The following is a 57,671-nucleotide window of genomic DNA, read 5'->3' on the forward strand; positions in this document are numbered from 1 at the left end:
CGCCTTCGAAAATGCCATGGACCTGCCCGGCCAGTACGCCATCGCCGAAAAACGACGCAACCCGCTCGTGACCGGTGCGCAGCGCCAGGCCCTGGACATCCGCCCCGGCCCCAGGACCATCAGCGGCCGCCGCCAGCAAGGCAAGCCCTTCCATTTCGACACCGGCACCTTCCACGGCAAACCCGTGTACCTGGGCGAACTGCGCACCGACGAGGCCGGGCGCCTGATCGCCCTCGGCGGGCACGGCCACAGCGCACCGCGGGTGGACAAGACCCCACCGACAACCTTCGCCAACAACGACGACTGGCACGACGACGTGTCGGACGGCCCGGTGTACGCACGGGTGACGTTCAACAACGGCCAGCGCCTGGATGCCGAGCCCGGCTACCTGGTGGTGACGCCCCCCAACTACGCGCCAGGGCTGTTCGGCGTGGTCACCATGGAAGAGGTGGTGCGCGACCTGTTCGTGCGCCAGGGTCAGCTGCCGGCCGAGCCGAGCTGTTCGTTCACCCGCGATATCTGGCCGATCTTCGAGCGCATGACCCACATGCAGTGGACCAACCAGGGCCTGTTCATGCTCAGCGGCCACGGTTCGCCACTCGATACCCAGAACCCCGACGTGGTGGCCCGGCTGGCCGACCCCGGTGAGGCCAGTGCGGACTTTCGGCGCAAGGTCTTCGCGCTGTTTCGCGACCCCGCCAGCACCGCCGAGTTCGCCCCGGCGCTGTTGCCCCTGTACGGCGACTATTACGGCGACTATGACCTCGACCCCCAGCCGCCATCCGCGGTCGGGCTCGCGGTCACCCCGCTGATGTACCAGGCCTTGAGCCAGTGGGTGCAAGGCGAATTCGTCGCCGACTGGCAGGGCGCGCCGGTGCCGGCAGACTTCGACACGCTCGAACCGCGCGCCCAGGCCCAGGCGCTGGACCGCGCCGGCCTGCATGAATGCCTGGGCGGCCCGTTCCACCCGGGCATCGAACTGACCTGGTTCATGCGTGTGCCCAGCGTGTGGCGCAGCCCTTATCGCCTGGCGGTACTGCCCCAGGGGCAGGCGGTGCGCCAGGATTTCGGTGACGAACTCACGCCACAGGTGTGCCTGGCACCCCAGGGCCCGCTGGACGGCGTGGGCCCGGGTTCGCTGACCCGCGCGCTGGGCGTGCCGTGGCAGACCGACGAGGCCTCGTGCCTGTCGGATGCCGAGTACGAGCCCAGTACCTACCTGTCGTTCCCCAGCTACTGGGGGGCCCGCGTGCCCAACCAGGTACTGAGCAGCGAGGCGTGGGAGCGTGTGGGCGCAAGACGCACTACGCCGGCGCAGCAGCTCAAGCACTTTTCCTACCGCGAAGACTGGCTGCGCGACCTGAAGGGCAGCTACTTCACGCGCATCAACCTGATGGTGAGCCACTGGTGGGAGTTGGGCATTCTGCTGGCCCACGACGCCACCCCCGAGGCGATTGCACTGGGGTTGCCGGCGCGGGCCTGGATCGAAAGCGGGCGGCCCGAGCGGGTCACCGGCTCCAATGCCAAGCTCGACCTGCTGGCGGTGATCGAGGCCCTGGATTCGCCGCCACCGTTGCTGGGCGAGACCGAACTGGAGCTGCCCAGGCAGAAGGTACCGCCACGTCGTCGGCTGCGCAGGGACGAGATTTGAACCCCGTGCACGACGTGCTGGTGGTGGGCGCCGGGCCGGCCGGCACGGCGCTGGCCATCCGCCTGGCGCAGGCCGGGTTGCAGGTGGGGCTGGTGGAGCGTGAACCCGAGGCGGCGCTGCGCCCCGGCGAGTGCCTGTCCCCCGAGGCGTTGCCTGCACTTGCCGCACTGGGGCACGCCGACCTGCTCGACGACAGCACCGTGGCGCGACGCTGCTGCGGCGTGCAGTCGATCTGGCTGACCAGCGAGCCGGTATTTCGCGACTACTTCTGCGAGCGCGCCGCCCATGGCGCGTTCCTGGAACGACGGGTGTTCGACGCCCGGCTGCGGGAAAGGGCGGCGGCGCTTGGGATCACCCGTGAAGACGACGTGCGGGTGACCCATGCCGATTTTGCCGACGACAGCATTACCCTGGGCGGTCGGCGAGGTGAACACCCCTGGCGCGGGCAGGCACGTTTCGTGGTGGATGCCACCGGCAAGGCCAGTTGCATCGCCCGGCTCGGCGGGGCACGACGCCAGCGCCTGAGTCGTCAGGTGGCCGTCGCGGCGCGCCTGCCCCGAGGTGGCTCGGAACTGGCCGACACCGAGTGGCTGCTGATCGAGGCGGATGCCCAGGGCTGGTGGTCCGGGGCCACCACCGCCAGCGGCCAGCGCCACCTGGTGCGCTTCTTTCCCGGCGGTGACGGTCAGCGCACCGCGCCGCAGTTGGCCGAGCAACTGCAGCGCACGCGCCTGATGCAGCGCTATGCAGGTGCCGACGAACTGGCCGCAGCGCAGGTTCAGGTGCTGGATGCCGGCTGCAGTGCACTGCAGCGCTGTGCATCGGCGCACTGGCTGGCGGTGGGCGAGGCGGCCATCGCCTTCGACCCGGTGTCGTCCCAGGGGCTGACCCACGCCCTGGGTGCCACCGACCTGGCTGCCCGCGCCATCCTGGCCAGGTTGCAGCAGGGCCGTTTGGACCTGCTGCACCAGTACGACCGGCACACCCGTATCACCCTGGGGCATTCGCTCAAGGGCCTGGCGCGGCACTACGCGCAGTGCCAGCCGTTGATGGCCGCGGGCTGAGGGCAGGGCGCCGGCGTTCCGGATTGCGGAATAAATTCCTCATCTGCAATACTGGCGCCGAATCCCTTCACTGGAACACCCTCTCCATGACGTATCGCCTGCAGGCTGACGCCGTGACGCTTCGCTACGACCAGCGCACGATCTCCACGGACCTTTCGGTGGCTATCACCGAAGGGTCCTTTACCGTCATCGTCGGCCCCAATGCCTGTGGCAAATCCACCTTGCTGCGGGCCTTGTCGCGCCTGCTGGTGCCTTCGAGCGGCACGGTGCTGCTCGATCAGGTCGATATTCACACGCTCGCGGCCAAGGACGTGGCCCGGCGGCTCGGCCTGCTGCCCCAGAGCGCGGTTGCGCCCGACGGCATCACCGTGGCCGACCTGGTGGCCCGCGGGCGCTACCCGCACCAGTCGTTCCTGCGCCAATGGTCGCAGGCCGACGAACAGGCCGTGACCGCGGCCATGCAGGCGGCGCAGGTCAGCGAGCTGTCCGAGCGCCTGCTGCAGGAGTTGTCCGGCGGCCAGCGCCAGCGGGTATGGATCGCCATGGTGCTGGCGCAGCAGACGCCGGTACTGCTGCTCGACGAGCCCACCACCTACCTCGATATCGCGCACCAGATCGAACTGCTGGAACTGCTGGCCGAGCTCAATCGCCAGGGCCGCACCATCGTTGCGGTGCTGCATGACCTCAACCAGGCGTGCCGCTATGCCTCGCACCTGATCGCCATGAAGGCCGGCGCCATCGTCGCCCAGGGCGACCCGGCGCGCATCTTCACCGAGGCCCTGGTGCAGGAGGTGTTCGGCGTGGCCTCGATGATCATCGCCGACCCGGTCAGCGGCACGCCGCTGCTGGTGCCCTTGTCGCGCGAGCGGGCGGTGGTGTCAGGCGCCTTGCCACGGCAGGCCGCCGGTTGACTGGTTGACCCGGCTGGCCGCCCGGAACAGCGCATCGCGGTCTTCGGGCGTCTTGAGCTGACCCAGGTCGGTCACCGTGGTCACCACACACACGATCTCGCCCTGGGCGTCGAACACCGGCGCGGCCTGCCCGGTGACATTCGACAGCAGGTGGCTGGTCTTCTCGGCCCAGCGGCTGCTGCGCACCTCGTCCAGCACAGCCTTGGCCGGCGCCGTGCCGCGAAAGTGCGCCGGTTGCAGCTTGCGCGCCGCATCGATGGTGGCCTTGGGCAGGAAGGCCTGGAACACCAGCCCGCAGGCGGTGTTGTCGATGGGCAGCACGTCGCCCAGGGCCAGCGGGTTGATCGAGAAGAACGCGCTGCGGTACCAGCGCACCAGCGTCGGGCCACGGTCGGTCCAGATCGCCACGCCGCCGCTGGCCGCATGCTGGTGGGCCAGCGCCTTCATGTGCTGCGCGGCGATCTCCACTGCATCCACCCGCTTGAGCGCACCGATACCGATGCTCAGCGCCGCCGGGCCCAGGTCGTACAGGCTACTGGCCGGGTCCTGCCTGGCCAGGCCCTCCTTGACCAGACTCTGCAGATAGCGGTGCGCGGTGGACGCGCCGGTCTGGGTGCGCCGCGCCACTTCCCCCAGGGCCAGTTCGTGCTCGGCACTGGCCAGTACGTTGAGAAAGCGGGCGGCGATGGCGACGGACTGAATGGTGCCCGAACGTTTTTCGCCCGGCGCGTGCGGGGCGTCATCCGCAGCTGGAATGGTTTTTTTCAACGGGCCTCTCCTCATCGCCGGCTGGCGGCTGGTCCTCATCAGGCATCAAGTGAGCGCCGCTTGTGCGCGGCGTCGGTGCGCATGATACCGACTTTTCCGAGCGCTGGCCGGGCCCCTGGATTTACCACATTGCAGAATGAATTCTCTATTGAGGAATGAAGTGGTCACATGATACCTTTCGCACAAACGATTATGATTATCATTTGGAGCGTATCTTGAAGGCCTATTCACCCCTTGAACTCACCTGCGGTTTCAGCGTGCTGACCCTGGCGACCGTGCTCGGCATGGCGCCCGCGATGGCCGATGATGCCGTTGCTGCCCCGGGCAAAGGCGCAGTCACCTTCGAACCGATCATGATCACCGGGGAAAAGCTCGAGCGTGACCTGAAGAACACTGCCTCCTCGGTGTCGGTCAAGACTGCCCGCGACATCGAGCGCCAGAACACCGGCAACGCCAGCGTGCATGAAGTGCTCAATGACGTGCCCAACGTGATCTACACCGACTCGGTAGGCGCGCCGATCATCCGCGGCCAGGACACCCAGGGCCCGAACAACGGGCAGAACCAGTTCTGGGGCGGCACCGTGCCACGGGCCACCATCAACCTGGACGGCCACTACCTGAACTACAACGAGATGTTCTTCGGCGCCACCTCGGTGTGGGACGTGGACAGCATCGAGGTGTTCCGCGGCCCGCAGACCACCTCGCAAGGCGCCAACGCCATCGCCGGCGCGATCATCGTCAACACCAAGGACCCGACCTTCACCCCCGAGGCCGCCTACCAGGCCGAGATCGGCAACTACAACGCCAAGCGCACCTCCATCGCGCTGTCCGGGCCGCTGATGGGTACCGACCTGGCCGGGCGCCTGGCGGTGGACTACTCGGCGCGCGATACCTTCATCGACTACACCAACCCCAACTTCCAGAAGGGCAAGACCGACCACGACTTCAGCGCGCTCACCACCCGCGCCAAGCTGCTATGGCTGCCCACCGACATCCAGGGGCTGGAGGCCAAGTTCACCTTCTCGCACAACGAGAGCAACCGCCCCACCCAGGAAGCCGCCTCGGCGCCGTACCACAAGCTCGATCACACCACCACGACCATGCCCAGCTGGGAGCAGAGCACCAACACCAGCGTGCTGGACGTGAGCTACGACTTCGACAACGGCCTCAAGCTGATCAACCAGGCGCAGTATTCGTTGTCCAGCGTGCAGCGCTACACCGGCATCCCGGGGCAGGGCGACGCCGACATCAAGCAGAAGAACCTGTCCAACGAAACCCGCCTGGTGTTCGGTGACCAGCACAGCGTGCTCAGCGGCGCCACCGGCCTCTACGTGGCGCGCACCAGGACCGACGAAACCCTCAACCTGGCCGGGCTGTCGGCGTTCGACGACACCAAGGAAAACCTCGGCCTCTTCGGCGAGCTGAACTACCGCCTGAGCGACCTGTGGACCCTGAGCACGGGCCTGCGTTTCCAGCAGGACCGTATCGAGCGCGACGGCAACTCGGTGCTGGCGCCCACTGCGCTGGACTACCAGAAGACCTTCACCGCCGTGCTGCCCAAGGTATCGCTGGCCTACGCCGCGACCCCGGACTGGACCGTGGGCGCGATGGTCAGCCGCGGCTACAACCCGGGCGGTGTCTCGCTCAACCTGTCGACGCGCCAATGGCAGTACTTCAAGGAAGAGTCGGTGTGGAACTACGAGCTGTTCACCCGCGCCAGCCTGCTCGATGACCGCCTGCGCCTGAGCGGCAACCTGTTCTACATGGACATGAAGGATTCGCAGTACAACATTCCGGTGGTGATCTCCACCGGGATCAGCCAGTCCTACACCATCAATGCCGAGAAGGCCCACGCCTACGGTATGGAACTGAGCGCCGACTACCAGCTGCTCGACAGCCTGACCCTCAAGGCCAGCGCCGGCACCCTGCGCACGCGCATCGACCGCATCACCAGCAACGACAGCTACCAGGCCAACGAGTTTGCCAAGTCGCCCGGCTACACCCTGAGCTTCGGGCCCAGCTGGGACGTGACCGACAAGCTCAACCTGTCGGCCCAGGTGCGGCATATCGACGGCTACTACTCCGACACGGCCAACAACTCGTCGTATTCGGTCGACTCCTACACCCTGACCGATGCCCGCGCCAGCTACCAGTTCACCCCGGCGGTGGAACTGTACGGCTACGTCAAGAACGTGTTCGACGACCGCTCGGCCACCTACCTGCAGCAGAACCGCGGTATCGGCGGCACCGAGGCGAGCATGACCACGCCACGCATGTTCGGCGTGGGCGTCAAGGGCTCGTTCTGAATCAACCCACTGTCAACGGCGGCCCTGGGGCCGCCGTACTCGATCACTTGCACCCGGAGCTTTGATGACCTCGCCCAAGCGACTCCATATCGGCCTTTCACTGGCCCCCACCTGGCTCAGCGGCGACGCCTGGCGGCGCGCCGACAGCAACGTCGAGGGCCTGTTCACCAGCGCCTTCGCCATCGATCTGGCGCAGCGCGCCGAAGCCGCGCACCTGGACTTCGTGTTCCGCCCCGACGTCAGTTGCCTGCCGGTGGAAATGCTCGAAAGCGGCCCTGGTTTCACCAGCCTCGACCCCACCATCCTGCTGGCCGCCGTGGCCCAGCAGACCTCGCACATCGGCCTGGTGTCGACGGTGTCGACCACCTTCTATCCACCGTATGTGGTGGCGCGCCAGCTGCAATCGCTGAACTGGATCAGCAACGGGCGCGTGGGCTGGAACATCGTCACCGCCTTGCAGGGGCACGAGAACTTCGGCCTTGAGCAGATGCCCGACGCCGACGAGCGCTATGCGCGGGCGGCCGAGTTCACCGAGCTGGTGCACCAGCTGTGGGGCAGCTTCCCGTTCGAGGCGCTGACCATCGACCGTGCCAATGGCTGCTATGCCGACACCACCCAAGTGCGCCCGGTCAACCATGAGGGCACCTACCTCAAGGTCAAGGGCCCGCTGAACCTGCCAGCCTTCCCCGGCACGCGCATTCCGCTGATCCAGGCCGGTGCCTCGGAGTCGGGGCGGGATTTCGCCGCCTCGGTGGCCGACCTGGTGTTCGCACCCACGCCCGACAAGGAAGCGGCGCTTGAACTGCGCCGTGACCTGGGCCGGCGCGCCGAACGCCATGGCCGCTCGGCGCAGGCGATCCGCCTGCTGCCGGGCCTGAGCCTGTACCTGGCCGACACCCGCGAGCAGGCCCGGGCGGTGTTCATGCAAACCCACGGGCGCATGAACCGCGCGCGCAAGCTGGCCTCGATCAAGGAAATGACCGGGCTGGACCTGGCCGACTGGCCCCTCGACCGCCCGGTGACCCGCGCCGACCTGCCGGTGGTTGCGCCGGACGCCTCCAGCCGTACCCACAGCAGCCTGCTGCGCCGGCTGATCGAGCGCGAGTCGCTGAGCATCGACCAACTGCTGCTGCGCCCCGAGGTGATCTCGGCGGCGCACTGGCAGGTGGTCGGCACCGTCGACGATGCCTTCGAGCAGATCGCGGACTGGGCTGCCAGTGGCGCCATCGACGGCTTCATAGCCGCGCCCGGTGGCTCGGTCGAGTCGCTGAACCTGTTTCTCGACCAGTTGATGCCACGCCTGGTGCAGGCCGGCCTGTTCCGCGAGGGCTACAGCGGCTCGACCTTCGCCCACCACCTTGACGAGCAGGGCTAGACGATGAAAAAGATTGTGGTGGCCGTGCTGGCCATCGTCGCTGTGGCCAGCGCCTCCCTGTGGCTGGCCCGGCAGCCCGCCGAGCTTGCGGACGAGGCGCCGACGGCGTCGGCGCAGGCCTCGCCCAAGCGCATCGTGTCCACCTCGCCGAGCGTGACCGGCATCCTGCTGGCCATGGACGCGCCGTTGGTGGCCAGTGCCGCGACCACGCCCAGCCGCATCTCCGATGCCAAGGGCTTCTTCACCCAGTGGGCCGAGGTGGCCGACCAGCGCGGCGTGCAGGTGCTGTACAAGAACCTGGTGTTCGACCTCGAAGCGGTGGTCGGGCAGGCACCCGACCTGCTGGTGGTGTCGGCCACCGGGGCCGACAGTGTGCTGCCCCACCAGGCCGAGCTGCAGGCCCAGGGTATCGACACGGTGGTGGTCAACTACGCCAACCACAGCTGGCAGGAGCTGGCGCGCCAACTGGGGCAGGCCAGCGGCCTGCAGGCGCAGGCCGAGGTGGCCATCGAGCGCTTCGACGCCTACGCCGCGCAGGTTGCAGCGCGCATCACGCCACCTGCCGGCGCGGTCAGCGTGGTGGGTTACAACCTGGGTGGCAGCTATTCGGTAGCGCGCCTGGACAGCCCCCATGCGCAGCTGCTGGCAGCTCTCGGCTTCGCAGTGGCCGGCTTGCCGCAAGGGTTGCAAGGGCAGGTCAAGCGCAGCTCCGACGTGGACTTCATCTCCCGTGAAAACCTCTCGGCGGCCATCACCGGCGACACGGTGTTCCTGCTGGGCGGCAGCGACGCCGACGTGCAGGCGTTTCTCGCCGACCCGGTGCTGGCCAACCTGCCGGCGGTGGTGCACAAGCGGGTGTATGCACTGGGCCCCAGTTCGTTTCGCATCGACTACTACTCCGGGCGCGAGATGATCGACGCCGTGGCGCGGGCGTACCGCTGAGCCATGGTGCGATCAAGACGTTTTCAGGGCCTGCTGCTGGGGCTGCTGTTGCTGGTCGTGGCGGTGCTGGCGAGCCTGGTGGTGGGGTCGCGCAGCATCGGCGTGGCCCAGGTGTTCGAGGCGCTGTCGGCCTACGACCGGCTCGATGACCAGCACCTGATCGTGCGCGAACTGCGGGTGCCGCGCACGCTGGTGGCGATACTGGCCGGGCTGGCGCTGGGCCTGGCCGGTGCGATCATGCAGGCGGTCACCCGCAATCCGCTGGCCGAACCGGGCCTGCTGGGCATCAACGCCGGGGCCGGGGTAGGGGTGATCGTCGGTGTGGCCGTGCTGGGCCTGAGCAGCATGAGCGGCTACGTGTGGTGCGCCTTCGTCGGCGCCGGGCTGGCCGGGGTGGCCGTGTTCATGCTGGGCCGTGCCCAGGAGACCGGCACCAACCCGGTGCGCCTGGTGCTGGCCGGCGCCGGTCTGTCGGTGATGCTGGCCTCGGTCACCGGCATCATCATCCTCAATGCGCCGGCGCAGGTGTTCGACCAGTTTCGCCACTGGGCATCGGGGTCGCTGGAAAAGAGCGGCTTCGAGGCGGTGGGCGTGCTGGCGATGGCCGTGGTGCCGGGCGCTGTCACGGTGCTGGCGCTGGCCGGCAGCCTCAATGCCATGGCCCTGGGCAAGGACCTGGGCCTGGCGCTGGGGGTGAACGTGCGCCTCACCTGGCTGCTGGCCTGCCTGGCGGTGATGCTGCTGGCCGGCGCTACCACCGCCGCCGCCGGGCCGATCGGCTTTGTGGGGCTGGTGGCGCCGCACCTGGCGCGCCTGCTGGTGGGCCCGGACTACCGCTGGATCCTGCCGTACTCGGCACTGTTTGCCGGCGTGCTGCTGTTGGGGGCCGATGTGCTGGGCCGGGTCGTGGCGGCGCCGGCGGAAGTGGCGGCGGGTATCGTCGCGCTGCTGATCGGCGGGCCGTTCTTTATCGCGCTGGTGCGCACATTCCGGTTGAGCAAGCTATGAACACTACCGCTACACGGGTCGTCCGCCTGGCCGCCCTGTCGTTTCGCTGGCAGCCACGGGGGGTGCTGGTGTGTGCCGTGCTGCTGCTGTTGGCCGTGGGGCTGGGGGTGCTGCTGCTGGGCATCGGCACCTTGCCGTTGACGCCGGGCCAGGTGCTGGCCAGCCTGCTGGGGGCAGGGCCGAGCCCGACCACCGAGCGCATCGTGCTGCGCGTGCGCCTGCCCCGGGTGCTCACCGCGTTGTGCGTGGGCGCTGCATTGGGCATGGCCGGCTCGATCTTCCAGTCCATCTCGCGCAACGCGCTGGGCTCGCCCGACATCATCGGCTTCACCACCGGGGCGGCGAGCGGGGCGATCGTGCAGATCATCCTGTTCGATGCCGGCCCGCTGGGGGCGTCGCTGGCGGCGGTGATCGCCGGCGTGGGCACCGCTGCGCTGGTGTTCGTGCTGTCGATGAAGGGCCGCACCACCGGCGGCTATCGCCTGGTGCTGGTGGGCATCGGGGTGGGCGCGATGCTCTCGGGGCTCAACACCGTGCTGCTGGTGATGGGCAACCTCGACCAGGCCATGTCGGCGCAGATCTGGCTGGCCGGCTCGCTCAACACCCGCACCTGGTCGCATGTGCTGCCGGCGGCGCTGGGCCTGCTGCTGGTGGTGCCGGTGGCGGTGTACCACGCACGGCGCCTGAACATCCTCGAACTGGGTGACGACAGCGCCGCTCAGCTGGGTGTGGCGGTGGAGCGTACCCGCTTGCTGATGGTGATGGCGGCGGTGGGCCTGACCGCGATCGCCACCGCGGCGGCCGGCCCGATCAGTTTCATCGCCCTGGCCGCGCCGCAGCTGGCACGGCGCCTGACCACCACGGCGCAGGTGCCGCTGGTGAGCGCAGCGCTGATGGGGGCGGTACTGCTGTTGGCCGCCGACCTGCTCAGCCAGCGTTTTGTGGCCAACCTCAACCTGCCCATCGGCCTGACCACCGGCCTGCTGGGCGGGGTGTACCTGCTGTGGCTGCTGGCGCGCAATCGGCGCGCCTGAAAGGAGGACGACACGTCGCGATTCATCACCTTTACGTAAACGTAACCTTGTGCCACTCTGCCGATCAGGTTGTCGGCGCCTGCGGGTGACGGCCCTGCAAATCTCAAGCACACTCCCTTGAGTTACATTGCCTTAAGTGCACAACGTTCGACGGGCGCTGGAGTAAGCGATGGCACGCACCATTCTAATAAAAAACGCCGCTGACCCTTTGCAGGAGTCACGCCAGGCACGCATGAAACTGGTCCATGACGGGGAGTTGCCGCTGGGCATGTTGCGCGACGAGATCGATGCCTCGTGGCGGCGCAGCCTCGGCCATGGCCTGAGTTGCCTCGAAGGCGAGCGGCACGAGCTGGCCGCCCCGCAGCGCGGTGAGCTCAAGCGCCTGCTGGAAAGCAACCGGCTGCTGATCGACGCCGCCACGCCGGAGCTGGAGTACCTGGTGTCGCGCCAGGGCAAGGGCGGCATCATCATCCTCGGCGACGCCCAGGCCAACGTGCTGGCCATCGAGGGCAACACCGAGCCACTGCGCCAGACCGGGTTGCGCGACCTGCACCCGGGCAGTTGCTGGAGCGAGTCGGTGCGCGGCACCAATGCCATCGGCACCGCCGTGGTGGAAGGGCGCCCCACGCTGATCAACTGCGGCGAACACTACCTGGACCGCCTGAGCCCGTTCTCCTGCACCTCGGTACCGCTGCGCGACCCGCGCGGCGAGATCATCGGGGTGCTCGACCTGACCCGCGAAGGCGTCATGGCCCAGCCCCAGGACAACCTCTCGACGCTGTTGCTGGCGGCCGGCAACATCGAAAGCCGTATGTTCGGCCTGTGCTACCCCGAGCAACTGGTGGTGGCCTTCCACAACCGCCCGCAGTACCTGGGCAGCGCCTGGCACGGCCTGCTTGCCCTGAGCCTGGACGGCGAGGTGCTGGCCGCCAACGACCAGGCCTGCGCCTTGCTGCAGGTATCGCGCGCCGCCCTGGTGGGGCGCAGCTGCAGCGACCTGATCGGCGAACGCTCCAGCGCCTTCATCAGCCGGGTATGGCAGGGCGGCATCAGCAGCGTGCAGACCGCCAAGGGCGAGTTCTACTTCCGCTCCCAGCACCTGCCGCGCCAGCCCGTGATTGCCGCGACACCTGCACCCGCTGCCCCGGTGGCCGCGCAGAAGAGCGTCGACCTCGAGGCCCTGGCCGGGCGCGACAGCAGCCTTGCGCGCACCTTGCGCATGGCCCTGCAGGGCCTGAAGAACGAACTGCCGGTGCTGCTGCTGGGCGAAACCGGCACCGGCAAGGAAGTGGTGGCGCGCGCCCTGCACCAGGCCAGCCCGCGTGCCGGCAAGCCGTTCGTGGCGGTCAACTGTGCGGCCATACCCGAGGGGCTGATCGAGTCCGAACTGTTCGGCTACCGCGAAGGGGCCTTCACCGGCTCGCGCCGTGGCGGCATGGTCGGGCGCCTGATGCAGGCCCACGGCGGCACCCTGTTTCTCGACGAGGTGGGTGACATGCCGCTGGCCCTGCAGGCACGCCTGCTGCGGGTATTGCAGGAGCGCCGGGTGGCGCCGCTGGGCGCCGGCGAAGAGCAGGACATCGACGTGGCGGTGATCTGCGCCACCCACCGCGACCTCAAGCGCCACGTGCTCGAGCAGCAGTTTCGCGAAGACCTCTACTACCGCATCAACGGCGTGAGCCTGCGCCTGCCGGCACTGCGCGAGCGCGACGACCTGGGCACCCTGATCGACAGCCTGCTGCACAAGTTCGGCACCCACGGCGTGCGCCTGAGCAAGGAGCTGGCCGCGTTGCTGAACAACTACGACTGGCCCGGCAACATCCGCCAGCTGGAGATGGTGCTGCGCTCGGCGGTGGCCATGCGCGAGCCGGGCGAGCCACTGCTGGGCCTGGAACACCTGACCGACTGCCTGCTTGAAGACCTCAGGGGCAGCACCCAGCAGCCGGGCAGCATCCGCGAAAACGAGGAGGAGCTGATCCGTGGCGCCCTGGCGCGTCATCACGGCAACATCACCGCGGCAGCCGATGCCCTGGGCATCAGCCGCGCCACGCTGTACCGCAAGATCAAGCAGCTGCGCAGTTGAACCGCCTGGGTCGAGTGCTGCTGCGCCTGGTCAATACCGACCCGGTGGGTGGACCTCGGCATTGCAGGCGGCGGGCCAGGTAGTGGTCTCAGCTGTCTCAGAGTTAGACAGTCATCGCGAAATTGCACGTCCGGGCACCGCTTGAATCAATCTTGTTTATCAGGAATGTCTGATAACTAACTGTTAAACAAAGATTTGTTTTTGTTGGCATGCACTCTGCTTGGTGTGAATCAGATGTGCCCTACAGCCCCTCGCCGGGCGCGGACGATTTATAAAAACAATACCGTGGAGGCCCGACCTTGAAGACAACACGACTCCGGCATTCCCTGACTGCCGGCACGCTGGCCATGCTGGCCTGTGCTGTTCTGCCCCCCGCCGTGGCCGAAGATGGCAAGGCGATTCTCAATGCCAAGTGCATGGCCTGCCATACCCCTGAGGGCAACGATGCCCTGAGCCGCATCAGCTACCAGCACAAGGGGCAACCATGAATCAACCGAGCTATACCCAGGGGCGTCAGGACAAGGACCTGCTCGCCATGACCATCGGCGCGGCGTTCGACGCCACCGCGGCCAGGTTCGCCGCGCGTGAAGCGCTGGTGGTGCGCCACCAGGGCCTGCGCTACAGCTGGCAGCAACTGGCCGAGGAGGTCGAGCGCCACGCCCGGGCCCTGCTGGCCCTGGGGCTGCAGCGCGGCGATCGCCTGGGCATCTGGGCGCCCAACTGCGCGCAGTGGTGCATCACCCAGTTCGCCAGCGCCAAGGTCGGCGTGATCCTGGTCAACATCAACCCGGCCTATCGCAGCAGCGAGCTGGAATACGCGCTCAAGCAGTCCGGCTGCAACTGGGTGATCTGCGCCGACGCGTTCAAGACCAGCGACTACCACGCGATGCTCCTCGGCCTGGTGCCGGAGCTGGCCAGCGTCGCCCCCGGCAGCCTGAACTGCCAGCGCCTGCCGGCCCTGCGCGGCGTGGTGAGCCTGGCCGAGCAACCACCCCCAGGCTTTCTGCCCTGGGCGGGCCTGCAAGGCATGGCCGAGGCGGTGACCGTGCAGGCCCTGGCCGAGCGCCAGGCCGGCCTGCACTGGCACGACCCCATCAATATCCAGTACACCTCCGGCACCACGGGTTTTCCCAAGGGGGCAACCCTCAGCCACCACAACATCCTCAACAACGGCTACATGGTCGGCGAGAGCCTGGGCCTGACCGAGCACGACCGGCTGGTGATCCCGGTGCCGCTGTACCACTGCTTCGGCATGGTCATGGGCAACCTGGGCTGCCTGACCCATGGCTCGACCATGATCTACCCCGGGGATGCCTTCGACCCGCTGAGCACCCTGCGCGCCGTTGCCGAGGAGCGCGCCACCGCGCTCTACGGTGTGCCGACCATGTTCATCGCCGAACTGGACCACCCGCAGCGGCATGAATTCGACCTGTCGAGCCTGCGCACGGGGATCATGGCCGGCGCCACCTGCCCGATCGAGGTGATGCGCCGGGTGATCGACGAGATGCACATGAGCGAGGTGCAGATCGCCTATGGCATGACCGAGACCAGCCCGGTGTCGCTGCAGACCGCTGCCGAGGACGAGCTGGAGTTGCGCGTCACCTCCGTGGGGCGTACCCAGCCGTGCCTGGAGAGCAAGCTGGTGGACAGCGACGGGCTCACGGTACCCCGCGGGCAGATCGGCGAGCTGTGCACCCGTGGCTACAGTGTCATGCTCGGCTACTGGGAAAACCCCGAGGCCACCACCGCGAGCATCGACCACGAGGGCTGGATGCACACCGGCGACCTGGCGGTGATGGACGAGCAGGGCTATGTGCGCATCGTCGGGCGCAGCAAGGACATGATCATTCGCGGGGGCGAGAACATCTACCCGCGGGAGCTGGAGGAGTTCTTCTTCACCCACCCGGCCATCGCCGACGTGCAGGTGATTGGCATTCCGTGCAGCCGTTATGGCGAGGAGATCGTGGCCTGGGTCAAGTTCCACCCCGGACACAGTGCCAGCGAAGACGAGCTGCGCGAATGGGCCAGGGCGCAGATCGCCCACTTCAAGGTGCCGCGGCACTTTCGCCTGGTGGACGAGTTCCCCATGACGGTCACCGGCAAGGTGCAGAAGTTTCGCATGCGCGAGATCAGCATCGAGGAACTGACCCTGGCCAGGCAAGGCCAGCTGGCGGCCAGGGGGTAGGCCTGCGCCGCCGGGTGCGGGCGGTCATGCAGGGCGCATGACCGCCCGGGCGGCACTCAGTGCGTGCCGCGCGGCACGGTCTTGAGCAGGTCTTCGGGGCTGATATGGCCCACGATGTGCTTCACGCTGCCCGGTTGCGGCAGGTCGAGGATGTGCCCCTTCATCTTGCCGATCACGTGCATCTCGCACGGCTTGCAGTCGAACTTCAGGGTCAGTACCTCGTCACCGTGAATCAGCTGCATGGGCGCAACCTTGGTGCGCACGCCGGTGACGCCCTTGGCCTGCTTGGGGCACAGGTTGAACGAGAAGCGCAGGCAGTGCTTGGTGATCATCACCGGCACTTCGCCGGGCTCTTCGTGGGCCTCGTAGGCCGCATCGATCAGCTTGACCCCGTGGCGGTGGTAGAAGTCGCGGGCCTTCTGGTTGTACACGTTGGCCAGGAACGACAGGTGCGACTCGGGGTATACCGGCGCCGGCACCGTCTCGGCCTTGCGGCTGCCGCGCGGGTGCGCGGCAACGCGGGCGGCGGTGAGGCTCTCGATCACGTCGCGGCGCAGCGCCTTGAGCTGGGAGTTGGGAATGAAGTACGCCTGCGGCGCATCCAGGCGAATGCCGGTGGCGTGGTACTGGGTGGTGCCCAGCTGGCCGAGCAGGTCGTGCAGTTGCTCCAGCGCCTGCTCCGGCTTGTTGGCCGGGCCGAACGGGCCGGGCAGGGTGGCACTGGCGCTGATGCCTTCCTCGCTGGTGGCGGTCAGCTCAAGGCCGTGTTCACGCAACTGCGCGACCCAGCCCAGGCCGATACGGCGTTCGGCCGACGTCTTCTGCAGCGCCTGCTGCCAGTTGTGGTCCAGGTTGCGGCTCAGCGGATGGTTGGGGCGCAGCTGGTGCAGGCCCTTGGGCATCTCGTTGGGCTCTACGCGGTAGCGGTAGCGCTTTTCGCCGTCTTCGTCGAACTCGCCCCTGGCCTCGGCGATGTTGGCACGAAAGCCGACCACCTCACGCTTGACCAGCACGTTGAGGCCGTCGCCGTTGGACAGCGGTGCATGGGTGACCACCTGCAGGTCGCGCTTGCCGACCTTTTCCACCACACCCACCGGCAGGCCGGTGAAGGTGGGCGAATCGAACGCGCCGATGTCGATCTTGCGCTCGCTCACGAAGTAGTCGGTGCTGCCGCGGTGGAAGGTCTTGTCCGGGTCGGGCACGAAGAAGTGCGCGGTATGGCCGCTGGAGGCGCGGGCCAGGTCGGTGCGGTCTTCGAGCACTTCGTCCAGGCGCTGGCGGTAGTAGGCGGTGATGTTCTTCACGTAGCCCATGTCCTTGTAGCGGCCCTCGATCTTGAACGAACGCACGCCAGCCTCTACCAGGGCGCGGATGTTGGCGCTCTGGTTGTTGTCCTTCATCGACAGCAGGTGCTTCTCGTAGGCGATCACGCCGCCTTTTTCGTCCTTGAGGGTGTAGGGCAGGCGACAGGCCTGGGAACAGTCGCCACGGTTGGCGCTGCGTCCGGTCTGTGCGTGCGAGATATTGCACTGCCCGGAGAACGCCACGCACAGCGCGCCATGAATGAAGAACTCGATGGCCGCGTCGGTTTCGTCGGCGATGGCGCGGATTTCCTGCAGGTTCAGCTCGCGGGCCAGCACCAGCTGCGAGAAGCCGGCCTGGTCGAGGAATTTGGCCCGTGCCAGGGTGCGGATGTCGGTCTGGGTGCTGGCGTGCAGCTCGATGGGCGGAATGTCCAGCTCCATCACCCCCAGGTCCTGCACGATCAGCGCATCGACGCCGGCGTCGTACAGCTGGTGGATCAGCTTGCGCGCCGGCTCCAGCTCGTTGTCGTGCAGGATGGTGTTGATGGTGGTGAACACCCGCGCGTGGTAGCGGTGGGCAAACTCCACCAGCCCGGCGATATCGCTCACCTCGTTGCAGGCATTGTGGCGGGCACCGAAGCTCGGGCCACCCAGGTACACCGCATCGGCGCCATGCAGGATCGCCTCGCGGGCAATCGCCACGTCGCGGGCGGGGCTGAGCAATTCCAGGTGATGCTTGGGTAGGGACATGTCTTTTTAGTCTGCTGGTCACGGTAGCCGCGCATTGTAGCCGCGCAACGCGCTGTCGGCACCTTTGCCGACAGGCGTCATGCAGATTGACCAGCCCCCTTCGCCGGTGAGGCCGGCAAAGGGGCGCCAGGGCAGGGGTCAGAAGCGCCCGTCCAGGCCGATGCGGAACATCTCGTTGCGCTCGTCGGTGGCCAGCGCGGTCTTGTACGAGAAGCCCAGGCGCCAGCTCTGGCTGAGGCTGAAGTCCAGGCCCAGGTCCAGGTCGACGAAGTTGCTGTCCATCGGGTCGGGTGACAGGCGATACAGCACGCCGTCGTTGGTCTGGTCGGTGTAGCGCATGCGGTAGTCGTCGCTGTGGCTGAAGTTGTGGCCCCACGCCAGCCCGACCCGCGGCGTGAGCACGCCGGCGCCGGTCTGGATGTCGTAGCCGCTGCGCACGCCCAGGAACGAGGTGAAGGTCCGCTGGCGCTGTTGTTCGTACGACAGCCCGTAGATACCGCCGCCCCGTTCGCTGAAGTCGTCCAGCTTGGTGAAGCTGGCGTTCAGCCGTGTGTACGGCGCCAGCGACAGGGCGCCTTCGCGGTACTCGTAGCTGGCGGTCAGCGAGGCGAACAGCTGGTCGGCGTCGCGCGAGCCATGGGCATAGCCGTTGGACGGGTCGGCAGTGACGTAGCGGCGCGAGTCGAAGCGGATGCGGTTGTAGCCCAGCAGTGCATCGATGTAGATCTCCGACAGCGGGTTGACGCTCAGGTACGCCGCCAGGCCCAGGGCGTCAGCCTCGCTGCGGGTGTCCTGCTCGCCGATGTCGGCGCGGTCGTTGCCGTAGCCAAAACCGATGCCCACCACGGCCCTTGGCGACAGGCGATAGTCGACGCCGGCGCTCAGTCCGTAGGTGACGAAGCTGTTGTCCTTGGCGCCGCGTGCGCGGTTGGAACCGGTGTTGATGAAGCCATCGGTCCAGTAGGCCACGGCCTCTTCGACGCACTCGCCGGAGGTGGCGCGGGCGGTGTCGCGCTGTTTGCGACGGGTGTCGTCCGCGTCCTCGTCGTCATTGCCCTTGCCGTTGCCTTCGAGCTCGTCGCGCAGCGCCTTGCCCAGGCTGCCCAGGCCGAGGTTGTCGCGGCCATGTTGAACGTTGGCGTTGAACGCGTTGCGGTCACAGGTAGGGCGGTGCAGTTGCTCCAGGCGCCGGTTGAAGTTGTCCATCTGGGTGCTGGCAAAACGATCCGCTGCGCGCGATTGCGCGTTGAGCAGGCCGATCACTTCGGCGTCCTTGCTGGGGTCGGGACGTGCCTGCACGCTGAAGGTCACGGTGCCGGTCGCGCTGGCACCGCTGGTGCTCTCCAGGCTGAAGGTGACCACTGCTGTGCCGGCAAAGGCAGCGGCAGGCACGAAGCGCAGGTTGAAACCGGACAGGGCGGCACGCGCTGCTCGCGCAGGGGCCACCGATGTCAGGCTGGCATGCCCGGCTGACGCTGGGCTCAACGACACCACGCGGGCGCGCAGGAACGGCCCTCCGGTGGCCCCACGGGTAAGGTCGACGCTGGCGACAGCACCGGGGCTGAGCGCCTCGCTGGATGACACCACGGTGACCACCTGGGCGGCGATCGCCAGGGTAATGCTGCGGCTGCCGGTGGCGCCGTTGGCGTCGGTGGCGGTAACGGTCAGCGTGGCGTTGGCGGCCTCGGTCGGCGTGCCGCTGATCACCCCGGTCGCCGGGTCGAGCTGCAGGCCATTGGGCAGGCTGCCGGCGCCGATGGCGTAGCTGTACGGCGCCATCCCGCCGCTGGCACCCAGGCCGAAGCTGTAGGCGCTGCCCACGGTGCCTGGCGGCAGCGAGCCTGACGCTGGGCTTAGCACCAGGGTTGGCGGGGTAACGGTAACGTTCACCGTGGCAGGTGCCGAGGTGCCGCCCGGGCCGGTGGCGGTGTAGGTGAAGCTGTCAATGCCCGAGTAACCGGCAGTCGGGGTGTAGGTGATGCTGGTGCCACTGACCTGCGCAGTACCGTGCTGTGGGTTGCTGGCCACGGCCACGCTTGTGACCGGGGCACTGCCCAGGCTCAGGGTCAGCGGGTTGTTGCGGCTGTTGGCGGCCACACTGGCCGACACGTTGCCGACCACGGGCGCCTGTGCCACGACTGTCAGGCTCAGCGTACGGCTGCCGGTGGCACCGTTGGCATCGGTGGCGGTAACGGTCAGCGTGGCGTTGGCGGCCTCGGTCGGCGTGCCGCTGATCACCCCGGTCGAGGTGTTGAGTGTCAACCCATTGGGCAGACTGCCGCCGATGGCATAGCTGTACGGCGCCATCCCGCCGCTGGCACCCAGGCCGAAGCTGTAGGCGGTGCCCACGGTGCCTGGCGGCAGCGAGCCTGACGCTGGGCTTAGCACCAGGGTTGGCGGGGTAACGGTAACGTTCACCGTGGCAGGTGCCGAGGTGCCGCCCGGGCCGGTGGCGGTGTAGGTGAAGCTGTCAATGCCCGAGTAACCGGCAGTCGGGGTGTAGGTGATGCTGGTGCCACTGACCTGCGCAGTACCGTGCTGTGGGTTGCTGGCCACGGCCACGCTGGTGACCGGGGCACTGCCCAGGTTCAGGGTCAGCGGGTTGTTGCTGGTGTTGGCGGCCACACTGGCCGACACGTTGCCGACCACGGGCGCCTGCGCCACGACTGTCAGGCTCAGCGCCTGGCTTGCCTGGAAATTCTGGCTGTCAGTCACCCTGACGGTAAAGCTGCTGGTGCCGGGTGCGGTTGGCGTACCGGCCAGGCTGCCGGTCGGGGCCAGGGTCATGCCGGACGGCAGGGCGCCCGAAACGATGGTGTAGCTGTACGGCGCGGTTCCGCCACTGGCACTGATACTGGCCGTGTAGGGCACGTTCTGGGTGGCGTTGGCCAGTGTGGTCGTGCCGATAACCACGGTGGGCGGCGTGATGGCGAGGTTGACGGTGGCAGGCGCCGAAGTCCCCCCCGGGCCGGTGGCGGTATAGGTAAAGCTGTCGACGCCGGCATAGCCTGGGGTCGGGGTATAGGTGAAACCCGTGGCCCCGGTGATGTTGACGGTGCCATGTGCAGGGGGTGTCACCACGGCCAGGCTGGTGGTCGGCCCCCCGCTGAGGCTTGCGCTGATCGTGCTGGCGCCGCTGTTGGCTGCGAGGGTTTGGTTGATATTGGCGGCTACCGGCGCTTGCTGGCCAACCACGAAGGAATAGGGACGCACTCCGGTGAATCTGTTGGTATCACTGGCCCGCACCCCGAAAGTGAACGTACCGGCGGTGGTTGGTGTGCCACTCAGGGTGCCTGTGCTGGTAAGGCTCATTCCTGCAGGCAGCGCGCCGAAGGCGATACCGTAGTCGAAGGGTGCAACCCCACCGCTGGCGCTGATCGACGTGCTGTACCCCGTGCCCACCGTAGCTGCGGGCAAGGTAATCGGCGTGATGTCTATGAAGGGCGTGGCAATGGTGAGGGTATAGGTCTGACTGACGCTGGTGAGGTTGCTGGAGCTGTCGACCGCCGTGACGCTGAAGGTGTAAGTACCGGCTTTGGAGGGGCTTCCGGTCAGGGTACCGGTACTGGAAAGGGCGATTCCGGTCGGTAGGCTGCCACCGTTGATGCTGAAGGTGTAGGGCGCGACACCCCCACTGACGGTGAGCTGTTGGCTGTAGCTGCTGCTGTAAATGGGGGCCGGCAATGTCGCCGGGGTGATGGCCATGCTGCCGGCAACGATGGTCAGTGTATAGCTGCGCGTGCCGGTGTAGCTGAACGCGTCGGTGGCCTTGGCCGTGAAGCTGAAGTTGCCGCTGCTGGTCGGCGTGCCGCTGAGCGTGCCGTTGGATGCCAGGGTCAGGCCGCTGGGCAAGGCTCCAGATGCAAGCGAAAAGGCGTAGGGCGCGTTACCCCCGCTGGCAGCCAGCGAGGTGGTGCTGTAGGCGATACCGGCAGTACCCGCAGGCAGTGATGCAGGGGCGATGCTGATGGTCGGGGAACCGACGGTAACGGTCACGGTCGCCGGGGCAGAGGTGCCTGCACTGTTGGTGGCGGTATAGGTGAAGCTGTCCGTGCCTGCATAACCGACCGTGGGTGTGTAGGTGACGCTGGTGCCGCTGGCCGTTACTGTGCCGTGGCTTGCTGAGGTACTGATGGCCACGCTGCTGGCGACGCCCCCCGAGAGGCTGAGTGTGACAGGGTTCGCGCTGCTGTTGTGGCCGACAGAGGCGCTGACCGGGCCGGCAACCGGCGGTGCAATGTAGGTGAAGGCATTGGTCAACGACGCCGAGCCGGCGGCAGTGGTGACACTCACGTTGACCACGCCGGCGTTGCCGGCCGGGATTGTGGCGGTGATCTGGGTGGGGCTGTTGATGGTCCAGCCGGTTGCCGATACTCCGCCAAAGGTGACGCTGCTGGCGCCGGTCAGGCCGGTGCCCGTGAGGGTCACGCTGGTGCCACCGCCGATGGGGCCTGAGTTGGGGGTGACGGTGTTCAGGGTCGGCACGGCGAGGTAGGTATAGGCATTGACCGAAGTGGCACTGCCCCCCGGCGTGGTGGCCACGACATTGACGGGCCCGGCGGCATGCGCGGGCGCAATGGCGGTGATCGATGTCGAACTGTTGACGGTGAAGCTGCTTGCCGGTGTGCCGCCAAAGGTGAGGCTGGTGGTGCCGGTCAGGCCTGTGCCTGAGATAAACACTTGATTGCCGCCGGTGGTGGCGCCGGAATTGGGCGTAGCGATGGTCAGGGTCGGTACGGCGAGGTAGGTGAAACCATTGGTCAGCGTGCTCGTACCGCTTGCCGTTGTGACCGTCACGTTGACCGGGCCTGCCGTGTAGGCGGGGACGGTGGCGGTTATCGAGGTCGGGGAAACGACGATGATGTTGGTAGCGGGCACACCAGCGAATGTCACGTCGGTGACGCCGACAAAATTGGTGCCGGTCAGGGTCACAGAGGTGCCGCCGATGGCGGGGCCGCTGCCGGGCGATACGGCGGTCAGGGTCAGGGGCGGTGTTGCGCCTGTGACCTTGAGGGTGTAACGGGCCTTGCCCACGACGTCGTTGCTGTCAAGGGCCGAAATCCAGAAATCGTAGTTGCCGATGGCTGTGGGGGTGCCATGCAGGGTGGTGGTCGCACTTCCAGGCGACGTTTCCAGAACCAGACCGGGCGGCAGGCAGTTGGTCGGCATGCTGGTGTCATCCTGGTCACATTCGTACCACTCGAAGATCGGCATGGCGCCGCCGGTGGCGGTGATAGTGAAAGTGTCTATCGGTGTGTTGACCGCCACATCCGGCAGGGCGGTGCCACTGGCGGGGGAAAGGGTCGGGGCGGCACTGGCCTGGCCGCACAGCAGCAGCGAGACGAGCATCAGGCCCAGCAATGCAATGCTGCGGGCCATGCGGTGACGAAGGTCAATCAGGGATCTGTTCATGGGGCTTCCTGCCAGGTAGCGGTATTACTCGCTTGCGGCGCGGGTCAAGAGTCATCGGAACAACCCGTATGCCGTGACTGGCAGTGCGGGTTTTGCAGCGTGGAGGTAACGGCGGCGTGGTCAGGGTTCCATGGGGGCACCCTCGGCACAGGTCTGCGTCAGTGGCCGTTGCATCTGCAGGTACAAGCCCTGCTCGCTAACTACCTCGAAGCCCAGGCGCGCATACAGCCGGCGCGCCGGGTTGAACGGCTCCACACTCAGGGCACAGCGCGTGTGCTGGCCGTCGGCCAGCGCGAGCACCGCAGCCAGCAGGGTGCTGCCCAGCCCCTTGCCCTGCCAGGCAGGCAGCAAGGCGATATCGACCACCCGCACTTCGCTGGCGTCCACCTGCAGGCACAACCTGCCGATCGGTTGCCCCTGGTGCTCCAGCAACAGGAATTCGGCCGAGCGATAGTGCAGGGCGTAGTGGCGTTGCTGCAGCTCGGCTTGGGCGTGCAGAAACGCGACCCGCTGCGCGTCGGTCCACCCTGGTGCGGCACGCACCTCTTCCCAGCGGCGCGTCACGAACAGCGCCCGCAGAAACCCGTCATCCGCCTCGGCCTGCAGGCGCAGGCCGGGAACGAACGACGATGGCAGCAGGCGGGCCAGGCGCTCGAGGCTAGTCATTGCGGATCGGGTACTCCCCTTCGACGCAGATGCAGTACGCCAGCGCCAGGTAGGGTTGCATCAGGTTGCGCTCGATGTTGCCGTTGCCAGTGCCGGCGTCAGTCATGCTGCCTTCGGCCAGCGTCTGCGTGGTGCCCACAGTGTTGTACAGGTTGATGTTGCGTGGCTGGGCCAGGTAGGTGGTGGTGCTCGGGATGTCGACCCTCTGGTCCGGCTCGGTACCATCGCGCGCGGTGAACCCATGGTTGTGTGGCGGGTAGTTCAAGGAATTGAGCGCTACCTTGTCGGCGCCAGCGGTACTGGCGAAGGCTGCGTTTGGCAACCCGGTACCCTGGCCGGCTCCCATCACCACACGACCATTGAGATTGGGCAGCATGAACGTGGTCTTGCCATCGCCGCCGAATCGGTTGCCGATCACCGAAAACAGCACGCTGTACTGCTGGATCAACAACGAACGCCCGTCGCAGGGAAGAAAATTCTGCGGCACGAAACTGTAGGGCAGAAGCCTGATTTCACCATAGAAAGCGTCCATGGAATGCTCTTTCCTTGATTCAGAGAGGGGTGGGCTTACTGCTGCGACGGGTAGATCCCGGCCAGCGCGATGATGTAGTTGAGCGCCATGCTGCCCATCAGGTTGGCATGTGGTTGCCCGCCGCCTGGCGCCACCGACACTGCCGCGGAGTTCAGTGTGACGTTGGGGTTGGTGCCGCCGTTGCTGTACAGCCCCTTGGTCGAGCTTTGCGCGGTGAACACCCCGAGCGTGCGCGAGGCCGGTGCCTGGGTGTCGACCGGCGAGGCGGCATCGGCCAACTGCGTGCTGGCGTAAAAGGTATGCGAGTGAGCGGGCATGTGTTGCACGCCAATGGTGGTCTGTGCACTGCCCATTGCCTGGCCCAGGTTGCGCTGCGTGAGGCCGGGGCCTGCGCCGGCGCCTACCGGTACCCGGCCGCGCAGGTCGGGCAGGGCGAAGGTGTTGACCCCATCACCGCCATAGGTGGTGCCCAACAGCGTGAACAACACCTGGTTCTGCTGGATCGACAACAGCTGGCCATTGCACAGTGCCCAGTCCTGTGGCTCGTAGTTGCCTGCGAACAGACGGATTTCCCCGATAAAGGCTTCAGACATGGTTCATTCCTTGATGTGAAGGAGCGTGTTCACGGGCGCGGTGGGTAAACGCCAACACTGGCGATGCAGTACTGCAGCACCAGCGAAGGCTGCATGTTGTCCAGGGGCTGTTGGGGTGGCGTGGGCTGAATCGTTGCCGGGTTGAGCGCTTGCTGCTTGCTACTGTCGAACTTGACGTAGGTGCTGCGCGAAGCGACCGGTGGGGTTGCCAGGTTGGCACTGGTGGCCGGGAACGCACCGGCCGGCCCGCTGTTGCCCAGGGCATCGGATACATAGACCTCATGGGTATGCTGGGCGAGTGCGGCGGCGGGCAGTGTTTCTTTCTCGGTGCCGGCTGACTGGCCCTGGGTATGATTGCTCAGGCCGGGGTCAGGGGTGCCGGTGCTGTTCCGGGCCAGCGCGGTGCGCCCGCGCAGGTCAGGCAGGGCAAACAGGTTGTTGCCGGAGCTGCCGAACTGGGTGCCGAGCAAGGAAAACAGTGCAGCGTTGGTTTGGGTGGATAACAGGCGTCCGTCGCACGGCAGCCAACCCTTGGGCACGAAGTTGTAAGGGAACAGGCGGATTTCACCCACGAAAGGTTCCATATGAACAAACCTCCATCATGTTTCTCAGGCACCAAAAAAAACCCACTTGCAGGCAAGTGAGTGACAATCACGGCAGAGCTGACTAGCTAGGTAAGGCGGTTATCGATCACGGCTTGTGGCCGTTCCAGCTTCCATCTGCGCTTCTTCATGAGCGTTCCTTCCATGGTTGCGATAACAGGCAGAGGGTCCGGCGAAGCGGCCCTCGGGAGGTGGGTTGATGCTAGGCGAGGTAGTGACGCATTGCCATCACTGAAAATGGGTATTTCGACGATTTTTTTCAAACGATTGTTTGACGCGGGGCGGCTGTCGGTAATCTGGCGCCAGACACACGTCGCGCCCGGTATTCATGGGCACCTGGCCGTGCCCTGTAGCCAGTGGCTGCGTGCTGTGGAAAGATCCGGGTTCTTTTCCGTGCCGCACTGACGAGCAAGCCATGATCGATTTCCACAATGTCACCGCCTACCAGCAGCACAACCGTGTGCTGGACGGTTTCTCCCTGCACATCGGTGCCGGCGAGAAGGTCGCCATCCTGGGCCCCAACGGGGCCGGCAAAAGCACCCTGCTCAAGCTGATCACCCGCGAGCTGTACCCGGTGGAGCGCGAAGGCAGCCACCTGAAGCTGTTCGGCAGCGACACCGTCAACCTGTGGGCACTGCGCAGTCGCCTGGGGTTCGTGTCCCAGGACCTGCAGGAAGACTACACCCCGCACACCCAGGCGCTGGATGTGGTGACGTCGGGCTTTTTCGGCGCCATCGGTGCCCATGGCCATCTGCAGCCCGATGACGAGCAACTGGCGCAGGCGCGTGCGCTGCTGGCCGAGGTGGAAATGGCCGGGTACGAAAGCACCATGTTCCAGCGCCTGTCCACCGGGCAGAAGCGCCGCCTGCTGCTGGCCCGCGCGCTGGTTCACCGGCCCAGTGCGCTGATTCTCGACGAGCCGGCCAACGGCCTGGACATGGGGGCGAGCCTGGGCATGCTGAGGTTGCTGCGCAGCTTCTGCGCCGAGGAGCACGCCATGATCATCACCACCCACCATATCGACGAGATCATCCCGGAGATCGAGCGTGTGGTGCTGCTTAGCCAGGGGCGCATCGTGGCCGACGGGCCCAAGGCCGAGGTGCTGACCAGCGCGGCACTGTCGCAGCTGTACCAGACGCAGCTGCGCATCAGCGAACAGGATGGCTGGTACCGTTGCTGGCACGCCTGAACCGGCCTGCGTGCGGCCGGCTCGGCGGGGTCAGGGCACAGGGTTGATGAACGGGCCGCCGGTGAACTGCACGAACAGCTGGCGGTACTCTTCGTTTTCCGGGTCGATGATCAGTGCCTGACGCAGGAACTCCAGCCCCTCGCGAGCGTTGTCCAGCTGGCAGCTGAGGGCAAAGGCCAGGTACAGGTGATAGGCGTTGAAGAAGTCGAACGACAGCGCCACCTTCACCAGGTGCAGGGCGCCGGTCAGGTCCTGGGCCCGCAGGCGCGTGCCGATCTCGTGATTCAACTGGGCGCCATCCTTGATCATCAGGTTCGCCAGGCCGACCTGCTTGCGCAGTACAACCGTATGGCCGTTGCCGACCTTGGAGTCGGTCTGCTCGACGCTTTCGACCAGCCAGTGCCCCAGCCCGACGTTGTTGATCAGGTTGACGGCCCGCAGCATGCTCTGCAGGGAGAACACCAGGTGATGGCCACGCCACAGGTGCGCGTCGATCGTGCTCATGTCGACGCGCTTTTCGTAGGCGTCGATCATCTGTTCCAGGGTGGTCAGCGCGCGGATGCGGTCGGTGGGCTCGGCGTTGCGGTTGGGGAAGATGCAGAAGAACACGCCACCGTCCTTCACCACCCGGGATGACTCCACGTAGGCCGCCAGCAGGTTGGGCACATGCTCGATGACGTGGGAAGTGATCAGGTAGTCGAAGGTCTGGTCGGCAAAGGGGATATCCAGGAAGTCGCCCAGCGCGTCGACCCTGGCGGGCTCGACGTGGTAGTTGGCCTGTTCCTGCTTGTAGTGCGTGTAGTCTTCCAGGTCCTGCGGGTACAGGAATGCCTCGCCATCGCAGGGGGCCAGGTTGATGCAGTCCGGCAGGTAGAACGCATTATGCGCGGCGGCACCGATCTCCAGGCCGCGGCCCTGACAGTATTTGCTGGCCAAGGCCATGCCTTTATGGTTCATCGACGCTTGCTTCCTCTGAAAAAATGCCTTGCGCAGGCTATCGGCAGGGCCGCGCAAGTATTGAGCCGGGTACGCAGCGCTCGCGTTCAAAGACTTCCCGCGCAGCGTGCAATAGAATACCCGGCGGGCGAACCCGGTTGGTTCGTCCAGTGCCGAAGCCTCTTGTGATTCGTGTAGGCATCAGGCTTCTTGCTGAATTGAAAATAGGCCACACATGCCAAGCGTTTCCCCGGAAGTACAAGCCAAAGAATGGCACAGCATGGTTTCCCAGTACCCATGCACGCTGACCCAATCGTTGCAGGGCCTTGTCGAGCGCAACAAGGTCATGCTGGCCGCGCGGTTCTATGAACACATGCTGGCCGACCCCAATGCTTCGCTGATCCTGTCCCACGACGAGGTCAAGAGCCGCCTGGGCAGTTCGATGCAGGCCTGGCTGGTGCGGGTCTATTCGGTGTCGCCCACCGATGACTGCATGCCGCTGGTTGCCCTGCAGAAGCAGGTGGGGGAAGTGCATGCGCGCATCGACGTGCCGCTGCACCTGGTGCTCAGTGGTGCGCGGCACCTGAAGAAGTTGCTGTTCCAGCTGATTCTCGAACAGCAGTGGGCCAGCGAGGCGCAGGCATTGCGCCTGGCCAGCGAAACCATGGACCTGGCCATGGAAATCATGAGCCACGCCTATTCGCGGTCCCATGACCGCAACTCGCGCAACGAGGAAGGCTACCGGCTGTTCTCGGTGCTGCAGAACATCAGCACCGAGCGCGAGCGTCAGCGCGGCGCCTTGCTGGACTGGGAAAACAGCCTGATGTTCGACCTGGCCATGGGCTCCAACGGCGTGAACCTGCCCAGGCTCGCGGCCTCTGATTTCGGCCTGTGGTTCCGTCACAAGGGCGCCTACGCCTTCCAGAACACCAGCGAAAGCGATCAGATCCTGAAGATCATCCGTCACATGGATGACGTGTTGCTGCCCATGTTTCTTGCCTCGATGCACGAGCAGGAGACGCGCATGCGCCTGCTGCGCGACATTCGCGACCAGACCAAGAGCCTGATGTTCAACCTCGACAACCTGTTCAACACCGCCAACGAGCTGGAAAGCGGCCGCGACGTGCTCACACGCATGCTCAACCGCAAGTTCCTGCCGGTGGTGATCGGCAACGAGATCGCCATCGCGCAGAAGACCGGGCAGACGTTTTCGGTGTTCTCGGTGGATATCGACAACTTCAAGTCGATCAACGACAACTTCGGTCACGAAGCCGGCGACGCGATTCTGCAGCAGATCGCCGAGATCCTCAGCAGCCACAGCCGCGCGGGGGACTACGTGTTCCGCATGGGGGGCGAGGAGTTCCTGATGATCCTGGTGGACATCGACAGCGCCAACGCCATGAAGGTGGCGCAGAAGTTGCGGCGCAAGGTCGAAGCGGAAAAGCTGCAACTGACCGAAGGCCGCAGGCACCAGGTCACCGTGAGCATCGGCATGGCCACCTACAACGGCCACCCCGACTACCAGCACCTGCTGCGACAGGCCGACCAGGCCATGTACCAGGCCAAGCAGGGCGGCCGGAACCGGGTGGTGGCGTACGGGGAACTGACCTCGCCGGAGTGACAGGCCAGGCCTGATGGAGGCGACGATGCACACGCCAAGGCGCCTCTGGCGCAGCGTTATGTGGTTGACAGTGCTGTGGCTGACGGCCAGTGGCGCGCTCGCCGCCGAGCGCGGCCACTGCGGGCGCCAGGCCGGCCCGCAGTGCCTGCACAGCTTCGCGTTGCCGGCAGGTGCAGGCCAGATGCATTACTACGCATCGCGCGCGCCAAGGCCCGGCGACCCCCACGGCCCGCAGACGGCACTGCTGATACTGCACGGGCATCCGCGCGATGTCGGGCGCAGCTTCGAGGCCGGCTTGCAGGCGGCACGTGCTGCGGGCCGGTTGCCGCGTACCCTGGTGGTGGCGCCGCTGTATCAGGTGGCGCCGGCGCAGGCCGGGCGTTGCAGCATGCCGGACACGCCCGGCGCTCAACCGGGCGACGCGCTGTGGAGCTGTGCCGGCTGGCTGGCGGGGGCTCCCTCGCTGGGCGCCCATCCGCTTGGCGCCTTTGCGGCACTGGACGCCTTGCTGGGCGAACTGGCCCGGCAGTGGCCGAGCCTGCGCAGTGTGACCCTGGTGGGGTTTTCGGCCGGTGCGCAGATGCTCCAGCACAGCATCGGTTTTGCCGCCGACCCGCCGGCGGGTGTGGCGCTGCGCTATGTGATCGCCGACCCGGGCAGCTGGCTGTACTTCGACCCGGTTCGCCCCGTGCGCCTGCGGGGCGAGCGAACGGTGCCGTGGGAGGCCTGTGGTACGGGGGGCTGCACCTGGCGCTTCGACGTGCCGGCGACGTCCCCGGCCTGTGCCTATGACCACTGGAAGTACGGCACCCAGTCGCTGCCTGGCTATCTGCCGCGTACCGGCGCGCAGGCCCGCGCACACTATGCGGCGGCCCAGGTCGATTACCTGGAAGGTGCCCTCGACAGCAGTGCCGACAAGGGTACGTTCTACCCGATTCTCGACAAATCCTGCGCGGCCATGTTGCAGGGGCCTTTCCGATTGCAGCGAGGGCTGGCGTATGCCGCCTATGAACAGGCCGTGCTCAAGCCGCGCACGCCCAGGCGCATGGTCATCGTGCCAGGTTGCGCGCATGACGTGGCCTGTGTACTGGGCGCCGATGCAGCGCGGCCCGTGCTGTTCGCGCCGCCGCCCTGAGCGTGCCGCAGCGCCACGGCAGGTCAGGAAAATAATTCAGGACCAGCCCATTTTTTTTCGCTTGTGCCAGCCCCTTCGTGCCCTAAGACTCGAGCAGGGCGACGACCGCCTGTTCCCGCGTCAGTACCGGGCTTGCGGGTTCGGGGGCGCGCGCCAACAGAATAACAATCACAAGGTTGGAGGTGCTCGTGAGTGACTACGCTGCTGTGCCAGATGAAAGCGGCCATATCGATGTACCGGGTGGGAAGGTCTGGTACCGGCTCAACCGCTCGGCCAACAGCGGTGCCGTGCCGCTGATCGTGCTGCATGGCGGCCCCGGCAACTCCCATGACTACCTGCTGCCGCTGCTCGAACTGGTGCCTGACCGCAGCGTGGTGCTGTACGACCAGCTCGATTGCGGACGCTCGCAGCGGGTGGGCGACACACGCAACTGGACGCTGGAGCGTTTTACCGACGAGATAGATGCCGTTCGCGAGCACCTGGGCCTGGGCCAGGTGCATCTGTTTGCCAGCTCGTGGGGCTGCAGCATCGCCATCAACTATGCGGCCCGGCAGCCGGCCGGGCTGTGCTCGCTGGCGCTGTCGGGGCCGTTGGTCGATGCCAAGCGCTGGATGGCGGACTGCGAGCGATTGAAGGCGCAGTTGCCCGACCACCTGCAGGCGGTGATGCGCCGGTGCGAGGCGCAGCGCGACTTCACCAGCCCCGAGTACCTGGAGGCGGTCAACGCGTTCTATGTGCGTCACCTGTGCCGCGTGCAGCCCTGGCCGCAGATCGTGGTCGACACGATGGACAATTGCGCGACCGAACTGTACGGCTACATGTGGGGCCCCACCGAGTTCTTCGGCACCGGCACACTGGCGGACCTGGACCTGACCCCGAAGCTGGCGTCGATCGAGGTGCCCACGCTGTTCATGTGCGGGGCCCACGACGAAGGCACCCCCGAATCGGGCCGGGCCTTCGCGGCGATGGTCAGGGGCGCCGAGTTCTGCTGCATACCCGAGGCCTCCCACATGCCGCATATCGAAAACCCCGAACCCTTCTTCAGGCACCTGCGCGCCTTCATTGCCAAGGCGACCCCGCGCACCTGAATGCCGTCGGGTCGATGCACAGCCAGGGCGGCACCGCTGGGGATCATTCCGCCGACGACTGATTGCATGCGCAATGGTCGCTTGTTCGCCTGGTGGCCCACTTTGATACTTGCCCCTTGCAGGAAGCAGCCCCGGTACAGCGCACGCAGCCCCGCGCGCGCTGTACCGACCCTTGAAGTCATGGATAAAACTATAAAAAACAAGTCGACCCAGGCCCCTGGCGAAACAGGGGGTTGCGCCTCGACGATCTATTGCTTCGGAGATTGCCCATGTCGATTGCCAATGCGTCAGACACCCCCAGTACACAAGACCCGGAGCAGGCAGGGCTCAAACGGGTACTGAGCTTTTCCGATGTGCTCGCCTACGGCCTGCTGTATTTCGTGCCCATCGCCCCGGTCAGCGTGTTCGGGCTTATCTACAACACCTCCGCCGGCATGGTGGCGCTGGTGTACCTGGTGGCCGCCGTCGCGATGATCTTCAGCGCCATCAGCTACAGCCAGATGGCCAGGAAGATCCCCCTGGCCGGCTCGGTCTATTCCTATGTCACCCACGGCACCAACAGCAGCCTGGGCTTCGTGGCCGGCTGGGCGATTCTGCTCGATTACCTGCTGCTGCCGGCACTGCTGGCGGTGCTGGGGGCGGCGGCGCTGTCGGCGCAGTTCCCGCAGGTGCCGACCACGGTGTGGCTGGTCACCTTCGTTGCGGTGCCCACGGCGGTCAACCTGATGGGCATCGAGATGAATGCCAGGTTGAGCAAGGTGCTGCTGCTGATCCAGCTGGTGGTGCTGTTTCTGTTCGCCGCCTTTGCCACCTCTCGCATCATCGAACTCAAGCCGACCCTGGAGCACTTCATCGCGCCGTTCTACAACCGCTCCGACTTCTCCATGGCCATGGTGTTCGCCGCCGTACCGATTGCAGCCCTCAGCTACATCGGATTCGACGCGGTGTCGACCCTGAACGAAGAGGCCAAGGGGGGCGGGGATACGGTCTCCAGGGCCACGATGATGCTGCTGGTGCTGGTCACGGTGCTGTTCGTGGGGCAGGTGTACCTGGCGGCAGTGTTCGTGCCGCTGGGCACGGTGTACCAGGGCGCCGCTGCCGACACTGCGTTCTATACCCTCAGTGCCGAGATCGTCGGGGCCTGGTTTCTGCCGGTGATCACCCTGACCAGCGGCATCATCGCGCTGATGGCCAACACCCTGGTGTCCCAGGCGACCACGGCGCGGGTGCTGTTCAGCATGTCGCGGGACAAGCGCCTGCCCGCGTACCTGAGCCGCATCAGTGCCCGCACCAACGTGCCTGCCAACGCCATCGTCACGGTTGCGCTGGTTTCGTTCGTGGTGGCGTTCGCCGGGGCCGGCTACCTGGATGTGATGGTGACCCTGGTCACGTTCGGCGCGCTGACCGCCTACATCCTGTTGCACGTGTCGGTGATGATCTACTTCAGGAAGATCGGCCAGGCGCAGCTGTTCAGCCATGGGGTGTCCCCGGTGCTGGGCGTGCTGCTGTTGAGCTATGCGCTGTGGAGCACCAACGTGCACGCCAAGGTGCTGGGCGCCGCCTGGATGCTCGGCGGCCTGCTGATTGCCTGGGTGATGCGCCGGCGGGGGGCGCCCTCGCTGACCTGGACGGACTGACTGCACGCTGCTGCCCATGCATCGCCTGGAACAATGCCCGCTCATGCGGGCATTTTTATTGAAAATAAATTCAGTAACGGCCTTGATCGTTATTGAAGATATTTTCAGTATCGCCTAGGATTGCCCCAGCCTGACAAGAACAAGACGGGGTATTGCAGTGACACGACTCAAAGACAGGGCCTATTGGCTCGACAAGGCAGCAACGTTGCCGCTGGAGGGCAGGGCATTCATCGACGGGCGCTATGTGGACGCGCAAGACGGGGCGACCTTCTGCACCCGCAGCCCGGTTGACGACGCCGTGCTCGCGGCGGTGGCCCAGTGCGCGAAGGCCGATGTGAACCTGGCCGTGGCTGCTGCGCGGCGCAGCTTCGAGGCCGGCGTGTGGAGCGAGCTGGCGGCCCGCGAGCGCAAGGCGGTGCTGCTGAGGTGGGCCGCACTGCTCGAGGCGCATACCGACGAGCTGGCGCTGCTGGAGACCCTGGACAGCGGCAAGCCGATTGCCGATACCATCGGTGCCGACCTGCCGGGCACGATCTACTGCCTGCGCTGGTTTGCCGAACTGATCGACAAGGTGCACGGCGAGGTGCCGGCCACCGACCCGCAATTCTTCGGCACCGTGACCCAGCAGCCGCTGGGCGTGGTGGCGGCGGTGGTGCCCTGGAACTACCCGCTGCTGATGGCCGCCTGGAAGTTCGCCCCGGCCCTGGCAGCCGGCAACAGCGTGCTGCTCAAGCCGTCGGAGAAAACCCCGTTGAGCGCCTTGCGCATCGCCGCCCTGGCGATGGAAGCGGGTGTGCCGGCGGGGGTATTCAACGTGCTCCCCGGTGATGGCGCGGTGGGACGCGAGCTGAGCCTGCATGGCGACGTCGACTGTATCGCCTTCACCGGCTCCGGCGCGGTGGGGCGGCAGATCGCGCAGAACGCCGCCGCCTCCAATCTCAAGCGTGTATGGCTGGAGCTGGGCGGCAAGTCGGCCAACATCGTCATGGCCGATTGCGCGGATCTCACCCAGGCCGCGCAGTCGGCAGCGGCGGCGATCTTCGCCAACATGGGCCAGGTGTGCAGCGCCGGGTCGCGTCTGCTGGTGCAGCGCTCGGTGATCGAGCCGCTGTTGCGCGAACTGCTCGTGGCCACCGACAGCTACTACCCGGGGCACCCCCTGGACCCGGCCAGCGTCACGGGTGCGATCATCGACGCGGTGCAGTTCGAGCGCGTCCAGCGCTACATCGAAACAGGCCGGCACGAGGCGCAGTTGCTCAAGGGCGGCCAGGCGCTCTCGCCGGTGGGGGCAGGCGCCTACCTGGAGCCGACGATCTTCCTTGCCCCGGACGCAACGGCGCGTATCGCCAACGAGGAAATCTTCGGCCCGGTGCTGGTGGTGATTCCCTTCGACACCCTCGATGAGGCCATCGCCATCGCCAACCAGACCGAGTTCGGCCTGGCGGCGGCGGTGTGGTCATCCGACCTTGGGACCATTCACCGCGCCACCCGCCAGCTCAGGGCCGGCACGGTGTGGGTCAACTGCTATGACGATCTGGTGGACATGAACTTCCCGTTTGGCGGGTTCAAGGAGTCCGGCAATGGCCGGGACAATTCGGCCCATGCGCTGGGCAAGTACACCGAATTGAAATCCACCATCCTGCGCTGCCGTTGAGGTCAACCCCATGCAAAACACGCTTTCAGCCTTGAACCCGCAACAATGGACCGTGCCACTGCCCATCGAGTACGGCCCGGGTGCGCGTCATCACCTGGCCAGGCTGTGCCGGGACTTCAACATCAGCCGACCGATCATCATCACCGACCAGGGCTCGCTGCGCCTGCCCTTCGTGGATGAACTGCAGCGCAGCCTGACCGAGGCGGGGCTTGCCTGCGGCCTGTACGGCGGCATCGAGCCCAACCCCACCGACCAGTCGGTACTGGCCGGTGCCGCAGCCTATCGGGCCTGGGGCGCCGACGGCATCATCGCGCTGGGGGGCGGCAGTGGCCTGGACGGCGGCAAGGCGGTGGCCCTGGTCGCCCGTCAGCAGCGCAGCGAGCTGTGGGCCTTCGACTTCGACAAGCCGGTGCCGGCAAGTTTCAGTGCGGCGGACTTTGCGCCGGTGATCGCGATTCCCACCACCGCCGGCACCGGCGCCGAAACCGAGAGCACCGCGATGCTCACCGACACCGGGCGCGGCATCAAGGGCTGCGTGTGGCACCCACGGGCGCGCCCGGCGGCGGTGATCCTGGACCCGGAGCTGACCCAGAGCCTGCCGGCCAACCTGACCGCATGGACCGGGTGCGATGCGATCATCCATGCCCTGGAAGCCTACTTCGTGCCCAGCTTCAACCCGCTCAGCGATGGCGCCGCGTTGCAGGCATTGACGCTGCTGTGGGGCTCGATCGACACCGCCGTCGAACGCGGTCACGACCTGGAGGCGCGGGGCAACATGCTGATCGGCTCGTGCCTGGCCGGCGTGGCGTTTCTCAAGGGCCTGGGGCTGGTGCACGCACTGAGCCATATGGTGGGCGCCACCTACAACACCCACCATGGGTTGACCAACGCGGTCATCCTGCCGGTGGTGCTGCGCTACAACCAGGCGCAGATCACCCCGCGCCTGATGCCGGTGGCGCAGGCCCTGGGCTTGCCGGACGCCGAGTTCGAGACCTTCTACAACGCCGTGTGCGCCTTGCTCGACCGCCTGGAGATTCCCAGGTCGCTGGCCGAGCTCGGGGTCCGCCAGGCCGATGTCGGCGCCGTGGCACGCAAGGCCATGGGCGACCCGGCGCGGCTGACCAACCCGCGCGACAGCACCCAGGCACAACTGGAGGCGCTGTTGACCCAGGCGATCAACCACGCCCGCGATTGATGAACCCGCTGTTTTCCGCTTAGCCGTGCAACCAGACCAATAAAAAAAGGTGCAACTGCCATGTCTGCCTCCCACTCGGCGTCCAAGGGACGCCTGAACCTTGAAACACGCTCCATCGATTACGTCCCGCTCGCAGAGCGCCACGGCAAGGCGTGGCACCTGTGGCCCATCTGGTTCTGCGGGGAAGCGCACCTGACCACCCTGGCGGTGGGCATCATCGGGGTCGGCATGGGCGCCAACCTGTTCTGGTCGGCGGTGGCGATCTTCCTGGGCTGCGCCTTCGGCACGCTGTTCATGGCCGGCCATTCCACCCAGGGCCCGCAGATGGGCCTGCCGCAACTGATCCAGTCGCGCCCGCAGTTCGGCTACCTGGGCGCGTTGCTGGTGTATGTGGTGGCCATCGCCACCTACGTGGGCTACAACGCCTTCAACCAGTTGCTGGTGGGCCAGACGCTGCACGAACTGTTCGACGTTCCCGAAAACGGCTCGGCCATCGCCTTCTCGCTGCTGGCGATCGTCATGGCGATTGCCGGCTACAACACCTTCCACAAGGTGCAGCGGCTGCTGGCGTTCGTGCTGATCGCGGTGATGCTGGTGTTCACCGTGGGGCTGTTCTTCTTCGTCAAGCTGCCAGCCGATCAGCTGAGCGTCTCGGACTTCAAGGCAACGCCGTTCCTGGCGCAGTTCTTCGTGGCCGCCGCGTATCAGCTGAGCTGGGCGATCTACGTGTCGGACTACTCGCGCTACCTGCCGGCCAATGTCAGCGTGCGCTCGTCGTTCTGGTGGACCTACATGGGCGCGATGATCGGCGGGGTGTGGATGATGCTGATCGGCGCCCTGGCCGCGGCACTGAGCCCGGGGCAGAACCTGGCCAAGGGCCTGGTGATGCTGGGCAACACACTGTTCGGCGGCTTCGGCGAATGCCTGCTGATCCTGGCGGTGCTGAGCCTGGTGACCAGCGCGGCGCAGAACTTCTACGGCGCCTCGATCACCTTGCTGAGTATCGCCGACACGGTGAAGACCCAGACCTCCACCTTGTTCAAGCGCATCGTTTCGATGTTGCTGGTGGGCGGGACCGCGATCGCCATCGCGATGACCGCATCGGACAACTTCGTGAAGGACTTCGGCGACTTCCTGGCCATCCTGCTGTACCTGTTCACCCCGTGGACGGCGATCAACCTGGTGGACTTCTACAAGGTACGCCACGGCAAGTTCTCGATTACCGAGATCTTCAAGCCCAACGGGATCTACGGGCGCTGGAACTGGCGCGGCATCGGCGCCTACGTGGCAGGCTTCGTGGCCATGCTGCCGTTCTCCAGCACCGGGCTGTATACCGGCTACGTGACCACGCTTCTCGATGGCGCCGACATCAGCATGCTGGTGGGCCTGGTGGTGTCGGCGCTGGTCTACGGGTGGCTGTGCCGCACCCAGGACATCGCGGCGGAGCTGTCGCGCATCGATGAACTGGACAAGGACCTGGAGCGCGGCCTGAGCGCCAACTGAGCCTGTCGACGATTGCCCCGGCGTGCGCAACGCACGCCGGGGCAATCGCCATTTCCTGTCACTTGCCCGGGCAAAAGTTGCTAAATTGTCGCCTCGCTTGGCGACTGAGATGTAGCCGCTGTCCGGAGACCGGGGCCATGCCCCGCAGTGCACAGGTTGTTGACGTATGAGCAGTGAGCCCGAAGTAACCCAACCCAGGAAGCGTCGAACCCGCATCGACCCCGAGACGCGCCGCAAGGCCATCATCGAGGCGACGATGCAGTGCATCACCCGCTATGGCCACAGTGGCAGTACCCTGGAGCGCATCTGCGCGCAGGCCGGGGTGTCCATCGGGCTGATCGGCCATCACTTTTCCAGCAAGGAAGAGCTGATGCTGTCGACCTACCAGGAACTCACCGACCAGCTGCGCGAAGAAACCCGCAAGTACCTGGCGGTGCAGGGCGGCACCCCCGAGGACCGTCTGCTGGCGATCATCCGCTCCTCGTTTCGCGGGCAGATCTTCAACGAGTTCATCCTCACCACCTGGCTGGGGTTCTGGGGGGCGGCGGTATCGTCGGAGCAGCTGCGCGCCTTGAACAAGAAGCTCTATGCCGACTATCGCAAGGAACTGGAGTCGGTGTTCAAGGCCATCGGCAAGGCACAGGGCACGCAGATAGACGCCAAAAGCGCGGCGTTGACCATCACCGCGCTGATCGACGGCTTCTGGCTGGAATGGGCGCTCGACCACAAGGCCTTCAGTTCGAAGAAGGCCGAGAAGTGCTGCATTGTCACGGCGCAGATGTTCGTCAAGGGCGCCGAACCGCTGCAGCCTTGAACGGCTAGGCGAGAAACTCCGGCTCGGCGGGGGGCGCCTGCGGGGTGTCCTCGCGGATGCTGATGTACAGCGCCGCGCCGCACACGCCCACCAGCCCCACGCTGGCGAGCACGATCTCGCCCAGCAGCATTCCCACGATCAGCAACAGCAGGCTAAGCCGGCAGAACAGGGTCATGGCTGTCTCCTTGGCAGTTGGATTGTTGTGCGGCCTACCTTATACGTTCGCCGTGGCTGCATGCAGCACCGGCGCGTTGCCATGGCATTGCTTCCCTGTGCTTTGGCCGAATTACCACCTGCGCCCAGGCCGGCCGAGGGCTACTTCGGGGTTGATGGGCAAGACGTGGCCGGGGCGCTAGCCGTGACCGGGCAGTGGCTCAGAAACGCCTGCAGACCTTGCTGATAGTCCTGCGCCGGCATCAGCTCGCTGTGCCTGGCAATCAGGCAGGCCATGCCCTTGGCGCGCATGTCTGCGCTCGCCACGTGGTAGAAATCCGGCGTTTCCAGCAGGTGTACGACTTGCTCCCAGGCCAGGACCGTCTTGCCGCCCCGGGCCTTGTCCAGCGTGAAGCCCTGATCATCGAAGCTCAGCTTGTACGTGCCTGGGCCGATTTCAGGGGTGCCCGAAGCCTGGCCTCGATCAGGCGCTGGTTGAGCCCGCGTACCGGTGCCCGGGGCTTGGCGTGGTTGGCGGCGATCCGCGCTTGCAGGTGGCCGACCCAGCGCCCGGAAAAGCGCCACCACAGCGGGATGAACACCAGTGTGAACAGCAGCAGGGCGATGGCTTTCTCCGGGGTGATGCGTCGCTCCGGGAGATACACCGCCAGCAGGGCGCCGATCAGGCACAGGGCGAACATCAGCGGGCCGATCAGGCGGCTCTGCCACCTGGCGAAGGTGGCCAGGGCGCGGGCCTGTTGCTCGTCCTGCTTGAGCAGTTCCTGCTTCAGCGGTTCGGCGATCCAGGACTGGAGGTGGTCGGGGGTGATGCGGTAGTGCAGTTCCATGAGGGGGAATCCGAGGTCCGTCGGGGAGGGCGGCAGTCTACCGGCTTGCGCGCTGCAGGGGCGCGGCTCAAGCGGGAAACTGCGCCATGTGTCGCTCCACCCACGCGTACAGCTGCTCGTCGAGCTGCGTGCGCTGCTGGTTGAAGCGGGTTTGGCAGGCGTCGAAGAGCAGGTCCTGCTGGATCCGTATGGCCAGCTCGACGTGGTGTTCATCGGCATGGGCCTGGCGCAGGTGCTGCTGGCGCTGATCGGCCTGCTCCAGTGTGTGCGCCAGGGCATCGAGCTGCAGGTGCCTGAGTTGGGTGATGGCCTGGGGCAGGTGAAAGTGCAGGGCACTGTCAAAGCCTTCCCATTGCTCGAAGGCCAGCCATTCGTGGATCACCATGAAGCAGCGCAGCGCCGCGGGCAGTTGATCCAGGCGCTCGAAATCCAGCCAGTACTGGCGGGGCAGCTGTTCGGCGGTTTCGATGGCCTGGGCGATCAGGTCCAGGGCGCGTGGCTTGTCCTGGTGATGGTGGCGCAGAATGCGCTGGGTCAGGGTGAAACGCGCTTCGTCCAGGGCGGTCAAGGCGCGGCTCAGGTCGTAGCCCGCACTGTGCAGGTACTGGCGGGCCTGGTGGTGTGGCAGCCCGGATTTTTCCATCAGCACCTGCAGCAGTTCGGCCTTGTACAGCTCGGCGGCCTGCTGCGGGTTGCCGGCGCAGCGTTGCAGCAGGGCCCGGGCGTGACGCAGGCCGATGGGCAGGGCGCTGCGCAGTTGCGCAAGGGCCTGGGTGAGTGTCGGGTCCATTGACGGAGGTGCCTCGGTGTCTGCTGGGGAGCGGGTGTGCAAGAATGCCGGCTCATGACTGATGGACACAACCAGAGGCGCAACAACAATGAACCGTCCGCTTTTCGTTTCGCTGGATGGCCCCAAGGGAACCGGCAAGACCACGCTGCTGGAAGCCGTGACCCAGGCACTGCGGGCTGACGGCAGAAAGGTGGTCCGGCTGTCCGAGAAAAACAGCGACCCCGGCCGGGGCGAGACGATGGCGCTCGTCAACGCACTGGTCAGAAACCCCAGCCGGTCGCTGGAGTGGGCGGTTTGCGAACGCCTTGCCGAGAGCCGGGCCTGGATTTCCCGGCAGGTGCTGACCAGGCAGCCGCCCAACAGCATCATCCTGATCGACCGCTGGTATCCATCGGATGCGGCGTTTCGCCGGATAGTGCCGTTTGCCGAGATTCTGCGGTTGAACCTCGAGCGCGAGGTGAGTGTGCCGGACCTGCACGTCGGGGTGGTTACCAGCCCGCAGATTTCGTGGGCGAGGGCGGCGGCCAGAACCCGAGGGCTGGGCAGTACCGTGATGTTCAGCCTGGAGGAGCAGGTTGCTGCCACGCAGGCGTTCGAGCAGGCGGTTGCGGATAACGGGTGGGTGCTGTGCCGTAATGAAGGCACGGTTGAGGAGGCGGTGAGGCAACTGGTGGCCGAGATCGACGGCGTGCTGGGCGACTCTCGGGCCGAGCACGCCGTGTCAGCTCCATGAATTGCGGGTGCCGCCAACAGTCCCCACCTTGCGATGGGAACCGTCGGCGGGTGAATCAGCTGCGCTGGGAGTCCAGCGCTTCGTTGTTCTTCGCCACTTCCTGTGCCTTTGCGTAGCTTTCGATCAACAACTGATAGTTGGGGAAGATGCCGGTATAGGCCTGCGCCCACTCAGCCGCGTCTTGCCGGTTCCATGTCTTTTGCAGTTCGGAAGCCACCGCCGCCACGTCGATGGGCACGACACCTGCCTGGACCATTCGCGCAAGGGTGATTTCCTGCGCCATCTTCGAGTAGGTACCGGAGGCGTCGATCACGGCAAACACCTGATAGCCTGCAGCCACCGCCGCAATGGACGGAAAGGCCATGCACACGCTGGTGATGGTGCCGGCAATGATGAGCTGCTTCTTGCCGGTGGCCTTCACGGCGGCGACAAACTCCGGATTGTCCCAGGCGTTGATTTCGCCTTTGCGTGCGATGTAGCGGGCATGCGGGGCGTTCTCATGAATTTCGGGAATCAACGGGCCGTTGGGGCCTTGCGGTACCGAGGCGGTGGTGATCACGGGGATGTTGGACAAGGTCGCGATCCTGGCCAAGGTGCTGGCCAGGCGGCGCAAGGTGGTGAAGGGCATGTCGTGCACTGTCTGGAACAGCCCACTCTGATGGTCGATCAACAGCATGGCGACATCGGTCGGGTCGATGACAGGGGCCTGATTGTTGAAGTTGGCGGGTGCGCTCATTTGGACTCTCCTCTGGGGTAGTGGTGTGAGAGGGAGTCTAGATACGGAACGATAGGGCCGGTAGACGCGTAATTTGCACGTGAGCGTCCTGTTTTGTGAACGATGATTGCAGCGTTCATTGTCAAGCGCACAGGGTAGTGGGCGACGCTTCGATGCCCTGATCGTTAACCTGAGCGTAATGATTCGTCAGCCTGCTTGATTGATGCTCTGGCCGTGTAGTTTCACAGTGTGCCCACTACAGCGAAGACGCGTGGAGTGAGCATGACAACAACAATCTACCCCGACCCGCGCTGGTCGAGTCGCCGCGCTGCCAAGCAGCAGCGACTGCAAAGCGTGCAAGCGTTCGCCGATGGCGTGGTGTTGCCCACCGAACGGATCGTCGAGGCCCTTGAGGCGCTGATGTTGCCCGGCGACCGGGTGGTGCTCGAAGGCAACAACCAGAAACAGGCCGATTTTCTGTCTCGCGCGCTGGCCAGGGTCGACCCCGCCAAGCTGCATGATCTGCACATGATCATGCCCAGCGTCGGGCGCCCCGAGCACCTGGACCTGTTCGAGCGCGGCATTGCGCGCAAACTCGACTTTTCGTTCGCGGGCACCCAGAGCCTGCGCATCAGCCAGTTGCTCGAAGACGGGCTGCTGGAAATCGGCGCGATCCATACCTACATCGAGCTGTATGCCCGGCTGGTGGTCGACCTGACCCCCAACGTGGTGCTGTCGGCAGGGTTCATGGCCGATCGCCAGGGCAACATCTACACCGGCCCGAGCACCGAAGACACCCCGGCGCTGATCGAGCCGGCGGCGTTCAGCGATGGCATCGTCATCGTCCAGGTCAACCAGCTGGTAGAGGATGCGAGCGATCTGCCACGGGTGGACATCCCGGCCTCCTGGGTCGATTTCGTGGTGGTCGCCGACCAGCCGTTCTATATCGAGCCGCTGTTTACCCGCGACCCCCGGCACATCAAGCCGGTGCATGTGTTGATGGCGATGATGGCGATCCGCGGCATCTACGAGAAGCACAACGTGCAGTCGCTGAACCACGGCATCGGCTTCAACACCGCTGCCATCGAGCTGATCCTGCCGACTTATGGCGAATCCCTGGGCCTCAAGGGCAAGATCTGCCGTAACTGGACCCTCAACCCCCACCCCACGCTGATACCGGCAATCGAGAGCGGCTGGGTCCAAAGCGTGCACTGCTTCGGTACCGAGCTGGGCATGGAACAGTACATCGCCGCGCGCCCGGACGTGTTTTTCACCGGGCGCGATGGCTCGCTGCGGTCCAACCGCATGCTCTGCCAGCTGGCCGGGCAGTACGCCGTGGACCTGTTCATCGGCGCTACCCTGCAAGTGGACGGCGACGGCCATTCCTCCACCGTCACCCGCGGCCGCCTGGCCGGCTTTGGCGGTGCGCCGAACATGGGCCACGACCCGCGCGGCCGGCGGCATGCCACCCCTGCCTGGCTGGACATGCGCCTTGAGCAGGATGGCGCCCCGCAAGCACTGCTGGAGCGCGGCAGAAAGCTGGTGGTACAGATGGTCGAAACCTACCAGGAGGGCGGCAAGCCGACCTTCGTGCCGACCCTGGACGCCATCGACGTCGCCAGAAAATGCGGCATGCCGCTGGCGCCGATCATGATCTACGGCGACGACGTCACCCACCTGCTTACCGAAGAAGGCATCGCCTACCTGTACAAGGCGCGTTCGCTGCAGGAGCGCCAGGCCATGATTGCCGCCGTGGCCGGGGTGACCGCCATTGGCCAGCGACACGACCCCAAGGACACCCAGCGCATGCGCCGCGAAGGGCTGATCGCCTGGCCCGAAGACCTGGGCATCCGGCGCACCGATGCCACCCGCGAGCTGCTGGCGGCCAAGAGCGTCGCCGACCTGGTGCAATGGTCGGGCGGCCTGTACGCCCCGCCCGCCAAATTCAGGAGCTGGTAATGCACGCACTCAATCTGAACACCCGCCCGGTGTCGCTCAGCGAACAATTGGCCGACTTTGCCGTTGATGCGCTGATCGACGAAGCGGACCTGTCACCCAAGCCGGCCCTGGTGGACCGGCGCGGCAGTGGCGCGCACAGCGACCTTGACCTGGGCCTGATGCACGCGTCGGCGCTGACGCTGTGGCCGGCCTTCAAGGCCATGGCCGATGCAGCCCAGGGCCTGGGCGAGATCGGCCTGGCGCTGCGTGAGGCCATCGGCGCCGTGGGCCGCGAAGGCGAACAGGCGATGCTGGCAACCACCGCCGGCGTCAATACCCACCGTGGCGGCATCTGGGCGCTGGGCCTGCTGGTGACTGCAGCCGCCCTGGCGCCTGGCCAACTGGGCGCCTCGGCGGTGTGCACCCGTGCCGCGCGCCTGGCCTTGCTCGATGATCGCCATGCCCCTTGCGTTGCCAGTCACGGCCGGCAGGTCAGCCAGCGGTACGGCACCGGTGGGGCCCGTGAACAGGCGCAACAGGGGTTTCCAGCGGTGCTGCTGCACGGTTTGCCGCAACTCAAGCGCAGCCGCGCTGCAGGCCATGGCGAGCAGAACGCCCGGCTCGATGCCTTGCTGGCGATCAGGGCCCGGCTGCAGGACACCTGCGTGCTGTACCGCGCTGGCCTGCACGGCCTGGCACTGATGCAGGACGGTGCCCAGGCCGTGCTGGATGCCGGGGGCAGCGCAAGCCTGGCCGGGCGGCGGCGTCTGCTGGCGCTGGACCGGCAACTGCTGCAGTGCAATGCCTCGCCCGGTGGCGCCGCCGATCTGCTCGCGGCGTGCCTGTTGATCGATCGCCTGGAGCAGGGCGAGCTGAATGTTCAGGGAGCATGCTGATGGAAACCTTGAGTTTTGAATTCCCCGCCGGCCAGCCTGGCCGCGGGCGCACGTTGGTGGGCTGTGTCGGCTCCGGGGACCTGGAAGTGCTGATAGAGCCTGGCCCTGCCGGCACCTTGAGCATCGCCGTGCAGACATCCGTCGATGGCAGCGCGACGCGCTGGCAGCAGGTGTTTGCGCGAATTTTCGAAGGGCGTACGCCACCGGCGCTGCGCATCGATATCCATGACTTCGGCGCCACCCCCGGTGTGGTTCGCCTGCGTCTGGAGCAGGGCCTGGAGGAGATCGACCATGACTGACCCTACCCAGTTGCTGCACAAGCGCAGCTTCGTCGAGCTGAGTGCTCGCCAGCGCGCTCGAGCGCTGCTCGACAGTGGCAGCTTTCGCGAGCTGATCGACCCGTTCGAACGGCTGATGTCGCCCTGGCTGGCCAAGCAGGGGGTGGTGCCCCAGGCCGATGACGGGGTGGTGATTGCCAAGGGCCTGGTCGACGGCCTGCCGGTGGTGGTTGCGGCCATCGAAGGTGCTTTTCAGGGCGGTAGCCTGGGCGAGGTGGGGGGCGCCAAGATCGCCGGCGCGCTGGAGCTGGCTGCCGACGACAACCGCAAAGGCATTGCCACCCGCGCCCTGCTGTTGCTGGAGACCGGCGGCGTGCGCCTGCAGGAAGCCAACCTCGGCCTGGCGGCGATTGCCGAGATTCATGCCGCCATCGTCGACCTGCGCCAGTACCAGCCGGTGATCGGCGTGATTGCCGGCAGTGTCGGCTGCTTTGGCGGCATGTCGATTGCCGCCGGCCTGTGCAGTTACCTGGTGGTTACCCAGGAGGCACGCCTGGGCCTGAACGGGCCGCTGGTGATCGAGCAGGAGGCGGGTGTGGAGGAGTACGACTCGCGAGACCGGCCGTTCATCTGGAGCCTGACCGGAGGCGAACAACGTGTTGCCTGCCAGTTGGCCGACCGCTATGTGGCCGACGAGGTCAGCCAGATTCGCAGCGAGGTCAGTGCGCTGTTGCAGCAAGGCCTGCCGCCTGTGCCGCGCAGTCAGCAGTCTGGCTATTACCTGCAGCGCCTGAAAGCGCTGGACACCACGGCGCCAATCGACCCGGCGACGGTTCGCCACCTGTATCAAGGAGAACGCTGATGACTGCCTGTTCACTGCGTGGCCTGCATTGGTTCCAGGCCCTGGGCCGCGACGCCGTCGAGGCCAACGACGTACCGCCTTCGTTGAGGGTCGCCGATGGTCGGCTGGGGGAGTGGCCGGTGCGCTATCTGGCCGTGGTGGCCGATGCGCATAACCGCTTTGTTCGCGCACGCCAGGGCGAAGTCGGCCTGGTGGAAGGCTGGGGCCTGGCCCAGGCGGTGGAGCAGGCCATCGCCGCTGACCGCGACCAGTCTTGCAAGCGGGTGCTGGTCGCGATTGTCGATGTGCCGAGCCAGGCCTATGGTCGGCGCGAAGAAGCGCTAGGCATTCATCAGGCCCTGGCCGCTGCCGCCGACAGCTATGCCCGTGCTCGCCTGGCCGGGCACCCGGTGATCGCGCTGCTGGTAGGCAAGGCGATGTCCGGGGCGTTTCTGGCCCATGGCTACCAGGCCAATCGACTGATCGCGCTGGCCGATGACGGAGTCATGGTGCATGCCATGGGCAAGGCCTCGGCGGCGCGGGTCACGCTGCGCAGTGTCGAGGAACTCGAAGCCCTGGCTGCCAGCGTGCCGCCGATGGCCTATGACATCGACAGTTACGCAAGCCTGGGGCTGTTGTGGCGAACCCTGACTGTCAGCGATGCCGAGCACCCTTCGATGGCCGATCTCGGGCGGGTGGTGGAATGCCTGATCGAGGCGGTCAAGGACATCCAGTGCAGCGGCCCCGACCTCAGTTGCCGGCTGGGTGCCAGCAACCGCGCCGCGTCGAGCCGGGTGCGCGAATTGTTGCGCGCCCAGTGGTAACGGCCATGAACCCGTACTTGCCTCACGACCTGCTCTGGACCACCGCCCTGGACGGGTTGCCGGCCGATGCGCCGGTCTGGGCGGTGAACGTGCTGCAGCAGGGGCGACCGGTGGTGGTGCGGCGGGCCGAGGGTGCGCCGGGCCAGGTGGCCGTGGGCCTGCGTGGCAGCAACCGCGAACAGCGTTACGCGAGCTGGATACCGGCAAGCAGCGTGCAGCGTCAGGTGAGCCCTGAACAGCTCGCGGCGTACCCGACAGGCACCCGGCAATGGCCGGCGCTGCAGGCCCTGGCGCAACTGAGGCCGGTGCTCGACGCGACGGGGCTGGTGTGGGGCGTCAGCGGCAGCGCGGGTTATGAGCTCGCCTGCGGGGTGGCGGTTCTGCATCAGCACAGTGACCTCGACCTGATTCTGCGTACCCCCGTGCCGATGTCGCGGCTGGCGGCGCGGCAACTGCTGGAGCGTCTGCGGACTCCGCTGTGCCGCATCGATGTTCAACTGCAGACACCCGGCGGCGCCGTAGCCCTGGGCGAGTGGGCCGGCGATGCGCGCCAGGTACTGCTCAAGGCCAGCACCGGCGCCTGCCTGGCGGCTGACCCGTGGCAGATAACGGAGCGCCGGGCATGAGCTGCTGGCTGGTGTTCCCGGGGCAGGGCGCGCAGAAGCCGGGGATGCTGCATGGCCTGGCCGATGAACCACTGGTGCGCGAGAGCATCGCCGAGGCCTCGGCGGTACTCGGCGAGGACGTGATGCAGCTGGATTCGGCAGCGGCGCTGGCGTCTACCCGTGCAGTGCAGCTGTGCCTGCTGGTGGCCGGGGTGGCCTGTGCCCGATTGCTGTTGCAACAGGCACCCGCACCGGCCTATGTGGCGGGGCTGTCGATCGGGGCGTATCCGGCGGCTGTGGTGGCGGGTGCGTTGAGTTTTGCCGATGCCCTGAAGCTGGTCAGCCTGCGCGCAGAGTTGATGCAGCAGGCCTGGCCCCATGGCTATGGCATGACCGCCCTCATCGGCCTGGAGCCTGCGCGCGTCGAAGCGTTGCTGGCGCAGGTGCACAGCGCGGCGACACCGGTGTACCTGGCCAACATCAATGCCGATAACCAGGTGGTGATCGCCGGCAGCGATGCGGCCATGGCCGATGTTGTCGACCGCGCGCGCAGCGCCGGCGTGGTGATCGGCAAGCGCCTGGCCGTGAGCGTGCCGTCGCATTGCCCGTTGCTGGAGTCCGCCGCCCGGTTGCTGGCCGCAGCGTTCGAACAGGTGAACGTGCGCGCACCGCAGCTGGGTTACCTGAGCAGCAGTCGGGCCAGGCCGCTGTACAGCGGCGAAAGCATTCGCGATGAACTGGCCTTCAACATGTGCCGGATCGTCGACTGGCGCGCAACGCTGCAAGGCGCCTACGAACGCGGTGTACGCCTGCAGATCGAACTGCCGCCGGGGCAGGTCCTCACCGGTCTTGCCCGGCGCGTGTTCAGCCAGGGCACCACCCTGTGCTTTGAAGGTACCCGCCTGGATACCCTTGTTTCCCTCATGCAACGGGAGGGCCGGCGCCACCTCTGAACCTGCACTGTTTTGCCCGATACAAAAACAACAATTGAAGGCGGTACACCCTGGAGGACAACAACAATGATTATTTACGGTGTGGCTTTACTGGCGATCTGCACGCTGGTGGGCATTGTGGCAGGTGATCTGCTGGGCGCGTTGATGGGCGTGCAATCGAACGTCGGCGGGGTCGGTATCGCGATGCTGCTGCTGATCTTCGTGCGCCTGTACATGCATCGTCATGGTGGCTTGAGCAAGGAGTGCGAGCTGGGCGTGGGCTTCTGGGGCGCAATGTACATTCCGGTGGTGGTGGCCATGGCGGCGCAACAGAACGTTGTCACGGCCCTGCACGGCGGACCGATGGCGGTGCTGGCGGCCATCGGCTCGGTGCTGCTGTGCGGCGCGACCATCGCGCTGATCAGCCGCACGCACAAGGGCGAGCCGTTGCCGGCCGAACCGCTGGATGTACTGCCATCGACCAACGGGGGGCATTGATATGTTGGACGTCATCATCAAGGGCCTGGAACACAATGGCCTGATCACGGCCTTCGCGTTTGTCGGGGTTATCATGTGGGTCTCGGTGGTGCTGTCCAGGCGCCTGACCTTTGGCCGCGTTCACGGCTCGGCAATCGCCATCGTGATAGGCCTGGTGCTGGCCTGGGTGGGTGGCACCCTGACCGGTGGGCAGAAGGGCCTGGCGGACCTGGCGCTGTTTTCCGGCATCGGCCTGATGGGCGGCGCCATGCTGCGCGACTTCGCCATCGTGGCCACCGCGTTCGAGGTGCAGGCCACCGAGGCGCGCAAGGCCGGCATGGTCGGGGCGCTGGCCCTGGTGCTGGGCACCCTACTGCCCTTTATCGTCGGCGCCTGCGTTGCCTGGGCGTTCGGCTACCGTGATGCGGTGAGCATCTCGACCATCGGCGCCGGCGCGGTGACCTATATCGTGGGGCCGGTGACCGGTGCCGCGATTGGGGCCAGCTCCGAGGTGGTTGCGCTGTCGATTGCCACGGGGCTGATCAAGGCAATTCTGGTGATGGTCTGCACGCCCTTCGCGGCGCGCTGGATGGGGCTGGACAATCCACGCTCGGCCATGGTGTTCGGTGGCCTGGCGGGTACGGTCAGCGGTGTGACGGCGGGGCTGGCGGCGACGGATCGGCGGCTGGTGCCCTACGGCGCGCTGACAGCCACGTTCCATACCGGGCTGGGTTGTCTGCTGGGGCCATCGCTGCTGTATTTCGTGGTTCGCGGCCTGGTCGGGGCATGAGCCTGCGCCCCTTGCCCGACAGGGCAGGGGGTTCAACCCTGGGCGTGACGGCCAGCATACAGGCGGCATTCGGCCAACAGGGCCAGCAGGTTCGGATCACGCTCCTTGGCCTTGAGAAACACCACGCCGATTCGCTGCTGCAGGCTGTAGCGCGCCTGCAGCGGTATCAACTTCACCCGGTTCTCATACACCGCGGCAATCCGTCCTGGCAGCAGGGCATAGCCCACCCCGGAGCTGACCATGCTGAGCAAGGTGAAGATATCGTTCACCTGCATCGCCACCTTCGGCGCGAATCCCGCCTGATCGAACACCCTGACGCCATCGCGGTGCGTGGCAAAGCCCTGGGTCAGGGTAATGAAGGTCGAGTCGCGCAGCTCGGCCAGGTCGACATCGGCGTGGGAAGCGAAGGGCGAGTCGACCGGGGTGGCGAGAAAGATATCGTCGCTGAACAGCTCAATCGACTCGCAGTCCGGGTCATGGGTGGTTTCGTCCAGTGAAACCAGAATCGCATCGGCCTCCATGTTCTTGAGCTTGTACAGCAGGTCGAAGTTGGAGCCCAGGATCAGGTCGATGTTGAGCTCGCTACGGCGGATCTTCAGGCCCATGATCAGCTGCGGCACCGTCTTGACCGTCAAGGAGTACAACGAGCCCAGCTTGAATCGTTCAGCGGAAAAGCCTGCGGCCTCGCGGGTCAGGCGCACCGTATCGACCACATCCTGCACCAGCTTTTGCGTACGTTCCTCGAGCACATAGGCGCTTTCCAGCGGCGTGAGGTTGCGCCCCTCATGCTTGAACAGCGGGCAGCGCAGGGCGCTTTCCAGCGAATGGATGGCCCTGTGTACGCTCACATTGCTGGTTTGCAGCTCGGCCGCTGCCCGGGACAGGTTGCCAGTGCGCATGAATGCGAGAAACACTTCGAGCTTTTTCAGGGTGAGCTCTTCATCGATCAGCATGATCGGGCCCCTAGCGAAAGTTGAACCACAGGCTGTGAGTGGAATAGCCCGCGCATGATGGATGGGCGGGCACACAATAATCAATGTTCGGATGGTTAATGCCAGCGTAACGAATCGAGCCTTGGGTTGAATGATGGGCGGGGTTGTTCGTTGCAGGAATATGCGTGCCGCCCACGTGTCAGCGATTCGAGACGATAGCCCGTACCCGTTAGCAATCAACATAACCATCTGTGTACCGTGACTGTACCGGCAGTAACTTCTGACTGCTCCCGCCCAGTGGAGATTCATGAGATTTTTACTTCGGTCAAGGTGCAGGTATTAGCGATCATGCTGATTTGACACGTAATGAGAGGTGGGGATACTTCGGGCAAGGCTCCGCTGTAGCCCTGAACACTGAACTACCAAGGATTCGCGCAATGTTGACGGCAGTACTGCATGGCAAGGCAGGGAGGGTCGAGGTGGAAGGGAGGGCCATTGGTTGGCGTGAGCTCTTTCGTCAGCGTGAAGACTTGCTCACGGGTGTATTGTTCGGGAGGTTGCCTTACCTGAGCGATGGCGCGCAGGAGCAGTTCCTGACGCTCCTGCTAGGCGCTGAGATCGCCAGTGAGCTGGGCACCCTCCAGGAAATCACGTTCTGGCCCAAGTTGCGCGCTGGAAAGTATCGCGGGTTTGTAGAGCCTGATGTGCTCATGGATTATCCCAACCACCAGTTGCTGGTGGAGGTTAAACCACCGTATTCAGGCTCCCAGCGACTCGAACAATGGCGAGCAGAGGTTAGAGCACTTCAACAAGAGGATGGAGACCCCAAACCCATTGTTTTGCTTGCTCTGGGCAGAAACCCCAATCACTCAAGTGACATGGCAACTAGTCTGCAGAGTGAGTTTTCTGCGGTACGTCTGCGGGTGGTGTGTAGGGAGTGGCAGGAGGTAATGAAAGGATTGACAGCGATTCTTGCGAGCGCCGATACCAGGGATGCGCACATTATCGAAGATTGGCTGCAGGCGTTTGGGTTGTTCGGCATGACGAATGAATGCGCTCCATTCATCGACCTGCTTCCTCTCGCTGAATCGAATGGAAGACTTCTTTCCGCCCTTGATTCACTCAAGGGCTGGCGCTCTGTGAGCGCTGTCAAAGCAGATAGAAAACCGATTGACTGGCATTCTTTGATGCCGTTGGTGAAGGCATTTGAAAAGGACGAAAATCAATGGAACTGAACCGTGAACAAGCGAATCAGCTGGTTGAACAGGTACAACGATCACATCGTTTATTGGCGGGCTTCTACAAACGGATTCTTCCTGCGATTGACGAAGTGGCAGCAAAATTTGGCGCAATCTTCTGGTCCTGGGACCCCATCGACCTTGGGCGTCCACCACGCGCAGCTACAAAGCCGTCCCGCAATTGGGCCTGGGACTACTTGCCGCTCATGAATGCCCAGTTCCTGTACATCCGCACCGAAGGCGTGCAGCACGCCTTTTTCGAATTTCATCTCAACACCGAGCCTGCGGTACTCAGAAGGCATCGCGTGGGTAATACGCAGCCGGATCCGCTCGAGCTTGAAGAAACAACGCCGAGCATAAGGATTTATGTTTACTGGCTCGTCGGCGAACCGCGTACTGATATCGATCAAGAGTGGAGGAATGCCGATTACCCGGGCGGTGACGCTTTTTCGGTATCGTCACTTACGGATGTGCTTTTAGGCACGTGGTGGGAGGTCGATCTGGCGGAATTCATTGCTGCGCCGCAGAAAACCATCGAACAGCTGAATGGGTTTGTATGTTACCCGCAATCCTGAACTGCGCCAGGCATGTTCGAAGTTGGGTAGGGTCGCAGAGGGCATCAGGCGGGTAGTGTGGGGAGTGCCGCTGACTAACGAAAAGTGCGCAAACTGTTCGCCATTCTGGCGTTATGTCTTAAGATGGCCGGTTGCCGAAAGAACCGTCATGGCAATCGCCATGAAGGGCTTTCATCCTTTGCATATCAAGTGTGGTGAAGATGAACAGGCCTTTCATTTCGCTGTGCCCTGAAATTACCCGGGCACATGCGCTGACGTTGATGGACTGGTTGGAAGACGAACGTGTTACCTGCTATCTGAGTGATTCGCGTGATGTTTCTCGCTCCATCGAACAAGCCATCGATCGGACTCAATTGCCGATCCTGACCCATCTATTCAATCGGGGCGGCCGATTCTTCATGGCCTATGACCGACATGACGCCCCCGTCGGCTTTGTCCGCCTCGTCAAGACTGGCTCCAACTGCGAGATCGTCCTGGTCATCGGAGACAGCGACAAGTGGGGCCGAAACCTTGGCGCCCGTACGATTCGCGAAGGCATGAAACTGGCCTTCCTCGACATGCGGGCCAAGAAGCTCATCGCCAAGATCCACCCCGACAACACGCGCTCGCTGAAAGCCTTTGTACGCAGCGGCTTTGTGCTGGAGAGCGAAACCCCGACATTGAAGTCATTTGCCATGACGATGGGGCGCTACCTCACGTTCTTGCGCGAAGGTGCCGTGGGCGACTCCACCGGGATCTACATCACAGAAATCGACAAGGCCAGGCTCGAGGGCCTGATCGCGCTAGAGGAAGGCCCGACCGTGGTGGAACTCGAGCATGAGCTCGAGCGGGCCATCGTCGTGAAGCCGCAGCAGGTGGCGCGCAATGTCGTCACGATGAACTCCAGGGCCTTGTTGCAGCTGGACGACGAGGAGATCGAAGTGGCGTTGGTCTACCCCGAAGACGCGGACAGCAGCACCGGCAAGCATTCGGTGTGTTCCGACATCGGCGCCGCCATCCTCGGCTATCAGGAGGGGGACGCCATCGACTGGCGAATCGCTGATCGAACCCGCCGGATCGAGATCCGGAAGGTGCTCTATCAGCCCGAGGCTGCGGGGCATTTCCACCTGTAGCTGCACTTTCAGTGGATGGTGGCGATAGAGTGGCTATGCTAGGCGTTTCGCAACCCGGCTCCACGAGCCACCTGATGCTCGATTCCAAGGACGGACCATGCACGCTGAAAGGGATAGTACAAACATAACCGGTGTGATTCGAGCCTACGGCGCAAGGTCTCTTGAGACCGAGCCTGCCTGGGCTGCATTGAATGACACTGGCGGTGCGAGCGCCGCGATTGGCGATGACGGGAATGAGGCTGCTGAAAGTACCGACAAGGACGCTTTCGGCCGCGCCATGAAGATGAAGGCTGCCCTTGACCCGTTCAGAGGCTTTGCGTGAGTGCGCAAGTCTGGATGGCGAAATATGGTGCCCTGCGCACCACGCCAGAGGCTGCAGGCAATGGCTGCGCGCAGCAGACCGTATCGGTGCTGCTGGAGGAAGGCTGTACCCTGTGTGATCAGGGTGAGTTCGATGCCGCACAGGCATGCTTTCGTGCCGTAGTGCAGCAATGTCCTGACTGGGCTGTTGGCCATAACAACCTGGGTTGGGCCTTGCAGCAATCGGGGCGCAATGAGGACGCAATTTCGAGCTACAAGGCTGCGATCAGCCTGCAGCCTGCCTTCGACCTGGCCAGGGCCAACCTGGCCTTTTTGCTGGCCACGCTGTATGGCCACATGGGCCAGCACGATTCGGCCCGTGGCATGTGGAAGGTCCTCGGCGAACTGTACCCGCGCGATCCAGAGATCCTGGAGCAACTCGTCAGCACTTCATTGCGTACTCACGACCTTGACGCTGCGGGCCTGTGGGCTGCGCACTATGCCTCTGTAGTTCGTGGTGACGAGCGCAGCCTGTCTCAACCCGGTGCCTTCGAAGGGCGTGGTGCTGTATCGAGGGCTTCGCGGGCGAAGCTGGCCCACGACCTGGAGCAGTTACGCTATTTGCGAGACCACCAGCTGATTGGTCCGCGTCTTGAGGCGGAGATTGCTAGCTATGAGGCAGCTCTCCAACCATTCGAACAGCCCAACAGTTTGGCAACACCCCCGGCCAACGTCGCTGCGCTGCCCCCGAGCTACGGGCGTAATGTGCACCAGTTGCAGGCTCCGCGACTGCAAGAAGGGGCCTTGAAGATGAGCCAGGCGCTGCTGCGAGCTGAACGCGATTACCTGGAGAGCCCCCTGGGCCTGGTCGTGATCGACGACTTCCTGTCTGCTGATGCACTGGCGCTTGTGCAGGCGTTCTGTTTGCAGTCCACCATCTGGCATACCGACCGATATGCTCATGGTCGGCTCGGCGCGTTCTTCAGGGAGGGTTTCAATTGCCCGCTTCTGCTGCAGGTTGCCGATGAGATTCGGCGTTGCTTCCCCCAGCTTATCGGCAAGCATCACCCATTGCTTCAGATGTGGGGGTTCAAGTACCAGCATGACCAGCCTGCGACACACCCCCATGCAGACTTTGCCGCTGTGAACGTGAACTTCTGGATCACGCCGGACGAGGCAAACCTTGACCGCGACTCGGGAGGGCTTGTGGTCTACGACGTCGAGGCACCCTCTGACTGGGATTTCGAAACCTACAATCGCCAAGGTGATCGAATTGCCGCCTTTCTGAAGGAGGCTGGAGCCCGGCGCACAGTCATCCCTTACAGGTGCAATCGCGCTGTGATTTTCAACTCAGATCTGTTCCATGCCACCGCGCCACTGGCTTTCCGGCCGGGCTACCTCAATCAACGGGTCAATGTGACGCTGCTCTTCGGGGAGCGTGGCAGCGCGCCGGGGCAATGAGACTGCCAGCCCGGTGAGGTAGCCACCGGGCTGGCAGCATCGGCTATTCGCCTTGCGTGCGGATGTCTACCTGCATGCTACCGACGTTGTCCGTCAGGCCCGCACCATAAATCCCGTTGAGGTCATCGTTGATGCACAGTTGCAAGGCCCCCGACTGTCCTGCCGGCACCTTGACCTGAGGCCCAACCAGAAACGGTGCGTTGTCGCCAATGCGGCCGATCAGGGCCCCCTCGAACTGGCCTGGCAGGGTATAGCCTTGCTTGGCGCGATAGTTCGTGTTGCCGGCCGGGCCTGTTTTCCCTGTTGCCGGGTTGGAAGTCCAGGAGCCTTGCGCTGCAATCAGGGTGACCTGGCGGCCAGTCACTGTCAGGCCGCTTTGCTGCCAGGCTTGATTGGCCTGAATGGTCACGGTAACCGGATACAGGATGTTCACTGCATCACTGACGCTGGAGGCGTCGAAACCCGCCTTGCCAAGGGCTTCATTCATCTCGGTGGCCGGTGTGGCTGGCAGCACTTTCGGGTTGAGAATGGTTTTCCCGACGTCAAGCGCGGTCAGGTCCGGATAGGTGGTGTGCAGGATGATTGCGAGTTGGGTCGCGGTCAGGGGCGAGAAAACCTCGATCACGGCTTCGGCCACTGCGGTGTTGTCGGTGGTAGCCCCTCGGGCACGTGACTGGAGCTGGGCCAGTGCCTCTTTGACCGCCTCAAGGGGGCTCAGCCCTTGTTGCTTAAGAGACTGCAGGATGCTGATCAGGGTTTCGGTGCTCATGCTGTTTACCTCTCGTAGTCGCTGTTTGTAATGGGGTGAATGACGCAGTTGAACGGTGGATCTTCTTGCTCGGCATGGCGGCGTCACTGATAAGCGAGCACCAGCGCAGTTGATAGCTCCACAGGCGAGATGGCGGGGTACGCCACTTTGAGGCCTGTCGCGGTGTCCGTTGCGGGGTAACCTGCCTTTGCCATGGCGCGCGCCATCTCTGATACGCCAAGCTGTGGGAATGCCTTCAACAGATTGACTGCGCACAGCTCTCCAGGCACGCCCTGGTCACGCTGGGAGGCGGCAAACTGCAACGGATCGGGATACGCCAGGGCAAGTACGGTCGCCAGCTCAAGAGGTGGGGTATCAGGCCACACAGCAAGCAGGCCATTGCTGGTCTCAATGGCCGGGTAGCCGCCTTGCGCCATGGCGATGGCCAAAGTGTCCGGTGTCAGGTTCGGGAATGCCGCTATCAACTGTGTACCGCACGCGCTCCCCTCGATAGTGAGGGCATGCAGCGCGGTGGCCATTTCTGATGCGGTTGCATAGGGCGTAATCGTCACCTCGACGACGGCCGACGGCACGCCCGCTACGTAGTTCACCTGGTCGGCGCCAGGCAGCGCCCAGACCTGCACCTGGTAAACGGAAGGCGAATGCGAAGGGCAGGGTAGAGCGAAGTCTGCATGCTCGACGCCGCTTTCCTCCCGGGCATGCAGCTCAATAACCAGAGGGGCAGCCCCTTTCTTCTGCGCCAATGCCTGGTAGCGCAATGCACCGGCAACCGAACGCCAGCGCAACGCAACATTGCTGCCGATACTGCTGGCCTGGAAGTCCTGGGGCTGGCCTGGACGTACAAGCGTCAGCGGCTCGCTGTCTGGACTCGCTACGGATGCATGCCCACCCTTGGCCGTTACGCTGAAGCGATAATCCCCCGCTGGGGAAGCCTCTTCGAAAATGAATGCGTATGTCGCAGGTGGGAGCGACTGATCTGCGCCGGGCTCGATCTGGACCCTATCGGTCGCACTCCCGGGCAGGCGGGTAGAGAGCTCGTACGAGGAGGCCCCGGCAATCGGTGGCCAACTCAGCTGCACTCCATATGCTGGCGCCGGGACCGTGGTGTCTGCTTGAGCGCTGGGTTGGGCCGGCGCTGTCAGCCGGTTGAAGGGAGCCGCCGCCCAGCGGGTGGCCGATTGTTCATGAACACCCTGGACCTGGGCCGTGTAAGGGCCTGAAGGCCACTCTGGGCCAAACTCGAACTGGGTCTGCCGGGCCGCACCCGCCAGGTCCGGGTTGTTCAGCAGGATGGTCGCGGCACTGTCGAGCAATTGCGCGTGATAGCGCGCATTGCCCTGGCCACCCCCCCAGGTCAGAGTGACCACACGGTTGGTGATGGTGACTCGCGGATCAACAGGCGGGCTCTGTGTCGCGGTTCCTGTTCCTGTTCCTGTGCCGCCAGTGCCAGTGCCAGTGCCAGTGCCAGTCCCTGTGCCTGTGCCAGAAAAGAAATCTGCAACCGCGACTACGGCCCCGGCGACCAGGGCCCCAGCAGCGCCGGCCCCCGCCTCTGCGGCCGTGGCTGCGGCAAGGGTCTCTGCAGCTGTCGCAACAACAGCATCTGCTGCTACACCGTCGATCAAGGCCTGGCAGGCAAGAGTAGCGGCATAGGAGGCCGCGGCTTTTCCCGCGGTGAGACCAATGACGGCAGCAATGGCCTCTCGGTTTTTCACCAGGGCTTTGACAAATGATTCAGCTGCTGCAGCCAGAGCACGTTCGATGTAGTTGCCCAACTCGGAAAAGCTGATCGAGTTGGGTAGGGGGATCGACACCAACCCTGGAAATGGAATCGCTACCGCGGTGAGGGAGGTCTGCGCGACGCAGAGCGTATAGGACCCATCGAGGACCAGCGTTACCCCCTCATCATTTTCCTGGGTACCAAACGAGACATTCACGCGGAATTTCGACTGTAGAAGCTTCTCGAAGGCGAACCCGACGAGTTTGCCGCACCCGGCGCTGCCCTGGTCGGAGAGTTTCTGCAGTGTCTTGATGAAATCGATGGCGTTGGTCAGATACTCGAAACTTGGCCAGTTCGTCACCTGGAAGCCACCGTCCTTGCTGTACCGAAGCCCCAGGGATGTGCCAGCGGGCAGGAACGGTGGGTAGTTCGATAGCGCCGTGAGCGTACCGTCGACCTGGGTGTTTCCCTTCGCGTTTCTGGTGGCTTTCACGCGGACGTCGACGCCAAATTGTTCCTGCATGAACCATAGGCTGCCAACGAAACCCATAGAGGATTTCTTCTCGACGGTAGACAGCTCGAACGCAGGCCCGCCGATGGGCTGTGAGGCGCGTGATGCCGCGATGGTCACGATGAAGAGGTCGATGGGCTTGCCCAGGCTGATATCGGCAGTGACGCCATCCTCGGCAATCTGGATCGTGCCGACCACTTCCAGGGTCTTGACGAGTGTCAGGTCGAACAGCGCCCTTATGTTGAACCCATTCTGGTAGTCGATGCTGGCGCTAA

Annotated in this window: 49 protein-coding genes and 1 pseudogene (2 of these 50 only partly in view); 34 read left to right on the plus strand and 16 right to left on the minus strand. The window is 65.2% G+C overall.

The genetic code is table 11. From position 1 onward, the window contains the following. The 3 genes from N0B28_RS12290 to N0B28_RS12300 form a co-directional block, all read left to right on the plus strand. Positions 1–1,651 carry the 3' portion of a LodA/GoxA family CTQ-dependent oxidase gene (locus tag N0B28_RS12290; protein WP_275731933.1) on the plus strand. It extends 293 nt beyond the left edge of the window, so 1,651 of the gene's 1,944 nt are visible here — the last part of the coding sequence; its start codon lies off the left edge, out of view; its stop codon occupies positions 1,649–1,651. Positions 1,652–1,656: 5 nt separating this feature from the next. After that, a complete protein-coding gene (locus tag N0B28_RS12295) occupies positions 1,657–2,715 on the plus strand; it encodes an NAD(P)/FAD-dependent oxidoreductase (RefSeq protein WP_229590264.1) in 1,059 nt (352 codons plus the stop codon). An 86-nt stretch (positions 2,716–2,801) separates the two neighbouring features. Then, positions 2,802–3,626: an ABC transporter ATP-binding protein gene (locus tag N0B28_RS12300; protein ID WP_043861228.1), complete on the plus strand. Its 825-nt coding sequence runs from the start codon at positions 2,802–2,804 to the stop codon at positions 3,624–3,626. On the opposite strand, the gene N0B28_RS12305 is transcribed toward N0B28_RS12300, so the two are convergent. After that, the gene (locus N0B28_RS12305) at positions 3,594–4,394 is read right to left on the minus strand and encodes an IclR family transcriptional regulator (RefSeq protein ID WP_229590123.1); all 801 of its coding nucleotides are present in this window, start codon (positions 4,392–4,394) and stop codon (positions 3,594–3,596) included. The genes N0B28_RS12300 and N0B28_RS12305 overlap by 33 nt on opposite strands. A gap of 215 nt (positions 4,395–4,609) precedes the next feature. On the opposite strand from N0B28_RS12305, the gene N0B28_RS12310 reads away from it, so the two are divergent. The 8 genes from N0B28_RS12310 to N0B28_RS12345 all read left to right on the plus strand — a co-directional run bounded on the left by N0B28_RS12310 (position 4,610) and on the right by N0B28_RS12345 (position 15,327). Further along, positions 4,610–6,700, plus strand: a complete 2,091-nt coding sequence (locus N0B28_RS12310; RefSeq protein WP_058540521.1) for a TonB-dependent receptor — start codon at positions 4,610–4,612, stop codon at positions 6,698–6,700. Positions 6,701–6,764: 64 nt separating this feature from the next. Beyond that, on the plus strand, positions 6,765–8,075 hold the full coding sequence (locus N0B28_RS12315) for an NtaA/DmoA family FMN-dependent monooxygenase (protein WP_213607423.1): 1,311 nt from the start codon (positions 6,765–6,767) through the stop codon (positions 8,073–8,075). 3 nt (positions 8,076–8,078) lie between these two features. Beyond that, positions 8,079–9,017 (plus strand): Fe2+-enterobactin ABC transporter substrate-binding protein, encoded by a 939-nt coding sequence (fepB, locus tag N0B28_RS12320; RefSeq protein WP_275731936.1) that lies wholly within the window; start codon positions 8,079–8,081, stop codon positions 9,015–9,017. Positions 9,018–9,020: 3 nt separating this feature from the next. Continuing rightward, a complete protein-coding gene (locus tag N0B28_RS12325; protein ID WP_275731937.1) occupies positions 9,021–10,025 on the plus strand; it encodes an iron ABC transporter permease in 1,005 nt (334 codons plus the stop codon). Further along, on the plus strand, positions 10,022–11,059 hold the full coding sequence (locus N0B28_RS12330; protein WP_275731938.1) for an iron chelate uptake ABC transporter family permease subunit: 1,038 nt from the start codon (positions 10,022–10,024) through the stop codon (positions 11,057–11,059). The genes N0B28_RS12325 and N0B28_RS12330 overlap by 4 nt, the downstream gene beginning before the upstream one ends. Before the next feature lie 169 nt (positions 11,060–11,228). Then, complete coding sequence (locus N0B28_RS12335) at positions 11,229–13,142, plus strand: sigma-54-dependent Fis family transcriptional regulator (protein WP_275731939.1); 1,914 nt, start codon at positions 11,229–11,231, stop codon at positions 13,140–13,142. 299 nt (positions 13,143–13,441) lie between these two features. After that, on the plus strand, positions 13,442–13,630 hold the full coding sequence (locus N0B28_RS12340; protein ID WP_078480933.1) for a c-type cytochrome: 189 nt from the start codon (positions 13,442–13,444) through the stop codon (positions 13,628–13,630). Beyond that, positions 13,627–15,327, plus strand: a complete 1,701-nt coding sequence (locus N0B28_RS12345; RefSeq protein WP_229590121.1) for an AMP-binding protein — start codon at positions 13,627–13,629, stop codon at positions 15,325–15,327. The genes N0B28_RS12340 and N0B28_RS12345 overlap by 4 nt, the downstream gene beginning before the upstream one ends. A 56-nt stretch (positions 15,328–15,383) precedes the next feature. Here the strand turns inward: N0B28_RS12345 and N0B28_RS12350 are convergent, their stop codons facing one another. The 6 genes from N0B28_RS12350 to N0B28_RS12375 all read right to left on the minus strand — a co-directional run bounded on the left by N0B28_RS12350 (position 15,384) and on the right by N0B28_RS12375 (position 25,168). Beyond that, a complete protein-coding gene (locus tag N0B28_RS12350; RefSeq protein ID WP_043861235.1) occupies positions 15,384–17,381 on the minus strand; it encodes a U32 family peptidase in 1,998 nt (665 codons plus the stop codon). A 138-nt stretch (positions 17,382–17,519) separates the two neighbouring features. Further along, positions 17,520–22,793 (minus strand): putative Ig domain-containing protein, encoded by a 5,274-nt coding sequence (locus N0B28_RS12355; RefSeq protein ID WP_275731941.1) that lies wholly within the window; start codon positions 22,791–22,793, stop codon positions 17,520–17,522. A gap of 120 nt (positions 22,794–22,913) precedes the next feature. Next, positions 22,914–23,459 carry a GNAT family N-acetyltransferase gene (locus tag N0B28_RS12360; protein ID WP_058540207.1) on the minus strand — a complete coding sequence of 182 codons (546 nt, stop codon included), beginning with the start codon at positions 23,457–23,459 and terminating at the stop codon, positions 22,914–22,916. Beyond that, positions 23,452–23,991 carry a tail fiber protein gene (locus N0B28_RS12365; protein WP_043861237.1) on the minus strand — a complete coding sequence of 180 codons (540 nt, stop codon included), beginning with the start codon at positions 23,989–23,991 and terminating at the stop codon, positions 23,452–23,454. Before N0B28_RS12365 ends, N0B28_RS12360 begins: the two co-directional genes overlap by 8 nt. Before the next feature lie 35 nt (positions 23,992–24,026). Then, positions 24,027–24,584, minus strand: coding sequence for a tail fiber protein (locus N0B28_RS12370; RefSeq protein ID WP_058540206.1), 558 nt, complete (start codon positions 24,582–24,584; stop codon positions 24,027–24,029). A 29-nt stretch (positions 24,585–24,613) separates the two neighbouring features. Then, positions 24,614–25,168, minus strand: a complete 555-nt coding sequence (locus N0B28_RS12375; RefSeq protein ID WP_054914486.1) for a tail fiber protein — start codon at positions 25,166–25,168, stop codon at positions 24,614–24,616. Between the two features lie 433 nt (positions 25,169–25,601). Here N0B28_RS12375 and N0B28_RS12380 point away from each other — a divergent pair, with 433 nt between their 5' ends. After that, positions 25,602–26,375, plus strand: coding sequence for an ATP-binding cassette domain-containing protein (locus tag N0B28_RS12380; protein WP_275731944.1), 774 nt, complete (start codon positions 25,602–25,604; stop codon positions 26,373–26,375). Positions 26,376–26,405: 30 nt separating this feature from the next. On the opposite strand, the gene N0B28_RS12385 is transcribed toward N0B28_RS12380, so the two are convergent. Next, the gene (locus N0B28_RS12385; protein WP_229590118.1) at positions 26,406–27,332 is read right to left on the minus strand and encodes a methyltransferase domain-containing protein; all 927 of its coding nucleotides are present in this window, start codon (positions 27,330–27,332) and stop codon (positions 26,406–26,408) included. A 259-nt stretch (positions 27,333–27,591) separates the two neighbouring features. On the opposite strand from N0B28_RS12385, the gene N0B28_RS12390 reads away from it, so the two are divergent. The 8 genes from N0B28_RS12390 to betI all read left to right on the plus strand — a co-directional run bounded on the left by N0B28_RS12390 (position 27,592) and on the right by betI (position 37,958). Then, complete coding sequence (locus N0B28_RS12390; protein WP_173925049.1) at positions 27,592–28,932, plus strand: diguanylate cyclase; 1,341 nt, start codon at positions 27,592–27,594, stop codon at positions 28,930–28,932. A gap of 58 nt (positions 28,933–28,990) precedes the next feature. Next, a complete protein-coding gene (locus N0B28_RS12395; protein WP_275731946.1) occupies positions 28,991–30,067 on the plus strand; it encodes a hypothetical protein in 1,077 nt (358 codons plus the stop codon). A gap of 188 nt (positions 30,068–30,255) precedes the next feature. Beyond that, positions 30,256–31,155 (plus strand): proline iminopeptidase-family hydrolase, encoded by a 900-nt coding sequence (locus tag N0B28_RS12400; protein ID WP_054914489.1) that lies wholly within the window; start codon positions 30,256–30,258, stop codon positions 31,153–31,155. Between the two features lie 269 nt (positions 31,156–31,424). Then, positions 31,425–32,792, plus strand: a complete 1,368-nt coding sequence (locus N0B28_RS12405; protein ID WP_275731947.1) for an APC family permease — start codon at positions 31,425–31,427, stop codon at positions 32,790–32,792. Positions 32,793–32,949: 157 nt separating this feature from the next. After that, the gene (locus N0B28_RS12410; protein ID WP_275731949.1) at positions 32,950–34,446 is read left to right on the plus strand and encodes an aldehyde dehydrogenase family protein; all 1,497 of its coding nucleotides are present in this window, start codon (positions 32,950–32,952) and stop codon (positions 34,444–34,446) included. A 10-nt stretch (positions 34,447–34,456) separates the two neighbouring features. Further along, positions 34,457–35,641, plus strand: a complete 1,185-nt coding sequence (locus N0B28_RS12415; protein WP_236176253.1) for an iron-containing alcohol dehydrogenase — start codon at positions 34,457–34,459, stop codon at positions 35,639–35,641. A gap of 60 nt (positions 35,642–35,701) precedes the next feature. Beyond that, positions 35,702–37,144 (plus strand): cytosine permease, encoded by a 1,443-nt coding sequence (locus N0B28_RS12420; protein WP_043861246.1) that lies wholly within the window; start codon positions 35,702–35,704, stop codon positions 37,142–37,144. A gap of 166 nt (positions 37,145–37,310) precedes the next feature. Then, complete coding sequence (gene betI / locus N0B28_RS12425) at positions 37,311–37,958, plus strand: transcriptional regulator BetI (RefSeq protein WP_052504246.1); 648 nt, start codon at positions 37,311–37,313, stop codon at positions 37,956–37,958. Positions 37,959–37,962: 4 nt separating this feature from the next. Here betI and N0B28_RS12430 read toward each other — a convergent pair whose 3' ends face one another. From N0B28_RS12430 to N0B28_RS12445, 4 genes are all read right to left on the minus strand, one after another. Beyond that, positions 37,963–38,133, minus strand: coding sequence for a hypothetical protein (locus N0B28_RS12430; RefSeq protein WP_167400189.1), 171 nt, complete (start codon positions 38,131–38,133; stop codon positions 37,963–37,965). Positions 38,134–38,273: 140 nt separating this feature from the next. Next, entirely contained in the window at positions 38,274–38,438 is a 165-nt protein-coding gene (locus N0B28_RS12435) for a hypothetical protein (protein ID WP_275731953.1), read from the minus strand. Between the two features lie 104 nt (positions 38,439–38,542). Beyond that, positions 38,543–38,959 carry a hypothetical protein gene (locus tag N0B28_RS12440; protein ID WP_275731955.1) on the minus strand — a complete coding sequence of 139 codons (417 nt, stop codon included), beginning with the start codon at positions 38,957–38,959 and terminating at the stop codon, positions 38,543–38,545. 67 nt (positions 38,960–39,026) lie between these two features. Then, positions 39,027–39,749: a hypothetical protein gene (locus N0B28_RS12445; RefSeq protein ID WP_275731957.1), complete on the minus strand. Its 723-nt coding sequence runs from the start codon at positions 39,747–39,749 to the stop codon at positions 39,027–39,029. An 88-nt stretch (positions 39,750–39,837) separates the two neighbouring features. Between N0B28_RS12445 and N0B28_RS12450 the strand changes: the two genes are divergently transcribed. Next, positions 39,838–40,482 (plus strand): dTMP kinase, encoded by a 645-nt coding sequence (locus N0B28_RS12450; RefSeq protein ID WP_275731959.1) that lies wholly within the window; start codon positions 39,838–39,840, stop codon positions 40,480–40,482. A gap of 55 nt (positions 40,483–40,537) precedes the next feature. On the opposite strand, the gene N0B28_RS12455 is transcribed toward N0B28_RS12450, so the two are convergent. Beyond that, complete coding sequence (locus tag N0B28_RS12455; protein WP_043861250.1) at positions 40,538–41,218, minus strand: hydrolase; 681 nt, start codon at positions 41,216–41,218, stop codon at positions 40,538–40,540. Between the two features lie 261 nt (positions 41,219–41,479). On the opposite strand from N0B28_RS12455, the gene mdcA reads away from it, so the two are divergent. The 9 genes from mdcA to madM all read left to right on the plus strand — a co-directional run bounded on the left by mdcA (position 41,480) and on the right by madM (position 48,778). Beyond that, positions 41,480–43,156: a malonate decarboxylase subunit alpha gene (mdcA, locus tag N0B28_RS12460; RefSeq protein WP_043861251.1), complete on the plus strand. Its 1,677-nt coding sequence runs from the start codon at positions 41,480–41,482 to the stop codon at positions 43,154–43,156. Next, the gene (locus N0B28_RS12465; protein WP_275731961.1) at positions 43,156–44,031 is read left to right on the plus strand and encodes a triphosphoribosyl-dephospho-CoA synthase; all 876 of its coding nucleotides are present in this window, start codon (positions 43,156–43,158) and stop codon (positions 44,029–44,031) included. Before mdcA ends, N0B28_RS12465 begins: the two co-directional genes overlap by 1 nt. Next, complete coding sequence (locus tag N0B28_RS12470) at positions 44,031–44,330, plus strand: malonate decarboxylase subunit delta (RefSeq protein ID WP_088515130.1); 300 nt, start codon at positions 44,031–44,033, stop codon at positions 44,328–44,330. The genes N0B28_RS12465 and N0B28_RS12470 overlap by 1 nt, the downstream gene beginning before the upstream one ends. Next, positions 44,323–45,171, plus strand: coding sequence for a biotin-independent malonate decarboxylase subunit beta (locus N0B28_RS12475; RefSeq protein WP_043861253.1), 849 nt, complete (start codon positions 44,323–44,325; stop codon positions 45,169–45,171). The genes N0B28_RS12470 and N0B28_RS12475 overlap by 8 nt, the downstream gene beginning before the upstream one ends. Then, positions 45,171–45,974: a biotin-independent malonate decarboxylase subunit gamma gene (gene mdcE / locus N0B28_RS12480; RefSeq protein WP_236176259.1), complete on the plus strand. Its 804-nt coding sequence runs from the start codon at positions 45,171–45,173 to the stop codon at positions 45,972–45,974. The genes N0B28_RS12475 and mdcE overlap by 1 nt, the downstream gene beginning before the upstream one ends. Positions 45,975–45,979: 5 nt before the next feature. After that, a complete protein-coding gene (locus N0B28_RS12485) occupies positions 45,980–46,600 on the plus strand; it encodes a malonate decarboxylase holo-ACP synthase (protein ID WP_255000832.1) in 621 nt (206 codons plus the stop codon). Beyond that, positions 46,597–47,532, plus strand: coding sequence for a malonate decarboxylase subunit epsilon (mdcH, locus tag N0B28_RS12490; protein ID WP_255000840.1), 936 nt, complete (start codon positions 46,597–46,599; stop codon positions 47,530–47,532). The genes N0B28_RS12485 and mdcH overlap by 4 nt, the downstream gene beginning before the upstream one ends. A 66-nt stretch (positions 47,533–47,598) precedes the next feature. Next, complete coding sequence (gene madL, locus N0B28_RS12495) at positions 47,599–48,009, plus strand: malonate transporter subunit MadL (protein ID WP_088515031.1); 411 nt, start codon at positions 47,599–47,601, stop codon at positions 48,007–48,009. A 1-nt stretch (position 48,010) separates the two neighbouring features. Continuing rightward, positions 48,011–48,778, plus strand: a complete 768-nt coding sequence (madM, locus tag N0B28_RS12500) for a malonate transporter subunit MadM (protein ID WP_088515030.1) — start codon at positions 48,011–48,013, stop codon at positions 48,776–48,778. Between the two features lie 32 nt (positions 48,779–48,810). Here madM and N0B28_RS12505 read toward each other — a convergent pair whose 3' ends face one another. After that, the gene (locus N0B28_RS12505; protein WP_043861259.1) at positions 48,811–49,731 is read right to left on the minus strand and encodes a LysR substrate-binding domain-containing protein; all 921 of its coding nucleotides are present in this window, start codon (positions 49,729–49,731) and stop codon (positions 48,811–48,813) included. Between the two features lie 416 nt (positions 49,732–50,147). On the opposite strand from N0B28_RS12505, the gene N0B28_RS12510 reads away from it, so the two are divergent. The 4 genes and pseudogenes from N0B28_RS12510 to N0B28_RS12525 all read left to right on the plus strand — a co-directional run bounded on the left by N0B28_RS12510 (position 50,148) and on the right by N0B28_RS12525 (position 54,396). Next, a complete protein-coding gene (locus tag N0B28_RS12510) occupies positions 50,148–50,945 on the plus strand; it encodes a hypothetical protein (RefSeq protein WP_275731967.1) in 798 nt (265 codons plus the stop codon). Next, a complete protein-coding gene (locus N0B28_RS12515) occupies positions 50,936–51,523 on the plus strand; it encodes a hypothetical protein (RefSeq protein ID WP_275731969.1) in 588 nt (195 codons plus the stop codon). Before N0B28_RS12510 ends, N0B28_RS12515 begins: the two co-directional genes overlap by 10 nt. A 148-nt stretch (positions 51,524–51,671) precedes the next feature. Further along, positions 51,672–52,635 (plus strand): annotated as a pseudogene (locus N0B28_RS12520) (GNAT family N-acetyltransferase). Positions 52,636–52,953: 318 nt separating this feature from the next. Continuing rightward, entirely contained in the window at positions 52,954–54,396 is a 1,443-nt protein-coding gene (locus N0B28_RS12525; RefSeq protein ID WP_275731970.1) for a tetratricopeptide repeat protein, read from the plus strand. Between the two features lie 43 nt (positions 54,397–54,439). Here N0B28_RS12525 and N0B28_RS12530 read toward each other — a convergent pair whose 3' ends face one another. Beyond that, a complete protein-coding gene (locus N0B28_RS12530; protein ID WP_054914499.1) occupies positions 54,440–55,165 on the minus strand; it encodes a hypothetical protein in 726 nt (241 codons plus the stop codon). 83 nt (positions 55,166–55,248) lie between these two features. Then, positions 55,249–57,671: the 3' portion of a hypothetical protein gene (locus N0B28_RS12535; RefSeq protein WP_275731972.1), read on the minus strand. The gene runs 1,105 nt beyond the window's last position; the window shows 2,423 of its 3,528 coding nt (coding positions 1,106–3,528); its start codon lies beyond the right edge, outside the window — the gene reads right to left on this strand; the stop codon is at positions 55,249–55,251.

Origin of the sequence: Pseudomonas sp. SD17-1, from assembly GCF_029201585.1 — a bacterium.
GTDB lineage: Bacteria > Pseudomonadota > Gammaproteobacteria > Pseudomonadales > Pseudomonadaceae > Aquipseudomonas > Aquipseudomonas palmensis.

Excerpts from the sequence above, each read along its gene's own strand:
- N0B28_RS12360 (WP_058540207.1), bottom strand. The coding sequence starts at position 23,459 with ATGACTAGCCTCGAGCGCCTGGCCCGCCTGCTGCCATCGTCGTTCGTT.
- mdcH (WP_255000840.1), top strand. The coding sequence starts at position 46,597 with ATGAGCTGCTGGCTGGTGTTCCCGGGGCAGGGCGCGCAGAAGCCGGGG.
- N0B28_RS12380 (WP_275731944.1), top strand. The coding sequence starts at position 25,602 with ATGATCGATTTCCACAATGTCACCGCCTACCAGCAGCACAACCGTGTG.
- N0B28_RS12350 (WP_043861235.1), bottom strand. The coding sequence starts at position 17,381 with ATGTCCCTACCCAAGCATCACCTGGAATTGCTCAGCCCCGCCCGCGAC.
- N0B28_RS12375 (WP_054914486.1), bottom strand. The coding sequence starts at position 25,168 with ATGGAACCTTTCGTGGGTGAAATCCGCCTGTTCCCTTACAACTTCGTG.
- mdcE (WP_236176259.1), top strand. The coding sequence starts at position 45,171 with ATGACTGCCTGTTCACTGCGTGGCCTGCATTGGTTCCAGGCCCTGGGC.
- N0B28_RS12325 (WP_275731937.1), top strand. The coding sequence starts at position 9,021 with ATGGTGCGATCAAGACGTTTTCAGGGCCTGCTGCTGGGGCTGCTGTTG.
- madM (WP_088515030.1), top strand. The coding sequence starts at position 48,011 with ATGTTGGACGTCATCATCAAGGGCCTGGAACACAATGGCCTGATCACG.
- N0B28_RS12440 (WP_275731955.1), bottom strand. The coding sequence starts at position 38,959 with ATGGAACTGCACTACCGCATCACCCCCGACCACCTCCAGTCCTGGATC.
- N0B28_RS12505 (WP_043861259.1), bottom strand. The coding sequence starts at position 49,731 with ATGCTGATCGATGAAGAGCTCACCCTGAAAAAGCTCGAAGTGTTTCTC.
- N0B28_RS12515 (WP_275731969.1), top strand. The coding sequence starts at position 50,936 with ATGGAACTGAACCGTGAACAAGCGAATCAGCTGGTTGAACAGGTACAA.
- mdcA (WP_043861251.1), top strand. The coding sequence starts at position 41,480 with ATGACAACAACAATCTACCCCGACCCGCGCTGGTCGAGTCGCCGCGCT.
- N0B28_RS12455 (WP_043861250.1), bottom strand. The coding sequence starts at position 41,218 with ATGAGCGCACCCGCCAACTTCAACAATCAGGCCCCTGTCATCGACCCG.
- N0B28_RS12355 (WP_275731941.1), bottom strand. The coding sequence starts at position 22,793 with ATGAACAGATCCCTGATTGACCTTCGTCACCGCATGGCCCGCAGCATT.
- fepB (WP_275731936.1), top strand. The coding sequence starts at position 8,079 with ATGAAAAAGATTGTGGTGGCCGTGCTGGCCATCGTCGCTGTGGCCAGC.
- N0B28_RS12470 (WP_088515130.1), top strand. The coding sequence starts at position 44,031 with ATGGAAACCTTGAGTTTTGAATTCCCCGCCGGCCAGCCTGGCCGCGGG.
- N0B28_RS12390 (WP_173925049.1), top strand. The coding sequence starts at position 27,592 with ATGGTTTCCCAGTACCCATGCACGCTGACCCAATCGTTGCAGGGCCTT.
- N0B28_RS12345 (WP_229590121.1), top strand. The coding sequence starts at position 13,627 with ATGAATCAACCGAGCTATACCCAGGGGCGTCAGGACAAGGACCTGCTC.
- N0B28_RS12300 (WP_043861228.1), top strand. The coding sequence starts at position 2,802 with ATGACGTATCGCCTGCAGGCTGACGCCGTGACGCTTCGCTACGACCAG.
- N0B28_RS12475 (WP_043861253.1), top strand. The coding sequence starts at position 44,323 with ATGACTGACCCTACCCAGTTGCTGCACAAGCGCAGCTTCGTCGAGCTG.
- N0B28_RS12395 (WP_275731946.1), top strand. The coding sequence starts at position 28,991 with ATGTGGTTGACAGTGCTGTGGCTGACGGCCAGTGGCGCGCTCGCCGCC.
- betI (WP_052504246.1), top strand. The coding sequence starts at position 37,311 with ATGAGCAGTGAGCCCGAAGTAACCCAACCCAGGAAGCGTCGAACCCGC.
- N0B28_RS12315 (WP_213607423.1), top strand. The coding sequence starts at position 6,765 with ATGACCTCGCCCAAGCGACTCCATATCGGCCTTTCACTGGCCCCCACC.
- N0B28_RS12485 (WP_255000832.1), top strand. The coding sequence starts at position 45,980 with ATGAACCCGTACTTGCCTCACGACCTGCTCTGGACCACCGCCCTGGAC.
- N0B28_RS12420 (WP_043861246.1), top strand. The coding sequence starts at position 35,702 with ATGTCTGCCTCCCACTCGGCGTCCAAGGGACGCCTGAACCTTGAAACA.
- N0B28_RS12415 (WP_236176253.1), top strand. The coding sequence starts at position 34,457 with ATGCAAAACACGCTTTCAGCCTTGAACCCGCAACAATGGACCGTGCCA.
- N0B28_RS12385 (WP_229590118.1), bottom strand. The coding sequence starts at position 27,332 with ATGAACCATAAAGGCATGGCCTTGGCCAGCAAATACTGTCAGGGCCGC.
- N0B28_RS12330 (WP_275731938.1), top strand. The coding sequence starts at position 10,022 with ATGAACACTACCGCTACACGGGTCGTCCGCCTGGCCGCCCTGTCGTTT.
- N0B28_RS12405 (WP_275731947.1), top strand. The coding sequence starts at position 31,425 with ATGTCGATTGCCAATGCGTCAGACACCCCCAGTACACAAGACCCGGAG.
- N0B28_RS12370 (WP_058540206.1), bottom strand. The coding sequence starts at position 24,584 with ATGTCTGAAGCCTTTATCGGGGAAATCCGTCTGTTCGCAGGCAACTAC.
- N0B28_RS12510 (WP_275731967.1), top strand. The coding sequence starts at position 50,148 with ATGTTGACGGCAGTACTGCATGGCAAGGCAGGGAGGGTCGAGGTGGAA.
- madL (WP_088515031.1), top strand. The coding sequence starts at position 47,599 with ATGATTATTTACGGTGTGGCTTTACTGGCGATCTGCACGCTGGTGGGC.
- N0B28_RS12335 (WP_275731939.1), top strand. The coding sequence starts at position 11,229 with ATGGCACGCACCATTCTAATAAAAAACGCCGCTGACCCTTTGCAGGAG.
- N0B28_RS12450 (WP_275731959.1), top strand. The coding sequence starts at position 39,838 with ATGAACCGTCCGCTTTTCGTTTCGCTGGATGGCCCCAAGGGAACCGGC.
- N0B28_RS12445 (WP_275731957.1), bottom strand. The coding sequence starts at position 39,749 with ATGGACCCGACACTCACCCAGGCCCTTGCGCAACTGCGCAGCGCCCTG.
- N0B28_RS12465 (WP_275731961.1), top strand. The coding sequence starts at position 43,156 with ATGCACGCACTCAATCTGAACACCCGCCCGGTGTCGCTCAGCGAACAA.
- N0B28_RS12365 (WP_043861237.1), bottom strand. The coding sequence starts at position 23,991 with ATGGACGCTTTCTATGGTGAAATCAGGCTTCTGCCCTACAGTTTCGTG.
- N0B28_RS12530 (WP_054914499.1), bottom strand. The coding sequence starts at position 55,165 with ATGAGCACCGAAACCCTGATCAGCATCCTGCAGTCTCTTAAGCAACAA.
- N0B28_RS12430 (WP_167400189.1), bottom strand. The coding sequence starts at position 38,133 with ATGACCCTGTTCTGCCGGCTTAGCCTGCTGTTGCTGATCGTGGGAATG.